Origin of the sequence: Brachybacterium rhamnosum, from assembly GCF_039526185.1 — a bacterium.
GTDB lineage: Bacteria > Actinomycetota > Actinomycetes > Actinomycetales > Dermabacteraceae > Brachybacterium > Brachybacterium rhamnosum.
Genome location: NZ_BAAAIS010000002.1, coordinates 729,496 through 783,985 on the forward strand (window position 1 = coordinate 729,496; position 54,490 = coordinate 783,985).

Genomic DNA, 54,490 nt, shown 5'->3' on the forward strand with positions numbered 1-54,490 from the left:
CCTGGTCAGCTCGCCCGCGCCGGGCACGGGCCCGTGGTGGGGCGTCGCGACCACCCTGCTCGTCCAGGCGGCCGTGCTCGCCGCCTCGCGTCCTGCGCCGCGCCTCGCGCCGGTCACGGTGGCGGCCCTCCCCGTGCCGCTCGCGCTCCTCGCGTCGGGTGGCGCCGTCGGGACGACGACCCTCGCGGTGCTCGTGGCCGCATATCTCACCGGGGTCCGGGTCCGGCGGGAGCAGGCTCCGCCGGTGGCCGCGAGCATGGCCGTGCTCACCGCGGTCGTCACCGGCGTGAACCTCGTGGGATCCGGCGGGACGAGCACCGGTCAGGCGGTCCTCGCCGGGCTGGGGCAGGCGGTGATCGTCATCGGCGCGCCGATGCTCGTCGCTCTCATCGTGGTCAGCCGTCGGCAGGCACGTGGCGCGCAGGAGCGGGAGCTCGCTGCGCTGCGACGCGAGCAGGACGCGCGGATCGCCACCGCGATCGCGGCCGAGCGGACCGCCGTGGCCCGCGATCTCCACGACATCGCCGCCCACCACATGTCGGGCATCGCGATGCTCGCCTCGGCGCTGGAGCGCCAGGTGGACCGCTCTCCGGAGGCGGCGAAGGAGTCCGCCCGGGACATCCGCGCGCAGAGCACCGCCGTGCTCGGCGACCTGCGCCGGCTCGTGGGTCTGCTCCGTGTCGAGGACGCCGCCCCGCTCGCCGACCGTTCGCTCGCCTCCCTCGCGGATCTCGTCGAGCAGCGGTGCGGCGCTGGTACGGCGGGGGCCCTGGTGGTCCTGCCGCCGGAGGCGAATCCCGGCGCTGGGGTCGGCACGCTCGCCCAGCTGGTGGGCTACCGCATGGTGCAGGAGTCCCTCGCGAATGCGGCCGTCCATGCGCCGGGGGCACGCTGCGAGGTCCGCGTCGACGCCACGGCGTCGGACCGGGTACGGATCACCGTGGTCAACGAGGCCCCGCTCCGTGTCGGAGCGAGCAGCGGTCACGGTGGCTTCGGACTCCTCGGCATGCGGGAGCGCGCGGAGCTCGTCGGAGCCGGCCTCGACCACGGCCCCACGGAGGACGGGGGCTGGCACGTCACTCTGGAACTCCCGCGCGAGCGTGCCGACAGGTCGGCCCCGCCGACGGAGGAGAGGAGTGGGCGACCATGATCCGTGTGGTGCTGGCCGATGACCAGGCGCTCGTCCGCAAGGGCCTCGCCTCCCTGCTCGAGGTCGAGGAGGACATCGAGGTCGTCGGCGTCGCGGAGGACGGCGCACGTGCGCTCGAGCTCATCCGCGAGCTGCGGCCCGACGTCGCCTGCCTCGACATCCGCATGCCCCGGATGAACGGCATCGAGGTCGCCGAGGCCATCCGCGACGAGGACGTGGAGGTCCTCATGTTGACCACCTTCGACCTCGACGAGTACGTCTTCGGCGCCCTCGAGGCCGGCGTCGCGGGCTTCCTCCTCAAGGACGCCGACCCGGAGGTGATCGCGCACGCCCCGCGGCAGGTGGCGGCGGGGCGCGGCACGATCGACCAGTCCTTGACCCGTCGGATCCTCCGCGAGGTCGCCGAGCGGCGTCGGCTGCAGCCGGTGGTCGTCCGTGGGCGCGGCGCGGAGGAGCTCCTCACTGCCCGCGAGCGGGACATCCTGCGGCTGCTGGCGGAGGGGATGAGCAACGCCGACATCGGCGCCCAGCTGCACGTGGAGACGTCGACAGTGAAGTCCCACCTCGCGAGGATGCTGCCGAAGCTGGGCGTCACCTCGAGGCTGCAGGCGGTCGTGTGGGCTTACCAGAACCGCGTCGTCGCCACTCGCCCATGAAAGACCTGGCAGCTGGGCGTCGCTGAGGTCGCGTTGTCCCCGTGCACGCCGGAAGAGCACAGTCGTCGTGATGACGTCGGCGCAATGAGTACTCCAAGGGGATCGGTGTCGGGGCTCGCCCTCGAGCAATCCGGGAACCGTGACCCGCGACGTCCACGTCGACTGCTCGGGCCGGGCTGATGGCTTCCGCCGCCGAGTTGCCTCAGAGTGTCCCTGGTTCCGCATCGATCGAATGGTTCAGATCCCGGAGGAAGCGGTTCACGACGGCACGTTCCTCGGGGCTCAGCGCCTCGGCGACGGCGAGCATCCGTCGGTGCATGTCCTGCAAGGTGTCCCGGACCTCTCTTTCCGCGTGCGCGGTGGGGACGACGGCGATAGAGCGACGATCCTCGGGATGCGCCTCGCGGCTCGCATAGCCGTCCCGCACCAGCCGATCCACGAGCGCGCTCGTGGATGCCGCCGTGATGGCCAGGCGCCGGGCCAGTTCCTGCTGGCGCATGACCTCGCCGCGGGAACGGGCCGCCAGGAGCATGCGCAGGGCGAGCAGATCCTTCTCGCCCATGCCCATGTCCTGGCGGACCTTGGACCTCAGGGTCGTGGTCGACTCGCGATAGCGACGCAGCTCGTTGAGGACGTCCACGGACTCGGCGGGCCCGCCGACGATCGTCGGGTACCAGTAGCAGGCGCTCCTCGCCTCCTCCTCCTCGCTCGCATCCATCCGACCTCCAGGTCGCCGGGGCTTGACGTGCTCCACAACAAAACATAGCCTGTCTAACTATTAGATGCCCGATCATAGCAAATCGAGCCTGCTGCGACGATGGAGAACCCGCGCATGATCCTCGCCCCCGCCGTCCCCGGCGAGACCATGACGAGCGTCCCCGAGACAAGGGTCGCCGCTCCCGAGGGAGTCTCCTCCGCGCGGGCGTGCGCCCGAGCTCGTGCTGCCGCACTGCGGCTGCAGGACGTTCGCGAGGCGTCGTTCGCCCTGCTTCACACCGCGGAGGGCGCTCTGCTCGAGGCGCGGATCGGCATCGCCCCCGGCGGTGACTTCGCCACGGTCGTCGCCCACGTCGTGGACGGCATCGTGCCCCTGCTCGGCACGGAGATCGGAGCCGTCGACGCGCGGCGGAGCATCCAGTTCTGCTTCGCGGGGAGACGATGGGCTCGCGCCGGCACCGTGGGCCCGGCGCAGGTGCTGACCATCTCCTAGGCGTGCCGGCCCTGCCCGCCACCGCACCATCCACCACCATGGATCACCATCGATCCGGATCCCCGAGGAGAGACCCCGTGACAGGACATGTGCCGCCCCAGGACGTGGCAGCCGCCGCCCGGCGAGCCGTGGAGTGGATCTCCGAGGGCAGGGCGGGTAAGGGATTCACGGATGTCGGCGATCACCGTGCCCATCAGCTCGCACGCCGTGAGGCGGTGGACGACGATCAGATCGGCAGGATGAAGCGCTACTTCTCCCGGCACCGACACGATGCGGAGGCCGAGGGCTTCCGGCGCGGGGAGGCCAGCTATCCGTCCCCGGGCCGTGTCGCGTGGGACGCATGGGGAGGGTCCGCGGGCCGCGCGTGGGTGGGTCGCGAGAAGTTCGCCGACCTGTGACCCAGGCGTCCCCGGCGCCCAGCCGGGGGTCGCGCGTGTGCGCGCGGTAGCCCGCCCGGACGGCCCCGTCGCGGCGACCAGGGCCACCGACGATGTCCATCGAACGCACTCCCCACGCGGGGGAGGGCGCATCACCGAGAAGAAGGAGCTCCTCATGGAGAACGAGCAGAAGACGCCGGACGCGAAGGACCTCACCCCCGGAGACGTCGCCGCGAAGCTGCGCGACACCAGTGTGGTGATGCTGACGACGGCGGTGGGTGACGGCAAGCTCGTCTCCCACCCCATGACGATCCAGGGAGTGACCGACGAGGCGGACGTGTGGTTCTTCGTCGGTCGCCGCGGGGACCAGGCCCGCGCGCTGAACTCCGGCAGCGCGGTGAACATCTCGATCAGCGAGGCGGGGTCCTGGCTGTCGGTCGCCGGTCATGCGGAGTTCGTGGAGGACGCCGCCACGGTCCGTGAGCTGTGGAACGACTCCGCGGAGGGTTATTTCCCCCAGGGTCCTGACGACCCGGACCTGGCCCTGCTGCGCGTCACCACCGACTCCGCCCAGTTCTGGGGGCTGCCGGGAGGGCGGATCGCCGGGGCGGCCCAGATGGTGCGAGCGATGGTCACGAAGGAGCGGGCGCCGGGCGGCACCGACACCACGGAGCTGTGAGAGGCGTCGGCACGGCGGCGGCGTGAGGGACGCCCTCAGGGCGGCCCCGGGGGCGGTCGGATCAGCTCCCCGCGTCGTCGGCCACCGCGCCGCGGCTCTCCGCGGCACTATCCCCGTCCTCCTCGGTGTACCGGCGCTGACGCTCCCGCTGACCGTGTGTGAGCGAGCGGAGGTCGGTCCCGCTGTCGAAGCTCGAGCCGAGCCCCCCGGCGACCACGCCCATCGCCGCGCTGAGCCAGGCGATGTCGAGGTAGGTGCTCCACGAGGGAGCGTCCCCGATGACGGTCGCCATGTAGTCCGGGGCGATGACGATCGTCCCTCCGGCCAGGATGAGCGCGACGAGCGCGGCGTAGAGCGCGAGCACGCAGAGCAGCAGCGTCCCGACCGTCGAGAGGTTGTACAGCAGGACGACGCGGGCGAGGTTCGAGCGCCGCGGCCGGTCCCAGAGACCGTTGCTGACGATGAGCCACGTCACCATGGCCATGATGGCGAGAGCGCCGATGCCGAGGAGGCGAGGGGTCGAGAGGTACGTGGACATCGCCCAGATGGAGCTGTAGAAGATCCCGAAGGCGCCCGTTGCCGCCGCGGCCGCCATGGCGCTCGACAGGCGGGGCGCGGTGCGGATGGGCTCATTGCCCGCGATCATGCCGAGCACCGTCCGAGGGCCGGCGAGCCACGCCCGCGCGCGGAGCATGGCGTGCCCGTCCTCTCCCTCGGCCTCGATCCAGTGCGACCAGCGGGTGCCCACCCGCACGCCCGGACGGGGCTCAGGCGGCGGATGCATGCGGCGGGCGCAGTCCACGAGGGCGTCGATAATCCTCGAGCGGTTCCGGAAGGCGCCCAGGGTGGGGCAGGAGACGACCGCGACGCGCTCGGCGGGGAAGATCTCCGCGATCAGGGGGCGGCCATCGATCAGGCGAGGGATCTCCGTGAGCAGCAGGACCACATCGGGTCCCTCGTACTGCTCGGCGAGGGCGACGGCGTCGCCGAGATCCAGCGAATCGTCCGGGCGGAGGCGCAGCATCGAGGTGTGCAGCAGCAGCCGGACGGGCTCCCGGAAGGTCGCGTCGAGGAGTCCCTGGAGATCATCGCGCACGGCCTGAGCGCGGCGCGTGGGGAGCCCGGGGTCGGAGATGAGGAGGATGCTCACCGGTCCTCGGGAGGTGTCCTGCACGTCGAGCTCCGATCATGGTCGCGGGTGGATCGCCGCCGGGCGGGCGGTGCGCCTCTCGCGCACGGCGAGCAGCGGCGGGGCCCGTTCCGGCGCCCGTCGAGCCTACGAGACGTCGGGCGCTGCGTGCCGGCGGCACCCACCTGACGCGTGCGAGTCCGGACCGCGTGGTCGACCCGGGCTCGTGCGCGCTCGCAGCCCGTAGTGTGGCGCGCATGAGCACTTCTCCGGGGATCCTCGACGGCATCGACGCGGCCGTGGGGCGCACCCCTCTGGTGCGGCTCTCCCGACTCTTCCCCGACAGCGACGTCGAGATCCTCGCGAAGCTCGAGTCGGTGAACCCCGGCGGCAGCACGAAGGACCGCCCCGCGCTCGCCATGGTGCGGGAGGCGATCGCCTCCGGTCGCCTGAGGGAGGGCGGGACCGTCGTCGAGTCGAGCTCGGGCAACCTCGGGGTCGCCCTGGCGCGCGTGTGCTGCACCCGCGGCATCCGATTCGTGTGCGTGGTGGACTCCAGGACGAACCGGTCCACGATGGCCGCGATCCGTGCGCTGGGCGGCGAGATCGACCTGGTGGCCGAGCCCGATCCCCTCACCGGGGATCTGCTCACGGCGCGGCTGGCCCGCGTGACCGCGCTCCTGGAGGACATCCCGGGCGCCGTGAACCTGTACCAGTACGGCAACCCCGCCAATCCCGGTGCGCACCGCGAGGGCACCATGCGGGAGATCGCCGAGGCCACCGATCACCGGCTGGACGTGATGCTCGCAGCGGTCAGCACGACGGGGACGATCGCAGGGTGCAGCGCTTACGTGCGCGAGCACGCGATGGCCACACGCATGATCGCGGTGGACGCGGTGGGCAGCGTGCTCTTCGGCGGTGCCGGCGCCGCGCGGCCGCTGCCCGGCATCGGCGCGGGCGTGGTCACGGAGACCTCACGGACGGTCGTCCCCGACGAGGTGCACCGGATCGGTGCGGTGGACGCCGTCGCCGGCGCCCGGCTTCTCGCACAGCGGGAGGGGATCCTCGCAGGTGCGTCCACCGGTGCGATCGTGCGCGCCATGGCGTCCCTCCTCCCGCGGCTCGAGGCGGGTGCCCGGATCGCCTTCATCGTGCATGACGGCGGTGCCCCGTACCTCGACACGGTCTACGACGACGACTGGGTCCGCCGCGTCATCGGCGCCGATGCGTCCACGCTCGCCGCGGCCCAGGACTCGCTGATCTCCGCGTCACTCCGTGGTTGACCCGGACCGCCGGCGTGCGGCGATCATCGGGGCGGGGCCGAAGGCCCTGTTCGCCCTGGAGGCGCTGCTGGCCCGGCTCACCTCCCGACCCGACGCCCCCCGCTGGGCCATCACCGTGATCGACCCCGGGAGTCATCCGGGCACCGGCGCCGCGTACCAGCTCGAGCAGCCGGAGCTCCTGCGGCTGAACGTCTCCGCCGCGATCCTGGACGCTCCGGTGAGCCGGACCTTCCCCGGGTTCCCCGACTGGGTCGGCACGCATCGGCCCGACCTCGCGGGAGAGGTCTACCCGCCCCGGGCGGTGATCGGGGGCTACCTCACCGCACGGTGGCGGGCCCTGGTCGCCGCCCTCGGCGAGGTCGCCGACCTGCAGCCGGTGGCGGCGCGTGCGGTCGCGGTGCGACCGCACGGCCGGCGATGGCNCCCACGGCCGGCGATGGCTGGTGGAGTGCGAGCCGCGGCTGTCCCGCGACGAGTTCGACGAGGTGCTCGTCGCGACCGGGCACGGCCGGCACCATGAGGGCGAGCTCGCGCGGTCGTGGTCCTCCGTGGTCCCGCTGCGGCCCGCCGTCCTCCCGGTCGCCACCATGCTCTCGCCCTCCTCCGTCCCCGCCGGCTCGCGTGCGGTGGTGCGCGGGGCGGCGCTGACCTTCCTCGATGCCGCGCTCGCGCTGACGGAGGGAAGAGGGGCGACCTTCGTGCCGGCGCCCGGCCGGCCCGGGGTCCTCCTCCACCAGCGCGGCCCGGGTGAGCCGGCCACCCTTCTGCCCACCTCCCGGCAGGGGATCCTGCTGGATGCCAAGCCCGATCCGGGCACCCCCGCGGCGGAGGTCGATGCGGCCGTCATCGCCGGAGCGGCGCAGCGGCTGGAGGACCTCGACCGGCGCGACCCCCTTCTCGCGGAGCGCCTCCTTGCGGAGATCACCTCCGCGGCGGCGCTCCTGCTGGGCGGCCCGGAGGATCACCCAAAGGTCCAGGCCACTCTGCGCTCCGGTGCGGCACCGGATGCGCGGCGCGGCGCGGAACAGGCGCTGCGGCGCAGTGTCGACGTCGCCCTGGGGCATCGTGCTCCGGGGGCCGCGTGGGCCCTGGGTCGGGCGTGGTCCCGCCTGTACCCGCAGGTCACCGCGGCACTGAGGGGTTCCGACATGTCCTCTCAGCAGTGGGCCGTGCTGCAGCGTGCGTCGCGGACCCTGGAGCGCTTCGCCTTCGGCCCGCCGCTCGTCACCGCGCAGAAGCTCCTCGCGATGATCGACTCCGGAGCGGTGGACCTCAGCTGGCTCGACGCCGGCGTGTCCCCGACCCCGGCGGGAATTCTGCCGAGCTCGTCGGAGGTCGACCTGGTCATCGATGCGGTCCTCGCTCCGCCGGGCCTCGTCACGCTCCTCGATCCCCTGCCCCGCCAGCTGCTGGAGGAGCGGATCGTCGCCGTGCGGCCGGGGCGCCGGGGTGCGATGGTCGACGCCGACGGCACCGCGCTGGACGTCAGCGGCCGGAGACGTGAGCACCTCGCGCTGATCGGACGGCCGACGGAGGACGATGTGATCGGGCACGACACGCTGAACCGGCACCTGCACCATGAGATCGAGAACTGGGCCGCGCGTGTGGCCGCCACTGCTGCCGAGGAGGGACCGTGTGATCGTGGAAGACCTGAGTGAGGGCTGTCATGGGCTGCCGCCGCTGCCCGCTCGACTGGAGCCCTGGATGCAGGAGGTGCTCGCCGATGCGGAGGGGTGCGCGGCGATGCTGGAGGAGCACGGGAGCCCTCTGAACCTCCACGACTTCTCCGCCCTGGCCCGGAACGCCGCGGAGCTCGAGCGGCCCGCGGAGCGCGCCGGCGTGCGCCTGCGGATCTTCGCGGCCCGCAAGGCGAACAAGACGCTGGGGATGATGGACGCCGCGCACGCCGCCGGTCACGGGGTGGACGTGGGGAGCTATCGGGAGCTCGCGCAGGCCCTGGACCGGGGGATCCCGGCCGCCGACATCGTGGTCACCGCCGCGGTCAAGCCGCGCCCGCTGCTGCGACTGGCGCTGGACTCCGGCGCCCTGCTGGTCCTGGACAACCTGGACGAGGCGTCGTCGCTGGCCGCGGAGGTCGCCGACCGGCAGGAGACGGGGTCGCACCCGATCGCCCTCCGCCTCGCACCGACCCCCGACGAGCTCATCGCACCGACCCGGTTCGGGGAGTCCGCATCGACGTGGCAGGACTGGGCGAGGGAGCCGGGGGCCCTGCAGGGCCTGCGGATCGAGGGGGTCCACTTCCACCTCCACGGCTATGACGTGGAGGCGCGTGCGCGCGCCGTCGGCGAGTCGACGGTGTTGATCGATGCGCTGCGGGAGGCGGGGCATCGGCCCTGGTTCCTCGACATCGGCGGCGGGATCCCCATGTCCTATCTCGATGACGCCGGGCGATGGGACGCGTTCTGGGTGGCCCACGACGGGCAGGGCCGCGCCCCCGGGGAGGAGGTCACCTGGCGCGGCGAGCGCCTGCGCCAGGTCTACCCGTACCACCAGGCCCTGACCCGTGGCGCCTGGATGGAGGAGCTGCTGCGACGTGTGGCGCGTGATCTCCGGGCACGGGATCTCGAGCTGCGGTGCGAACCCGGCCGATCGTTGCTGGACGGCTGCGGGATGACCCTTGCCCGGGTGGTCCAGCGAACGGGGACCAGTGACGGGATCCCGCTGGTGGGAGTGGAGATGAACCGCACGCAGTGCAGGTCCACCTCCGACGACTTCCTGGTGGACCCGGTGCTGGTCCGCACCGGGGGCACCGCCTCGGGACCGATGGAGGGATACCTGGTGGGCGCGTACTGCATCGAGGCCGAGCTGATCCTGCGACGCCGGCTGGCGTTCCCCGGCGGCGTCGCCGTGGGGGACGTGCTCGCGCTGCCGAACACGGCGGGCTATCTCATGCACATCCTGGAGAGCGCCTCGCATCAGCTCCCCCTTGCCTCCAATGTGGTGAAGGAGGGTACCGGGTTCCGGCGCGACGGCATCGACGCGCTGTCGCCGATGCGCCCGTGAGGCGCACCGGCGGGAGGAGTCAGCCGGGGGCGCCGGCCAGCACCTGGTCCGCGCGGAAGAGCAGCTGGGCGAGCTCGCCGCGGGTGACGGCGGTGGCGTCCGCCTTCAGGCCGGTGAGGGCGGAGGGCAGCAGTCCGGAGTCCCGCAGCCAGGCGAGCGCCGAGGTGGTGGGGTCCGCGTCCGCGGCGGCGAGGTCGGTGACGGCCTGGCTGTGGCCGCGGGCGCTGAGGCTGGGCCGGAGCAGGGCGGTGAGGGTCTGGGAGGCGCTCTCGCGGCTCGCCGGCTCGTCCGGGTGCACGCACAGCGACAGGTCGCCCCACAGGGCCGCGTGCCCGAACAGCCACAGCTGCGCGTCGCGCCGCTCGGGGACGGTGTCGAGGTCCGCGAGCATGGCCGGCACGGCCTCCGACGGCACCGCCGGCGCGCCCGCGAAGCGGTGCAGGGCGAGGGCCAGGTCGCCGCGGGTGACGGCGTTCCCCGGCGCGTAGCTGCCGTCCTCGAGGGCCGGCTGGACCCCGTTGGCGTCCGCCCAGCGGTAGGCCTCGAGCGCGTCGTCGTCGGCGCCGACGTCGGTGAACGTCCCGTCGGCCGTGCTCGCGGAGGCGTCCCCGCGCTGCAGCAGGAGGGCCCCGGCCGTGACCGGGAGGGCGACGGCGGCGATCGCCGCGGAGCCGAGCAGCACGGTGCGCCGGCGGTGCGGGCGCGCGGTCGGCGCCGGGGTGGCCGGCGAGGCCGCAGGGGCCGACGGGGTGGCGGTGACCGGTCGCGTCGGCGCGGCGTCGGCGACCGGCGGGACCGGGACGGCCGGGGCCGTGCGCGGCGCCGCAGGAGCCGGCTCGGGGACCGGCGTCGGGGCCGTCGGACTCGGCATCGCCGCAGGTCGCGCCGGGGTGGGCGCCCCGGGACGGCCCGCGCGCACATGCGGGGCCGCCGGTCGCCTCACAGCCATCCCAGCTCCCGCATGCGACGGATGAGCGTCCAGCCCACGGCGAGGTTGCCCCAGCCGTTGAGGTGGATCAGGTCGTGGGCGATGAGCACCGGCGGCACCACGCCCTGCGCGAGCGCGTCCTGCGTGGTCGCCTGCTCGAGCACCTGCAGCGGGGCGAGCGGTGCGCAGCTCAGCCCGCTCTCCGAGGTGAGCAGGGCCTGCACGTCCACGAAATGGTCCCCGTAGCGGGAGGCCTGCTCGGCGTTGACCGCCGCGAGCGCCTCCGCCGTGGCCGAGCCGCGGGGGTCGTGCTCCGTCGCCCACTGGCCGAGCACCAGGGTGTCCTGCTCCGGGTCCGGCGCGGCGTCCCACATGCGCTGGGTGTCCTCGAGCACGCGGGCGGTGTCGAGGATGTTGTTCTTGCCCATCCACAGCACCTGACGGGCGCCCGCGGTCTGCTCGGCGAGGGCGGAGACGAGCCGGCCCGCGGTCACCGTGGCGGAGGCGTCGCTCGGGGTGAAGATCCAGGTCCCGGTGCTGCCGTCGATCTGCCCGGGCACGTCGCCCACGCTCGCGGGGAAGCGGATCCGGCCGTGGGGCGGGAGGTCCAGGTCGAGTGCCACGGCCACGGCGCCGGTGGTGGCGTCCGGGGGGCCCTGCGGGGTGGCCTGCGGCGTGTCGAGGCCCCGCATGAGCACGGCGTGCTGGGACCAGGTCGCACCGACGCCGTGCGCGTGGACGGTGCCGGGGGCGACCGTGAGCGCGAGGTGCTCGTGGATGCGGATGGGCAGCGGGGTGGACTCGTCGCCCCGCTCGGAGCTCATCGAGGAGGAGCCCCACAGGGCGAGGTCGCGGGTGCCGCTCGCGGTGAGCAGGGCGCGGGCCGCGGCGCTGCCGATCGCGGCGGTGGTGGAGGGGAGGGGCGCCGGGGCCGCCGGTGCGGCGACGAGGTGCGGCGCGGGCATCGAGGACCTCCGGGACCTGACGGGGTGGGCATCCCCACCGGTGCCCGATCACCGCCTACTCTACGGTCCCCGCGACGCCCTCCGGAAGGTCTCACGGCCGACGTGACGCAGTCGCCTCCCTCGCCCCTGACCAGGGGCGGGGCGCGGCCGTCGGCCCGCCTCCTCGCCCTGCGGGCGGGTCAGTCCAGGGCGTAGTCGACGACCACGGGGGAGTGGTCGGAGAGCCGCACGCCGAGGTGGTCGCGGTCCACCTCCGCGCGCACCGCGGAACGGGCCAGGCGCGGCGTCGCGAGGTGGTAGTCGATCCGCCAGCCGGCGTCGTTGGCGAAGGACTGCCCGAGCCACGACCACCACGAGTACGGGCCCGCCGTGTCCGGATGCAGGCGACGCACCACGTCCACGAGCGTGCGGGAGGACAGCTGCGCGCTCAGCCACTCCCGCTCCTCCGGCAGGAAGCCGTCGGTCTGCTGGTTGCGGCGCCACGCGGCGAGGTCCCGCTCGGTGTGCGCGATGTTGAGGTCGCCCATGAGCAGGAACTCCCGGCCCTGCGCGGCCGCGGCCCGCCGGGTGCGGGTGAGATAGCGGGAGAACGCCGCCATGAAGCCCATCTTGCGCGTGTACTTCGCGCCGCCGTCGGGCGCCTCCCGCATCCGCTCCGGGCGCTGCAGGTGCGCGGGGAGGCCGCCCTTGGGCAGGTACAGGCAGGCGATCGTCACCGGCGCGTCCGCGAGGTCCACTTCGAGGTAACGGCCCTGGTGGGCGAAGGGGCCGAGGCCCCGTGCGAGAGCCACGTGGTCCGTTGCCGGCACCTCCCGCAGCGGGGCCGACGGGCCGCCGACGAGCGCGCTCCCGGACCAGGTGCGCACCGCCGCCGGCGGCTCCCGCGTGAGCACCGCGACCCCGTTCCGGCCGGGCAGCGTGCCCGTCTCGAGCGCCACGTGGAAGTCGCCGAACGCGCCCTCGGGAAGCACCGCCGCCTGCGCGCGCACCTCCTGCAGGGCGACCACGTCGCAGCCGCGGCCGACGAGCCAGTCGCCGAACCCGCGGCGGTGCGCGGCACGGATCCCGTTGACGTTGGCGGTCGCGATGCGGAGCATCCTCCGAGGCTATCGGCGAGGGTGCCGCGAGCGGTGCGGGCCGAGGCGTGCTGCGCCGCATGGACCGCAGGAAAGTACCGGTTCTGCGCCAGAGTCGTGCTGGATCGCCCCGCGACGCCCTGCGACGCTGAACCAGCCCGGACGCCACTGCCCGGGCCTCCCCTCCGGCCCGTCCCCATCGCGACGGACCCGACGACGAGCACGAAGGAGTGCCATGGTTCTCGGAATGCCCCGACGGCTGGTGTTCGGCTACATCGCCCTCGCGATCTTCATGACGGGTGACGGCTTCGACCTCACCTTCCTCTCGCGATACCTCGTCACCCAGCAAGGATTCACGCCCCAGCAGGCTGGCCTCGTCCTCACCGTCTACGGTCTCGTCGTCGCGATCTCCGCCTGGACCACGGGCGTGCTCGCCGAGACCTTCGGCCCCAAGCGCCTGATGCTCCTGGGCGGCGTGCTGTGGATCGTCCTGCACCTGCTCTTCCTCACCGTCGGCGTGCAGGACCCCGTCCTCGCCGTGCTCACCTACGGGCTGCGTGGCGTCGCCTATCCGCTCTTCATGTACTCCTTCGTCGTCCTCATCGCCCAGTCCACGGACCCCGCGCGGCTCGCGAGCGCCATGGGCTGGTTCTGGGCGGCGTTCTCCATCGGTCTCGGCACCCTCGGTGCCTTCATCCCCTCGCTCACGATCCCCGCGATCGGTGAGCGGGCCACCCTCTGGATCGCGCCCGTCTTCGTCGCCGCCGGCACCCTGGTCTGCCTGCTGCTCGTCCCCGGCGCGCCCCGCGGTGCGATCTCCACGCAGGTGCTCACCCGCGCCGAGCGGGCACGCGAGCTGCTGCGCGGCATCACGATCCTCGCCGAGCGCCCGCAGATCTCCCTCGCCGTGATCATCCGCGTGCTGTGCAACCTCACCCTGTACGGCTTCCCGCTGATGATGCCGCTCTACCTCACAGGCCTGTACTCGGACTCGCAGGCCTGGTTCACGCAGACCGAGTGGATCCGCCTGTGGGGCGTCGTCTCCGCGATCGAGATCCTCACGAACATCCTCTGGGGCCGGCTCGGCGACCGCTACGGCTGGATGCGCCAGATGCGCTGGTTCGGGTTCGGCGGCATGGCGATCGCGACGCTCGGCTTCGGCTACGTGCCCCACCTGTTCGGCGACTCGCTGGTCATGATGTACGCCGCCGGCATCCTCTTCGCGGTCTCCGTGACCGCTTTCGTGCCGATGGGCGCGATCTTCCCGGCCCTCGCCCCCGAGCACCGCGGCGCCGCGATCTCCGCCCACAACCTCGCGTCCGGACTCACCACCTTCATCGGCCCCGGCATCGTCACCCTGTTCCAGCCGCTCGTCGGCTCCCTCGGCGTGATCTGGATCTTCGCCGGCCTCATGGTGCTCGGCACGCTCACCACCCTCGTGATCCGGCCCCCGCAGCCCGGCATCACCGACGCCGACGGCCGGCCCCTGACCCGCGCGGAGCGACGCGCTCGCCGACACGCCCCGGCCGCCCCTCAGGCGGACCTCATCGGCGCCGTCTGACAGCAGTCGCCCGACCCACCCAGCCCGGCCGACCCCGACCGACCGCCGCCGCTGCGCCGACACCGCGGCCCCGGCACCCCGCCCGCTCACGCTCCCGTCCCGGAAGGACACCCCATGCCCGGCACCACCCCGACCCGCCCCGCGACCGCACCGGGCAGCGCCACCATGCGCGCCGTCGTGCTCCAGGAGAAGGGCCGCATCACCCTCGAGGACGTCCCCCGCCCCGGTGACCCCGGTCCCGGCGAGGTGCGCATCGCGATGCACACCGTCGGCATCTGCGGCTCCGACGTGCACTACTACACGCACGGCGCGATCGGGGGCTTCGTCGTCACCGCGCCGATGATCCTCGGCCACGAGGGCTCCGGCACCGTCCTCGCGATCGGCGAGGGCGTCGAGAACCTCGCCGTCGGCGACCGCGTCGTCATGGAGCCCGGCGTTCCGGACCCCCGCTCCCGCGCCGCCCGCGAGGGCATCTACAACGTCGACCCGGCCGTGCGCTTCTGGGCCACCCCGCCGTACGACGGCTGCCTCGCGGAGGAGGTCCTCCACCCTGCGGAGTACACCTTCCGCCTGCCCGACTCGCTCTCCTTCGCCGAAGGCGCGCTCATCGAACCCTTCGCCGTCGGCATGCAGGCGGCGACCAAGGCTCGCCTCCGACCCGGCGACATCGCCGCCGTGGTGGGCTGCGGGACCATCGGCATCATGACCGCGATCGCCGCGCTGAACGGCGGCGCCGCCCGCGTCTACGTCTCCGACCTCGCCCCGGAGAAGCTCGCGCTCATCGAGGGGATCCCGGGCCTGGTCCCGGTCGACGCCACGAAGGAGAGCCTCGCCGAGCGCGTGCGCCGGGACACCGGCGGCTGGGGCCCGCAGGCGGTGTTCGAGGCCTCCGGCGCGGCCCCCTCCTACGAGTCGATCTGGGACGCCCCCGCCCCGGGCGGTGTGCTCGTCGTGGTCGGCATGCCCACCCGACCCGTCACCTTCGACACCACGAAGGCGCAGGTCCGCGAGCTGCGCATCGAGACCGTGTTCCGCTACGCGAACGTGCACCAGAAGGCGATCGACCTCGCCGCCGGTCCCGGAGTGGACCTCGCACCGCTGGTCACGAAGACCTTCCCGGTCGCCGACGCGGTCGCCGCCTTCGACCGGGGCGCCGAGGGCAGGCCCACGGACACCAAGCTGCAGATCACCTTCGCGGATCCCGAGGAGGGCTGAGCCCGGTCGCCGACGGCGGGCCCGACGGCGCCCCCACGGGGGATATCGTCGGCCCACAGCCGAGGCCGGGAGAGGGGGTGACGGACATGGTCGCCATCGGGGATCCGCTCGCGCCCGTGCGCGAGCTCGTTCTCATGGACTCCGCGAGCGCGCTGCGCTGGTTCCGGCATGACTACCCGCACCCCCTCGCCCGCTGGCACCACCATCCCGAGATCGAGCTGCACCTCGTCACCGGCTCCACCGGCACCGCGCAGATCGGCGGCGCGGCGCGCGCGTTCGGGCCCGGGGCCTTCTACCTCGTGGGCTCCGGGCTGCCGCACAACTGGGTCTCCTCCATCGCGGAGGGCGAGGTCGTCACCGGGCGCGACGCGCTGATCCAGGTGGACCTCGAGCTGCTCTCCCGGATCGCCGCCACCGTGCCGGACCTGGTCCGGATCCCGCCGCTGCTCGAGGAGGCCCGCTGCGGCATCCAGTTCCACGGCCGCACCCGCGCCCGGGCCGAGGCGCTGCTCCTCGGGATCGCCGAACGGCGCGGGGCGAGCCGCTTCGCCGGACTGCTCGAGCTGCTCGACGTGCTGGCCGGCGCCCCTCCCGAGGAGCGTGACCTGCTGAACGACCGTGCGCTGGACTCGACCCTGGGCCAGCACGACTCCGAGCTGTTCGACCGGGCGATGGCCTACGTGCACGAGCATCTGCAGGAGCCGCTGCGGCTCGAGGACCTCGCCGCGGAGCTGGGTCGCGGGCCCACCGTCGTCTCGCGCCTGTTCTCCCGGGCCACGGGCGTCGGCTTCTCCCGCACCGTGATCCGGATGCGGGTCTCCGAGGCGTGCCGCCTGCTGCTCATGACGGACCGCCCCGTGGCCGAGATCTGCTTCGACGCCGGCTTCTCGAACCTCTCGAACTTCAACCGACGGTTCCGCGAGGAGACGGGGACGACGCCGCGCGCCTACCGTGCGGCGCGTCCCACCGATCCCGGCCCCGAGGACGACTCCCTCTCTGAGCCGGCGTCGGGTCTCAGCTGACCGGGTCCCCCTGGACCGGGCCCTCGGTGTTGGGCTTCCAGCCGAGCGCCGGGGCGACGTGCCGGGCGAAGCTCTCGAGGATCTGGAGGTTCAGCTCGACGCCGGCCTGACTGGGGATGGTGAGCATGAGCGTGTCCGCGGACTGCACCGCGGCGTCGGCCTTCAGCTCCTCGATCAGCTGGTCGGGCTCGCCCGCGTAGGTGCGGCCGAAGGTCGAGCGGGTGCCGTCGATGATGCCGATCTGGTCCGAGCCCTCGCCGGGCCGTGCACCGAACAGCATCCGGTCCTGCGCGGTGACGATGGGGAACACGCTGCGCGAGACGGAGACGCGCGGGGCGTGGGTGTGCCCGGCCTCGCGGAAGGCGGTGCGAAAGGCGTCGATCTGCTCCGCCTGGAGGTCGCCGAACGCGGCGCCGGTGGCCTCGGTGAGCAGGGTCGAGCTCATCATGTTCAGGCCCAGCTGGCCGGTCCACTCGGCGGTCGCGCGGGAGCCGGCACCCCACCAGATGTGGCGGATGAGCTCGGCGGACTGCGGCTCGATCGCGAGCGGGGCGTGCGGGGCGGCGTCGGACATGTAGGGCTGGGCGGCGGCGCGGGTCATCGGCTCGCCCTGGATGGCCTTCAGGAACACGTCGAACTTCGCGCGGGCGATGTCCGCGCCGCGCGGGTCCGTGGAGCCGGTGTAGCCGAAGGACTCCCAGCCGCGTTCCGCGGCCTCGGGGGCGCCGCGGGAGATGCCGAGGGCGACGCGGCCGTCGGCGATGAGGTCGAGGGCGGCGGCCTCCTCGGCGAGGTAGAGCGGGTTCTCGTAGCGCATGTCGATCACGCCGGTGCCCACCTCGATGCGCTGCGTGCGCGCAGCGACCGCGGAGAGCAGCGGCATCGGGGAGGCGGCCTGCCGCGCGAAGTGGTGCACGCGGAAGGAGGCGTTGTTGACGCCGATCTCCTCCGCGCCCACGCCGATGTCGATCGCGTCGTGGAGCATCTGGCGGGCGCTGAGGCCGCCCTGGGCGGGGCTGCCGCCGTAGTGGCCGAAGCTGAGGAATCCGAAAGCGCGCATGGTCGCACCGACCTCCTAAGATCGTTGAATATTGGACCAGTGTAGGTCGTGCAGGCCGGCGCGTCGAGTGCGCAGCAGGGTCTGCGCCGTCACCTGGGCACTGCCCATCTCCTCGGCATCCCCGGTCGACGCCGTCGTCACCAGAGCGCCCTCGTAGAGCTGATGCAGCACCGCGCCGAGTTCCGCCTCGCCGGCGATCGAGGTGAACAGCGCGCGCATCCATGCCTTCTCCTCCCGCAGCAGCTCCGCCGCCGGACCCGGCCGCGCACCCACCTCCGCCCAGGCGATCTGGAAGCTGCATCCGCGGGCAGGATCCCGGGTCCACCGCCGCGCCTCCTCGAACACCGTCGCCGCGGCGAGTGGCGGCGGCAGCGGCGGCGACGCGTCGAGCTCCGCGAGCAGATGCAGCTGCCAGGAGCGGATCCGACGCCGCAGATACGCGACGATCACGCCCTCCTTCGAGCCGAAGCGCTGATAGATCGTGCGCTTCGTGGTGCCCGCGCGCTCTGCGAGCAGGTCCACCCCGGTGACGGTGATCCCGCGCTCGTAGAAGAGGTCCGTCGCCGCCGCGAGGATCGCCTCCCCCGCCGGTGTGGAGCGGGAGTCCGCGACGGGGCGGGGTAGGTCGAGGGCGGTCATCGGCGGGTTCCTCTCGAGGGGGTGGGCGCGTGGGCGCCGGACGCTCGATGTGGGGGTGGGAAGAGGGAACTGCGAGTATACCGATCGGTGTGTTTACCGCGCCGGGTGAAGAGTCTTGCCTGATCAGTCGTGTTCGTGCTCTGCTGGAGCTCTGGCTTCGTGGGATCCGCGCTGCCCCCCGCGGGCGCCCCGGCCGCCGCTGTGCTCGCCTGGCGCTACCTGATCACGGCGGCCCTGCTGGTCCCCGTCGCGCTCCCCGTGCTGCGCCGTTCAGGGCTCGCGCCGCGCGACCTCGCCCAGCAGGCGGTGCTCGGGATCCTGGGCCCCGCGGTGTTCCTGGGCGGCGTGTTCGGCGGCACCGCCGCCGGCGTGGACCCGGGCACGAGCGCCATCGTCTGCGCGATGCAGCCGCTCGTCATCCTGGTCGTGCTCCGCGTGCGCCACGGGGAGCGGATCGGTGGGCGGCGCACCGCGGGGATCGTGCTCGGCACCGCGGCGGTGCTGCTCGCCGTGGGCGGGGTCGCGGTGAGCGGTGGGGTCGCCGTGCTGCTGCCGGTCGCCGCCGTCACCGGCGGGCTCGACCTCATCCCCGGCCCGGTGCTCCTGCCAGGCCCTCCGCTCCTCGCGGCCCTCGCGTGGCTCGTGCTGCTCTCCGGGATCGGCGGCTACCTGGGCTTCCTCAAGTGCCTGCGCCCGGCGAGGGCTCGCGCACTGCGTACGCGGATCCCTCGCCGAGGCGCCCCGCGGTCACGCCTGCGGCGCGGCGGCCTCGACGTTCAGCTGGAACAGCACCCCGTTGCGGTCCTTGACCTGGCCGTAGTGCGCGCCCCAGGGCGCCTGCTCCAGCGGCATGACGACCTCGCCCCCCGCCGCGACGATGCTCTCCGCGAGGGCCGACGCCTCCTCCGTCGTGTCCGGAGAGATGAGGAAGGAGTAGGTCTCCGACGGGAGCGCGGGAGGGGTCTCCGACATGATCGCGTCACCGCCGGCGACGGTGAGCAGACCGCCCGTTAGCGTGCCGTGGGCGAGCGCGCCCTGGGGCGGGGCGAAGCCGAACGCCGCCTCGGGATCGGGGAAGTCGTCGTAGCTCATGACGTCCAGCTCGCCGCCGAAGAGCTCCTGCCACTGGGCGAGGACCTCGGCTCCGTTCCCGGGGAAGTTGACGTAGGGGGAGTTCGTGGACATGAGGGACCTCCTGGCGTCGGGGCGGCCGGTCGCCGCCTGATCGCCCACAGCGTGGCACGCCCTGCCGACGATCGGAACGGCGACGAGGAGATCCCCGCGGCCCCGCTCCTCCCGCCGTCGGCCCCACCTTTCCCGCCGTCGGACCGCGGTGGGATCCTGGGCGCATGAGCACCCCGGATCCGCAGGACCAGCTCGTCGTCGCCGATGTCGCCGCCTTCCGCGCCTGGCTCGACCAGCACGAGAGCACGCACGACGGCACGTGGGTGGTGCTCGCGAAGAAGGGCACCACCGAGCCCACGTCGCTCGGCTACCAGGAGGCGCTCGAGGAGGCGCTGTGCAGCGGATGGATCGACGGGCAGAAGCGCAGCCGTGACGCCGCGACCTTCCTGCAGCGCTTCACGCCCCGCCGGACCCGATCGATCTGGTCCGCGCGGAACGTGGGCATCATCGCCCGCCTCGAGGAGGAGGGGCGCATGCGTGAGCGCGGCCGCGACGAGGTGGAGCGCGCCCGGGCCGACGGACGCTGGGACGCCGCCTACGCCGGCGCCGCGACCGCCGAGGTCCCCGCCGAGCTCAACGCCGCCCTGGCCAGCGACCCCGCCGCGCGCGCCGCGTTCGAGGCGCTGCGGGGGAGCGCCCGCTACAGCGCACTGCACCCCGTGCTCTCCGCCCGGACCGCGGCCGCCCGGGAGCGGGCGGCCACGCGGGCCCTCGAGCGCCTGCGCGCCGAGTCGGCCGGGGCCGACGGAGCCGGCGAGGGCTGAGCGGGAGGTCAGCCCTGCGACGCCGTCCGGTCCGCGACCGCGCCGGCCCTGGCGGCTGTCCGATTGCGCGCTGGGGTTCCCGTGATGGAACCCCGGCGCGCAGACGCACACGGCCTGCGGCGTGAGACTCAGCTCTGCTGCTGGTCCCCGCCCACGACGAGCGCCCACAGCACGCCGAAGCGGTCCGTGACCTGGCCGTAGTGGTCACCCCACGGTGCGAGCTCGAAGGGCATGGCGATCTTGCCGCCGGCCGTCGTGATCTTCTCGATCAGCGCCTTCGCGTCCTCGACGGTGTTCGGCCCGATGAGGAAGGAGTAGACGTCCGAGGGAAGCGGCGGCAGCTCCTCGCCGGGAGGAGCGATCCCGTCACCGCCCGCGAGGGTCACGAGCCCGCCGTGCAGCTGCGCGTGCGCGACCGCGCCGGGCGGCGGGGTGAACGGGAACCCGGAGAGATCGGGGAAGTCGTCGTACTGCATGAGCTCGAGCTCCCCGCCGAACAGCTCGCGGTAGTGCTCGAAGGCCTCGCCAGCATTGCCGGGGAACGTGATGTAGGGGCTGAACTGCGGTGCTGCCATGATCGGTCTCCCTCGACTCGATGGACGGCGGGCCTGCCGCCCGCGCACAGTCTGGCACGCGGCGGCGAGGCCGACGAGGGCTGTGGTGCGATGCAGCGCCGCCGGATCGGCCGGGCGCCGGGCCGGATGCCCGCCGCGTCGCCGAGGGTGCGCGGGACGGCATGCCGCATCAGAAAGGGCACTCATCATGTACATGATGAGTGCCTTTTTCGGCACAGGGACCCTGCCTCGCGAGGCCCGCGGCGGGTGGCCCCGGCGTCCGTCCGGGCGTTGAACCCTACGGTTCCCTACGGTCGTCGGACCCGTCGGACGTGCCGGATCGCCAGGGATGACAAAGCGGCGGGCCCGTCAGATCGACGGGCCCGCCGGGCGGCCCGGCGCATGAGGGCGCCGGGCCTGTCGGATCACTCGGCGTCGGCCTCGGTGGAGCTGGTGGGGCGCTGACCGAGCTCGGAGTCGAGGCGGAGCAGGCCGGAGCCGTCCTCGCCGATGAGCTTCACGCGGCCCACGATCTCGGAGACGGTCGCCTCCTCCTCGATCTGCTCGTCGACGAACCAGTTCAGGAGGGGACGGGAGTCGTAGTCGCCCTCCTTGTCCGCCGCGCGGTACAGGTCGCGGATCGCCTCGGAGACCTTCTCCTCGTGGGCGAGGGCCGCCTCGAAGATCTCGAGCACGGAGAGGCCGGCCTTCACGCCGGGCGCCTCGATCGTGCCGATCGCCGCGTGGTTGCCGCGGTCCGAGACGTGCTGGATGAACTTGTTGGCGTGGACGATCTCCTCGTCCGCCTGGTGGCGCAGCCACGCGGCGATTCCGGTGAGGTCCTGCTCGTCCGCCTCGATGGCGAGCTGGCGGTAGGTGATCGACGCCGCGAACTCGAGGGTGATCTGGTCCTGGAACTTCTTCTCAAGGGAATCGCTGAGCTTCATGCTCCTGAGACTAGCGGCGCCCGCTGGGACTGTCAGCCCCCGCGAAACAACGCCTCATCTGGGGCGACGGGGGCCGGACGGTCGATCGGTCGCGGGCGCGGCCCGGCGTCCTCGTCCCCGCGGCAGGTGCTCAGCCCTCGCCGTGGCGCCAGGCGAGGGCGACGAGCGCGGCGAGGACCTCCTCGTCGACGTCCGCGAGGCCGTTGACGTACACGCAGCCCGCACCGAGGCGATGCTTTCCCAGCCGCGCCAGGACCTCCTCCGCGCCGGGCACCCCCTGCAGGCCGTACAGGGAGATCGACGCCTTGCGGGGGCTGAACCCCACCCGCGGCCAGGTGTCCCCGCCGGGTGTGGGGGAGGGGTCCTCGCCGTAGCCGACGATGCTCGGCCCCCAGATCACGGCCTCCGCCCCGGTCGCCTCGCCGAAGAGCGCGAGCAGCCGGGCGCCCTCCTCGCGGCGGCGCGCCGTGGGCAGTCCCGCGCAGTACGCGGCGGGGTCGACGTCGGTGGGCTGGGTCTTCGCGGCCATGGCGACAGCGTAGGGGTGGGATCCCGGCCCGGAGGCCGATCCTGGGAGGGTGATCCGAGGCTCCCGATCGTCGGGCGGGTCAGCGCAGGTGCTCGGGCACCGGCCCCAGGCTCGCCCCCTCGATGACGTCGCCGACCACGAGCGCATGCCGCGCCGTGCGCTCGGACCCCGACGTCTCCGTGAGAGCGGCGGGCGGGCCCTCGGGATCCTCCTGCGCACGGATCAGCAGCTCCTCCATCCGCTCGACGGCGCGGCGGGCGACCTCCCGGACCGGGAGCCGCACGGTCGCCAGGCCGATGAGGTCGAGCCCGTCGGCCACGCCGTCGAAGCCCACGACGGAGACGTCCTCGGGGACGCGGGTGCCGCGCGCGCGGGCAGCCCGCAGCAGGTCCAGGGCCACGTAGTCCACGGGGCACACGATCGCGGAGAGCCGATCGGCGGCGGCCGCGTCCAGCGCCCGCGTGACGCCGGCCTCCACGGGCAGCAGATCCACCGCCTCGACGTGGACGCCCAGCTCACGGCAGCGGTCGACGAGGCTGCGCATGCGCAGGTCGAACACGCGGGAGTAGAGCAGCGGGGCGGTGAGCGCGGCGATCCGGCGGTGCCCGGCCGCCGCGAGGCGCTCCGCGACGAGGCGCCCGTGGGTGCGCTCGTCGTAGCTCACCGACTCGATGAGCGGATGCGTGTTGGGGCGGCCCACGATCATCATCGGCACCGCGGTGAGGGTCTCGACGAGGTCCTCCGCGGCGGTGACGCCGGTGCCCACGAACACCCCGGCGACGCGCTGCCCGAGCAGGCGCCGCAGGCCGTCGACCTCCGCGGTGCCGTAGTCGTGGCGGAACGCCGTGACGGAGATGAGGGTGCGCCCGGCGGCCTCGACGGCCTGGTTCACCTCGGAGTGGAGATGGCCGTAGGCGGGGTTCGTGGCGTCGCGGATGAGCAGTCCCAGCTGCCGGCCGTGGCGCTGGGCGAGGCCGCTCGCGACGAGGTTGTGGACGTAGCCGAGGCGCTTCGCGGCCTCGTGCACCTTGATCAGCGCATCGGGGGAGACCCGCTCGCCCTGGTTCTGGAACACGCGGGAGACGGTGGAGCGGGAGACCCCGGCGGCGCGGGCGACGTCCAGCATCGTCGGCGGACGGTTCATGGCGGCCTTCCGGTCGGGAGGGACAGGATCCCGGCAGGCGCGGGGAACTGCGCTGTCCTCGCCGGAGCCCTGGTCGTCGGTGCAGGGTAGCGCAGGATCCGGCTCCCTCCGGGGGAGGTGGGTGACGCCCCGGTGAAGCCTCGGTGCGGCGGTCCCGCGGGCTCCCGGGCGGGGGACGAACAGTCGTCGAGCGCGGGGTGAACAGTGGGTGACGCGCGGGTGGAGCGAGCCTCCGGAGCGGCCCCCGGGGAGCTTTCCTGAACGCTGTGGGAGCGCTCCCACCAGCAGGGACAGGCCCTGTTCACCCGAGGTTCACCCGGGGGCGTCCGTGCTGGCAGGAGCACTGGGAGCGCTCCTACGGTGTCCGAGCGGCCACCACGGGAGCACCACCACCAGAAGCTCCGGAGCGGGTCGCCATCGGTCGCCGCAGCGCGACCCCGAACCCGGCGGGACACCACCCCCGCGATCACCCTCCACCAGGGAGACCCATGACCATGGATGTCGGTGCCCGCCCCGCGGGCGAGACCACGACGCCGCCCCGCGGGACCGCCGCGCCCGCCGTCGATCCCGTCGCCCCCGGCGACGCCCGCATCGCGCCCGAGCCGCTCCCGCAGGGCGCCACGGACGCCGAGCGGCTCGCCGCCCTCCGTGAGCGCGCCGCGACCCGCCGCCGCTCCCCGCAGCGGCGCCGCCGCACCCGCCGCGCCGCGATCCTCTTCCTCGCGCTCATCGCCCCCAACCTGCTGGCGATCCTCGTCTTCTCCTACTACCCGGCGATCTACAACATCGGCCTCAGCTTCTTCGACTGGGACTTCGTGGAGCCGGTGCCGGAGTTCGTGGGCACGGAGAACTACACGAGCCTGTTCACGGACCCCGAGTTCGGGCAGGTCCTCCTGAACACCCTCGTGTTCAGCGCGGTCAGCGTGATCGGCTCGATCGCCGGCGGCCTGCTGCTGGGCAGCCTGCTCGCCACCAAGGTCCCCTTCACGGGCTTCGCGCAGACCATGGCCTTCGCGCCGCACATGCTCCCCGGCGCCGCCGTCGGCATCCTGTGGCTGTTCATGTTCGACCCGAACTACGGCCTCTCCCGCTGGCTGTTCTCCCTGTTCGGGCTCACCTCGCCGGACTGGACGACCACCTCGGACTGGTCGCTGTGGGCGATCACGATCGCCTACACCTGGCAGCGCCTCGGCTTCGTGACCGTCATCTGCTACACCGCGATCCTCGACCTGCCCGGCGACGTCTACGAGGCCGCCGCTCTGGACGGCGCCTCCGGCTGGTCCCTGTTCCGGCACATGACGCTGCCGCTGCTGCGGCCCATCACATTCTTCCTCTCCATCACGGGGATCATCTCCGCCGCGCAGACCTTCGACATCATCTCGATCATGACCGGCGGCGGCCCCGGCACCTCCTCCTCGACGCTGAGCTGGATGGTCTACGAGGAGGCCTTCAAGAACTTCGACATCGGCCGGGCGAGCGCCGCCGCGACCGTGCTGCTCGTGATCCTCCTGGTCATCACCTGGGTCCAGGTCCGCTACAGCCAGAAGCAGGGGGCCGACGCATGAGCGCCACCGTCCCGGGCCGCGCCGCGACCCTCACCGCCGACCGCACGCCGCAGCCGTCGGCCCCCGGCCGCAGCGGCCGCCGACCCCGCGGCCCGCGCCGCGCCCTGTGGAAGACGATCCTGCTCACCGCGGGCGTGCTCGCCACGATCGCCGTGTTCCTCGTGCCGCTGTACTGGCTGTTCTCCTCCGCTTTCAAGCCGCGCCAGGACATCTACTCGTGGCCGCTGCGCTGGTTCCCCAGCGAGCTCACCCTCGACAACGTCGTGGAGGCGTGGACCTCCGCGCCGTTCGACCGGTTCTTCATGAACTCGATCATCACCACGGGCGTGGGCACCGTGCTCGAGGTGACCCTCGCGATCCTGTGCGCCTACGCCTTCGTGTTCGTCGAGTTCCGCTTCAAGAACATCCTGTTCGGCCTGATCATCGCCTCGCTCATGCTGCCCGGCCACGTGACGCTCATCGTCAACTACATCACCGTCGCGAACCTCGGCTGGCTGAACACCTACCAGGGCATGATCCTGCCCGGCATCGCGAGCGCCTTCGCCATGTTCCTGCTGTACCAGTCCATGCGCGGGATCGACCGCGACATCCTGCAGGCCGCGGAGATCGACGGCGCCGGCCACCTGCGCCGCATGGTCACGATCGTCATCCCGCTCTCCGCGCCGATGATCCTCACCTGCACGCTGATCGTGATGGTCGGCAAGTGGAACGAGTACGTGTGGCCGCTCATCGTCACGAGCACCACCGACATGCGCACCCTTCCCATCGGACTGCTGTTCCTGCGCAGCCAGGAGGGCTACTCGAACTGGGGCGCCATCATGGCCGGCGCCCTCTTCGTCTCCCTGCCGATGCTCGTCCTCTTCTTCCTGGCCCAGAAGCGCATCATCGGCGGGCTCACCGCCGGCGCGCTCAAGTGACACCCCACCACCCCACCCCCTCGCAAGGAGCCACCATGTCCCGCTCGTCCCACGGCCTCTCCCTCCCCGGCCTGTCCCGCCGCAGCATGCTCGCCGCCCTCGGGCTCGGCGCCGGCGCCGCCGGTCTCGCCGCCTGCGGCGCCCCCGCCGGGTCCGACGCGGCCGACGCCAGCAACCCCGTGCGCGACGGCTTCGCCCAGGCCGACCTCAAGGTCCCCGCCGAGTACGAGGGCCGCACCGCGGTGCTCTTCTGGGCGCCCTGGACCGGTGGCCCCTTCGACGCCCTCGGCAAGCTCATCAAGGAGTTCAACGACTCCCAGGAGGACGTGGTCGTCGTCGCCGAGTCGGTGGGCGGCTACGCGGAGCTCAACCAGAAGTTCACCGCGGCCCTCCAGGCCCGCGCCGTGCCGGACATCGTCTGCTTCCCCGAGATGCAGTGGCTCCAGTTCCACTCCTCGGGCGCGCTCGCCCCGCTCGACGACTACTTCGACGACGAGTGGAACCTCGACGTCTACCTGCAGAACTACGTCGCCGAGGGCAAGGCCGCCGGCCAGACCTACGTGGTGCCCTTCGCCCGCTCGACGCCGCTGTTCTACTTCAACAAGACCCGCTACATCGAGGCCGGCCTCCCCGAGGAGGGCCCCTCGACCTGGCAGGACCTCGCCGAGTTCGCCCCCGAGCTCGCGAAGATCAAGGTCGACGGCCGCCCGCTCGCCGCGCTCGCCTTCACGGCCGACGACGCCTGGCACGGCCAGGCCGACATCTGGGGCTTCGGCGGCGCGAACTCGGACAAGGACTTCCAGGTCACGATCGACCAGGACCCGGGCCTCGAGTGGCTCGAGTGGCAGCGGAAGTTCATCCACGAGGACAAGTTCGGCTACCTCGCGCAGGCCGCGGGCACCGACTTCACCTCCGGGATCTCCGCCGGCATGCGCGGCTCCACGGCCAGCCTGACCGGCACCACCGACGCCACCGAGGGCGTCTTCGAGGTGGGCACGGCCTTCATGCTCTCGAGCGAGGGCCAGGAGAAGGCGGTCCCGACGGGCGGCTCCGGACTCTCCGTGGTGCGCGCGGACTCCAAGGACCGCCAGGACGCGGCCGCCGCGTTCTTCCGCTTCCTCGCGGGGCCCGAGCAGTCCGCCGCGTGGCACGCGGCGACCGGCTACGTGCCGATCGTGCAGGCCGCGGCGGAGACCTCCACCGTGAAGGACCTCGTCAAGGAGAACCCGAACTACGGGGTCGCCCTCGCCCAGCTCGAGAACGCCCGCACCGCGGACTACACGAACTGGAACCAGGGCGCGGTCACGCAGATCTCCGCCGCGCAGGCGAAGGTCTACGGCGACAACACCCCCGCGAAGGACGCCCTCGGCGCCGTCGCCCCGAAGCTGCAGGAGATCCTCGACGACAACCGCGAGGACTACGAGGCCGTGAAGTTCGAGGGCTGGAAGTGAGCGCCCCCGCCCCCGTGCGCCGCGGGACCCCGCGCTCGGCGATGCCCGCACGGCCGGCCGTCGTCGGCCATCGCGGGGCGGCGGAGCTGGACCCGGAGAACACGGTCCGCTCCTTCCGGCGCGGTGTCGCGGAGGGCTCGGCGCTTCTCGAGTGCGACGTGCACCTGAGCGCCGACGGGCACGACGTGATCATCCACGACGCGACCCTGGACCGCACCGCGCAGGCGGACTCCCCGCTGCGCACCGGCGCGGTCGCCGAGCTCACGCGCGCCCAGCTCGACCGGGTGCTCGTGGGGGCGGGGGAGCACGTCCCCGATCTCGTCTCCGTGCTGGACGCCGCCCGGCGCGAGGACGGCACCCCGGTGCCGCTGCTCGTCGAGGTCAAGGCCCCGGCCGCCGCCTCGCTCGTCGCGCGGATCCTCCGGGAGAGGTTCGGTGCGGAGGCCTTCGCCGACGCCGCGACCGCGCCCGCCTGGATCATCTCCTTCCATGCCGAGGCGCTCGCGACCGCGCGCGCCGAGGCCCCGGAGATCCCGCGCCTGCTCACCACGACCGTGACCTCCCCGGAGTTCCTCGCGGCCGCGGAGGAGCTCGAGGTCGCCCAGATCGGGGTGCGCATCGCGGAGGCCCGCGCGGCGGACGTCGCCTGGTGCCTCGAGCACGGCGTGCAGCTGAACCTGTGGACGGCCCGCGTGGACGTCGAGCTCGAGCGGGCGCTCGAGCTGGGCTGCGACACGATCACGGTGGACGACCCCACCTGGGCGCTCGAGCGGATCGAGGCCCTGACCGGCCCCGCCGCCTGACCCGTCCTTCCCTCCGGGGCCGACGGTCGCCCATCATGGTGGGCGACCGTCGGCCCCTCGCCGAACCCCCATTCCACTCCGACAGGAGCACCATGACCGCCCCCGCCACCGTTCCGCTCGTCGTCGGCCATCGCGGCGCCGCCGCCCACGCCCCGGAGAACACGCTCGCCGCGTTCCGTCGCGCGCTCGAGGACGGCGCGCAGACCCTCGAGTGCGACGTGCACCTGAGCCGTGACGGGCACGTGGTCGTCATGCACGACGAGAGCATCGACCGCACCGCCGCCGCGGACTCCCCGCTGCGCACCGGCGCGATCGCCGACCTCACCCGCGAACAGCTCGACACGGTCCTGCTCGAGGGTGGGGAGAAGGTGCCGAGCCTCGAGGAGCTGCTGGCCCTCACCACCGTGCCCGTGTTCATCGAGGTCAAAGCAGCTCCGGCCGCCGCCGCGGTCGCCGAGCAGCTCCTGGCCCTTCCGGCGGGGTCCCCGGCCGCCGCCTCGACCGTCATCAGCTTCCACCCCGAGGCGCTCGCCGAGATCCGGCGCAGCGTGCCCCAGGTCCCCGTCTCCTATCTCGTCGGCGCGATCGACGAGGAGGCGCTGCGCGTGGCCGGTGAGCTGGGAGCGGCCGGGATCGGCCCCGCGGTGGACGGCCTGTCCCTCGCGGCGACCCGTGCGGCCCACGAGGCGGGGCTGCGGGTGAACCCGTGGACGATCAACACCCCCGCGCAGCTCGCCGTCGCCCGCGCCTGCGAGGTCGACACGATCACCACCGACGACCCGGCCTGGGTGCGCGCGCAGCTCGCTCGCTGAGCGAGGATCGCCCCGCCCGCGCGGTATCAGACGGCGCGGCCCGCGGACTCGGGCTCGGGTGGCAGCAGCGAGGCGATGACCTCCTGCGGGCCGGTGGGGGAGACGTCGCCGATCGCGAGCGCGGCGTCGGCGGGGATGAGGAGCCGGTGCCCGCCGCCGCGTGGGAGAGGTTCGCGCGGCGACGGCTCACCCCCGACGAGGTCGTCCTGCTGGCGGCGGAGGGGGAGGGCTTCACCTGGTGGGACCCTCTGCTGCTCGTCACGCATCGTCGGGTGGTCGACGCGCGCGACTGGCCGTTCATCGGTTGGCGCACAGTGCGCGAGGTGCCGGCGCAGTCGGTGATCGGCGCGGAGCTCTGGGGCAGAGCGTTGTGGTGGGGTTCCGTGATCATCCGTCTGCGGGACGGCGGGAGGATCCGGGTGAGGTCGAAGCGGGGCGGCGTCAGCCGAGGTCTCGTGGACGGCCTGAACCGCCTGATCGCCGGGGGCCGATGAGGGACGTCAAGTCTCATTGACTTTTCCTGTCAGGAACCCTTGGCGCCCATGTCAAGGGAGCTGTACCTTCGAGGTGTCAAGCACACCAGACATCAACGAAGGACGTGAGCACGATGACCGCCTCGACCCCCACCGCCCGCCGTCGGGCCAACCGCACCTTCCTCGTCCGCCTCCTCGCCGGGGTCGCGGTGTACCTCGCCGCTCTCATCCTCCCCGGCGTGCTCGCTGGCGTCAGCGTGCCGCTGTGGCTCCCCGCGCTGCTCGTCCTGCCGGGCGTGGGGCTCATGGCCTGGGCGAACATCGACATGTACCGCTCCGGGGACGAGTACCAGCGCCGCCGCGTCGCCGAGGCGGTCATGCTCGCCTTCCTCCTCGCCACCCCGCTGATCCTCGCCGTCGGCGTCCTGCAGTTCTTGGGTCTGCCCGCCCTGAACTGGATCCTCGCCTTCTCCCTGCTCATGCTCGGCTGGATCGTCGGCACCGTCGTCGTCGCGATCCGTCACCGCTGAGGGGCCCGTCATGGACAACGACATCAAGGCCCGCCGCACCGACCGCCGCTGGTCCCAGGCCGAGCTCGCCGAGGCCCTCGGGGTCTCCCGGCAGACGGTCATCGCGATCGAGAAGGGACGCTACGACCCCTCCCTCCCGCTCGCCTTCCGCATCTCCACCGTGCTCGGTGCGCCGATCGAGCAGATCTTCACCCCCGGCCCCGGGGGCGAGCAGGGCTGAGCCCCGACCCTCGCGGGTCTGCTCGCTCACAGTTCACGCGCCCGGGAATCCCCATCCCGGGCGCGGCGTTGCACGGGCACATGAAGGCGATCACCTACAGCAGCTACGGCGACCCCGACGTCCTGACCCTCTCCGAGCTCCCGGACCCGAAGGTGGGCCCCGGCGAGGTGCGCATCGCGGTGCGGGCCGCGAGCGTGAACCCCGTGGACTGGAAGATCATGGGCGGCCACCTCGACCAGCTCATGACCGTCACCTTCCCTGCGATCCCCGGCTGGGACGTGGCCGGCGTGGTCGAGGAGGTCGGCCTGGATGTCCCTGAGTTCCAGGTGGGCGACGAGGTCATGGCCTACGGTCGACGCGACTGGGTGCAGGCCGGGTCCTTCGCCGAGAAGATGACCCTCCCCGTGCGCACCCTCGCCCGCAAGCCCGCCGGCCTCGACTTCGAGCAGGCCGCCTCCCTCCCGCTCGCCGGGCTCACCGCGTACCAGACCCTCACCCGCCTCGGCGTGTCCGAGGGCAGCACCGTGCTCATCCACGGCGCGAACGGCGGCGTCGGCTCCTTCGCCGTGCAGATCGCCGCAGGCCTCGGAGCGCGCGTCATCGGCACCGCCTCCGAGCGCAACCACGACCGCGTGCGCGACCTGGGCGCCGAGCCCGTGACCTACGGCGACGGCCTCGCCGAGCGGGTCCGGGCCCTCGCCCCCGAGGGAGTCGACGTGGTCATCGACTACGTGGGCGGCGTGCTCCAGGAGACCCTCGCCGTGCTCGCCGAGGGCGGCCGTCACGGCTCCGTCGCCGACCCCGCCGTGACCGACGAGGGCGGCGAGTACTTCTGGGTGCGGCCCGACGCCGCGGACCTCGAGCACCTCGCCTCCCTCGTCGACGCCGGCACCCTGCGCGTCGACGTCGCCCGCCGCTTCCCCCTCGAGCAGGCGGCTGACGCCTTCCGCGCCAGCATCGAGGGCCATACGGCGGGGAAGATCGCGCTGAGCATCGGCGGCTGAGGTCCCGGCGCTCGGCGGCGCGTAGCCTGCTGGCATGGACACCGCACGGCCCCTGCTCACCGCCCGCCGCGGGGACCTGACGGAGCAGGCGGACGTCGACGCGATCGTCAACGCCGCGAACTCCACCCTGCTGGGCGGCGGCGGGGTCGACGGCGCGATCCACCGCGCCGCCGGCCCGGGCCTGCTCGCCGAGTGCCGCACCCTGGGTGGCTGCACGACCGGCGACGCGAAGCTGACCGGCGGCCACGACCTGCCCGTGCCCCACGTCGTCCACACCGTCGGCCCGATCTGGGCGGCCGGAGGGCACGAGGAGGTGCGCGCCCGGAAGGACGCCGAGCTCGCGTCCTGCTATCGCCGCGTGCTCGAGGTCGCGCACGAGCACGGCCTCACGCGGCTCGCCTTCCCGTCGATCTCCACGGGCGCGTACCGCTTCCCCCTGGATCGCGCCGCGCGGATCGCCGCCCGCACGCTCCGCCAGGAGGCCGCGCGGATCGGCGGGTTCGCGGAGCTGCGGATCGTGCTCGTCGACGACGCGACCCTCGCCGTCTACGAGCGAGCGCTCGCCGAGCACGGCGCGGGGGAGGTCTGACGGACCCTCCCGACGGGGGCGGGTCGCGCGGGTCCATGGCGCGGCCCGCTACGGTCGGGGGCATGAGCGACGCCCACGCCCCCGACGCCCCGAGCGCGCCCCGTACCCGACGCCACGACCCGGAGCGCCGCGACCGCATCATCGACGCGTGCCTCGACACGATCGCCGAGCACGGTGTCGCGGGGACCTCCCACCGGCGGGTCGCCGCCGCGGCCGACGTGCCGCTGGGCTCGATGACCTACCACTTCACCGGGATGGACGAGCTGCTGCGCGAGGCGTTCACCCGCTTCGCCGACCAGGCCGCGGAGCGGGTCGAGCGCCGTACCGCGGACGCCACGACCCTCGAGGAGGCGCTCGCCGGCTTCGAGGCGAACATCGACGAGGACGTCTTCGACACCGACCGCAGCCTCGTCATCACCCTCGAGCTGTACACGCTCGCCGCGCGCCGCCCCGAGTTCCGGGAGATCACGAGCCGGTGGATGTCCCGCACCCGCGCCTGCCTCGCGCCGCACGTGGACCCCGAGACCGCCTCGCTGCTGGACGCGATGAACGAGGGGCTCACGATCCACCGCGCCCTGCATCTCGAGGAGCCGCTCCCGCACCTCGCCCGGGAGGGCGTCGCCCGCCTCAGCCGGCGGCGCTGAGCTCCCGCTCGCGCTCCGGGTGGGCGGCGCGGCGCGGGGGTAGCACGCCCGCGAGGAGCACGACGAGCAGGCCCGCGAGCGGCACGACGAGCAGGCCCGTGCGCAGCCCCGCGGAGTCCGCGACGAGGCCCACGAGCGGCGGGGAGGCGAGGAAGCCGAGCCGCATGAGCCACGAGACGACCGTGAGGCCCGTGCCGGGGCGCAGCCCGGGGAGGTCGTCCGCCTGCTGCATCGCGGCGGGCACGAGGCTCGCGCTGCCCAGCCCCGCGAGGGCGAAGCCCGCGATCGTGCCGGGCACGGTGGGCACCGCGAGGGCCGTGCCCATGCCGAGGGCGATGATCGCGCCGCCGCCCCGGGCGACGGCCCGCTGGCCCAGGCGGTCCACGAGGCCGTCCGCGAGGAGCCGTCCCACGAACTGGGCGCCCACGAGGGCGATGTAGCCGATCGCGGCGATCGAGGAGGCCGCCCCGAGGTCCCGCGAGAGGTAGAGCGTCGCCCAGGAGTTGCCGGAGTCCTCGACGAGGGTGCCGCCGATCGCGATGAGCACGAGCGCGGCGAGCATGAGGGGGAGCCGGCCGCGGGTGCGGCCGCCCGTGGAGGCGTCCGGTCCGACGGCGACGTCGCCCGCGGCGGGGTCGGGGAGGTGGTCCTCCTCGTCGTGGCCGGGCAGCGCGAAGCGCAGCGCCACGAGGGCGACGATCGCGAAGAGGATCCCGGAGCCCAGCAGGTGCCAGCGCAGGGGGATGCCCAGGGCGATCGCGGCGGCGGCCATGCTCCCGCCGATCACCGCGCCCACGGACCACACGGCGTGGAAGGAGTTGATGATCGTGCGGCCGTAGCGCTTCTGGACGCGCAGGCCGTGGGCGTTCTGGGCGACGTCGGTGATCGCGTCGCAGCCGCCCGCGACGAGCAGGGCGAGGCCCAGCAGGGCGGCGCTCGGCGCCCACGCGGCGAGCAGCAGCCCGAGTGCGGTGAGCGCGGTGCCGAGCACGGCGAGCCGTGCGGAGCCCAGGCGGCGGATCAGCCCGGCGGCGGCGAGCCCGGCGAGGATCGCGCCCGCGGGGAAGGCGGCGAGGGCGAGGCCGTAGGTCGAGTTCGCGAGGCCCAGGGCGGCCTTGATCTCGGGGTAGCGGGGGAGGAGGTTCGCGAGCAGGGCGCCGTTGGTGAGGAAGAGCGCGGCGACGGCGACGCGGGCGCGGCGCAGCGGCGCGGCGGGCGCCCGCGGCGGCGAGGGCGGCGAGGGCGGCGAGGCGGGGGAGGAGACGAACATGCGTACGATCGTACACAAGCGGAATGGAGTGTGCACGGGGTGTCGGAGGTCCGTCGGTCGCATGGCCGCGTTCCGTCCGCGGGCGTCTCAGAAGCGTCCGAGGAGCGGACACGGGGTGGCTCGACGGCCGTCGCTCCGTAGCGTGGTCGCGGTGGCGGGCGCCGCCGCGCGGTCCCGCGCGTGCCTGCGACCACCCACCACGGACGACGACGAAAGGCGCGCGATGCTCGACTCGATGCTCAAGAACACCTACGACGAGGTCCTCCGCCGCAACCCGGGGGAGCCCGAGTTCCACCAGGCCGTGCGCGAGGTGTTCGAGTCGCTCGAGGTCATCCAGGGCCGCCACCCGGAGTACGCCGAGCACAGCATCCTCGCGCGCCTCTGCGAGCCCGAGCGCCAGCTGATCTTCCGTGTCCCGTGGGTCGACGACAAGGGCTCGGTGCAGATCAACCGCGGCTTCCGCGTCGAGTACAACTCGGCGCTCGGCCCGTACAAGGGCGGCTTGCGCTTCCACCCGAGCGTCAACCTCGGCATCGTGAAGTTCCTCGGCTTCGAGCAGATCTTCAAGAACTCCCTCACCGGCCTGCCCATCGGCGGCGGCAAGGGCGGCTCCGACTTCGACCCGCGCGGCCGCAGCGACGGCGAGGTCATGCGCTTCTGCCAGTCCTTCATGACCGAGCTGCACCGCCACATCGGCGAGTACACCGACGTCCCCGCCGGGGACATCGGCGTGGGCGCCCGCGAGATCGGCTACCTGTTCGGCCAGTACAAGCGCCTCACCAACAAGTACGAGGCCGGCGTGCTCACCGGCAAGGGCCTCGACTGGGGCGGCTCCCTCGTGCGCAAGGAGGCCACCGGCTACGGCGCCGCGATCTTCGCGGACGAGATGCTCAAGGCCCGCGGCACCTCCGTCGAGGGCCGCCGCGCCGCCGTCTCCGGCTCCGGCAACGTCGCGATCTACGCGATCGAGAAGATCGCCCAGCTGGGCGGCACCGCGATCACCGCCTCGGACTCCTCCGGCTACGTCGTGGACGAGGACGGCATCGACCTCGAGCTGCTCAAGCAGATCAAGGAGGTCGAGCGCGGCCGCATCGCCGACTACGCGGAGCGTCGCGGCGGCAAGGCCCGCTTCGTCGCCGGCGGCAGCGTCTGGGACGTCCCCGTCGCGATCGCCCTGCCCTGCGCCACCCAGAACGAGCTCGACGCCGACGCCGCGCGTGCGCTCGTCAAGAACGGTGTCGAGGCCGTCTCCGAGGGCGCGAACATGCCCTGCACGCCGGACGCCGTCGAGGTGCTCCGCGAGGCGGGCGTCGCCTTCGGCCCCGGCAAGGCCGCGAACGCCGGCGGTGTCGCCACCTCCGCGCTCGAGATGCAGCAGAACGCCGCGCGCGACGCCTGGAGCTTCGAGCACACCGAGGCGCGCCTGACCCAGATCATGCGCGACATCCACGCCACCTGCCTCGAGACCGCCGAGGAGTTCGGCCGCCCGGGCGACTACGCGGTGGGTGCGAACGTGGCCGGCTTCCGCAAGGTCGCCGACGCCATGATCGCCTTCGGCGTGATCTGAGCCCCGCCACTCCGCCCGGGCCGTTCCTCAAAGCGCGCTGACCAGCGCCGTCGCTCCGGGTCCCCTCGCCCCGCCCGCCGCCTCCCGCGGCCGGCGGGGCGCGGTGCATCCGGGGCTGTCCGATTGCGCGCTGGGGTTCCGTACGTGGAACTCAAGTGCGCAATCGGACAGGCGTCGGGTGCCGCCCGCGGTGACCGTGACCCAGCACACACGCCCTCAAGTGGGAAAGATTCTCATTCGCTGATAGCTTCCTGGCATGCAGCTGATGAGAACCATTGTCATGAAACGACGAGTCGCCGCGCTCGCGGGCGTGGGCCTGCTCGCGCTCGCCGCCTGCGGCCAGGCGGATCCCGCCGCGTCCGGGGGCTCGGACGGCGGCGGCGAGACGTCGGCCGCCGCGACCGAGGACCGCCACCGCGCGGAGGTCGGCGCCCTCACCCCGCGGATCGTGCTCGCCCACGACGGCGGCGTCACCACCCTCGACTCCACCGACGGCGAGGTGCTCGACGAGACCGAGCTGAACGGGTACGTGCGCCTGAACCCCGCCGGGGACGGCCGCCACGTCATGGTCAGCGCGGAGGAGTCCTTCACCGCCTACGACACCGGACTCGAGGCCAAGGCCCACGGCGACCACTTCCACTACTACGAGCAGGACCCGGCGCTCACCGGCATCACCCTCGACGCGCCCTCCCCGGGCCACGTCGTCACCCACGGCGACCGGGCCGCGCTCTTCGCGGACGGCACCGGCGCGGTCACCGTCTACGACCCGACCTCCCTCGCCGAGGGCGACCTCGGCGTGGTCGACGAGCTCACCACCGACGCCGCCCACCACGGCGTCGCCGTGCCGCTCGAGGACGGCGGCCTGCTCGTCACGCAGGGCACCGAGGACGAGCGCCACACCATCCAGGCGCTCGATGCGGACGGCAAGGTCGTCGCGCAGACCGACGACTGCCCGGGCGTGCACGGCGAGGCCGCCGCCGCCCCGGCGGAGGACGGCTCCGACGTCGTCTCCTTCGGCTGCGAGAACGGGCCGGTCGTCTACTCCGGCGGCGAGTTCCACAAGGTCGCCGTCGACGGTGACTACCAGCGCTCCGGCAACCAGAAGGGCAGCGAGGCGAGCCCCATCGTCCTCGCCGACAACAAGGTCGAGGCCGATCCCGAGGGCGGCACCGAGCACCCCACCTCCGTTGCGCTGATCGATACCCGCGACGCCTCGATGACGACCGTCGACCTCGGATCGCCCTACTGGTTCCGCTCCCTGGACCGCGGCCCCGACGGTGAGGCGCTCGTCCTCACCGGCGACGGCGAGCTGAACATCCTCGATCCCGAGAGCGGGAAGATCCTCCACGAGGTGAAGGTCGCCGAGCCGTGGGAGGAGCCCGAGCAGTGGCAGACCCCCGGCCCGATGCTCTCCGTGGCCGACGGCACCGCCTTCGTCGTGGACCCCGAGCAGCAGAAGCTCACGATGGTCGACGTCGCCTCCGGCGAGGTCTACCGCGAGCTCGACCTGCCCGTCGTCCCGAACGAGATCCAGGTCGTCACCGGCACCGCGTCGGGCGAGTACGAGGTGGGCGGCGAGAGCCACGAGGGTCATGGCCACGAGGGCGAGGACGCCGACCACGACGACCATGACCACGAGGGCCATGACGACGAGGCCTCCGACGGCGGCGAGGCCTGAGCCGCGGGGCTCAGCGCCCGGCCGAGCTCGGCAGGGTCAGGATCTCGGGGCCGTCCTCGGTGATCGCGATCGTGTGCTCGGTGTGCGCGGCGCGGCCGCCGTTGGCGCTGCGCAGCGTCCAGCCGTCGGCATCGGTGACGAGCTGATCGGTGCCGTCCATGACCCATGGCTCGAGGGCGAGCAGCAGGCCCGGGCGCAGGCGGAGGCCGCGCCCGGGCCTTCCGTCGTTGGGGACGTGCGGGTCCTGGTGCATCGTGCTGCCGATCCCGTGGCCGCCGAACTCCCTGTTGACGAGGTGGCCCTCGCCGGTGAGCACACGGCCGATCGCGGCGGAGACGTCGCCCAGGCGTCCGCCCGGCACGGCGGCGTCGATGCCGGCGGCGAGGGCGCGCTCGGTGACCGCGATCAGCTCCGCGTCGCGCGGGCGGGAGGCGCCGCCCACGGTGAGGCTCACGGCGGCGTCGGCGGAGATGCCGCGCAGCGTGAGGGCGAGGTCGAGGGTGAGCAGGTCGCCGTCGGCGAGGGGCGTGTCGTGCGGCATGCCGTGGAGGACCGCGTCGTTCACGGCCGTGCAGAGGCGGTGGCCGAAGGGGCCGTCGCCGAAGGACGGTGCATAGTCCACGTAGCAGGAGACGGCGCCGGCGGCGTCGATGAGCTGGGCGGCGCGGGCGTCGAGGTCCGGCAGGGTCACGCCGGGGGCGGCGAGCTTGCGGAGCTCGGCGAGGATGTCCCCGACGAGGGCGCCGGCGGCGCGGGCGCGCACCAGCTCGGCGGGGGAGAGGATCTCGATCACGGGGTGCCTTCCGGGGTGTGGGATAAGTATCCCGGCCAATCTATACCGGTATTACTATCGGTGCATGGTTCGCCTCCCCCTCACCCCTGACGAGATCGCCCGCGGCGAGCGCCTCGGCGCCGTGCTGCGCCGTGCCCGCGGCGAGCGGCCCCTGCTCCGCGTCGCCCTCGATGCCGGTGTCTCCCCGGAGACGCTCCGCAAGATCGAGTCCGGCCGCGTGGCCACGCCGTCCTTCCCGACCATCGCCGCGATCGCGGCGGAGCTCGGCCTCTCGCTCGACGAGGTGTGGGCGCAGATCAGCGGGCCGACGGCCGACGCCGCGGCGGACGGCCCGCGCCTCGCCTCCTGAGTCGCGCGGTTGCGTCGGCACGGTCAGTACTCGGCCCTGAAGCTCTGCGCGACCTCCTCGCCCTGCGCGAAGTAGTGGCGGAAGGTGTACAGCAGCGGCCGCCATGCGCGGAGGTCCACGTGATGCGTCCCCGGGACGACCACGTCCTCGCGGGCATGGATCCGCAGCACGCGGGCATGCACGGCGCTCGCGTCGTCGTCGCAGGGCACGATCCTCTCCACCCGGGCCTCGATCTGGACAGGGCACTCGACGATGCGCATCGGTCCGACCAGCTCCGCCGGTGACGGCGTGAATCCCCCGAGGCCCCACTTGTCCTTCTCGGTGCGATAGGCCCCGGCCTTGTGCGGGGAGAGGGCCGCGGCGCCCGTGGTCGCCGCGATGGCCTCGACCCGGTGCGCGAGGGACGCCTCGGGCAGGTTGATGACGATGCCCGGGTCGCGCCGGAGGTTCGCGAGGCCGTGGGAGTCGTCGCCGAGGCCGAGCACGTACGTGCTACCCAGCGCCCACGCGGAGGAGATCGGGGTGATGTTGGTGCCGCCGTCGTCATCGAGGGTCGTGATCAGGGCGACGGGGGTGCCGAAGTACAGGACGCTGGGTTCGATGTGGAGGTGCATGCCCCGATGGTGGGCGCACGACGGTTCGGTGGTCGCCGACGTGTCCCGGTGCGAGGATCGACGCATGCCATCCGACGCGCCGGACTCCACCTCGGCCCCTGCCCTCGCCGAACTCGCCCGGGCGATGGCCGATGACTCCCGCGCGACGATGCTCCTCGCGCTGCTCGACGGCCGCGCGTGGACGGCCGGGGAGCTCGCGGCGGTCGCGGGAGTGGCCCGCCCCACCGCGAGCGGGCATCTGGACCGGCTGCTCTCCGCGGGACTCGTCGTGGAGCGTCGCCAGGGCCGGCATCGCTACGTCAGGATCGAGGATCCCGAGGTCGCGCTCGCTGTGGAGGGCCTCGCCGCGCTCGCCGCCGCCCGCGGGCTCGTGCGACCGGCCGCTCCCTCTCTCCGCGCCCAGCGGGCGGATGCGGCTCTGCGCGAGGCCCGCACCTGCTATCGCCACCTGGCCGGCCGTCGCGGCGTCGAGCTCGCGGAGGGCCTTCGGCGGAGAGGTCTCGTGGGCGCCGGGTGGGAGCTCACCGAGGCCGGTCGACGCTGGTGGGAGGAGCACGCGCTCGATCCGGGGACGCGGCGGCGCGGGGCCCCGATCCGCCCGTGCCTCGACTGGACCGAGCGGACGGACCACATCGCGGGTCCCGCGGCCGAGTCACTGCTCGATCACCTGGTGGGGGAGGGCGCGCTGCGGAGGCGCAGCATGCCGCGCGCCCTCGCCGTCGAGTCCGATCACCCGCTCTGGGCCGAGCTCGGCGTGCGCTGACGGCGACTCGCCGCGACACGGCGGACGGGCGACGAGGTCTGGACGCAGATCAGCGGGCCGACGGTCGACGCCGAGGCGGACGGCGCGCGCCTCGCCTCCTGAGCAGGCCGTTCAGCGGACCTCCCAGTCCTCCACGTCCCCCGGCACGACCCGCAGCAGCGGATGCGCGGGCACCGGGTCCCCCGGGGCGGGGAGGAGCGCGAGGTGCTCGGGGGAACGGTGCTCGCACTTCGCCCGCAGGTGCTCGAGCTCGTACGCCAGCTGCCCCGCGGTCACCTCGATCGGCGGGAGCGAGGCCGGCGGGGCCGGGTGCAGCACCCGGGTGAGGTCGAAGCGGTAGCCGCGCGCCGTCGCCTCCTCCTGCAGTCCCGTGAGGAAGCCGCCGATCGACTCGAGCGGGGCGGGGTGTGCCTGGAAGCGCCGCAGCTGCGGGTGCCGGGTGTAGCCGCGGGTGCCGCCGGCGAGCACCTTCTGGGCGAGCAGCGCCTCTCGCCATCCGGCGACGAGGGCCGCGCGATCCAGCAGGGACGGGTGCAGGCTCCACAGGCGCATCCACCGATTCAAGCACGCTCGGATGCGCGGCCGTCCGCGTGATGGCACGATCCGGGCATGAGCACCGCGCGCATCCCGGCCTGGGCCGGTCCTCTGGACGTCGCCGAGCTCGCGCTCGGCGCGGTCCGCGAGGCCGGGGCCGCCACCGAGCGGCTGCTGCGGGCGCACGGCACGGACGTGCAGGTCACCACCCATCCGGCGCTCGTCGAGGCGGCGTTCTCCGCGATCGACCGGCTGCGCGTGGACGGCCGCGCTGCGGAGCCCTGGGCTCCGCTCTCCGGCTTCGTCGCCGCCCGGGACGGCTGGCTGCGCCTCCACGGCAACTACCCGCACCACGCCACCGCGATCACCGCCGCGCTCGGCGCGCGCAGCCCGGAGGAGCTCGCCGCGGCGGTCGCCCCTCTGCCCGCGCAGGAGGCGGCGGCGAGCGTGCTCCGCGCGGGCGGGATCGCCGCCATGGTCCGCACCCCGGAGGAGTGGCGGGCGCATCCGCACGCCCGCGCGACGGCCGACGATCCGTGGGTGACGACGCAGGCCGGAGGAGCGGCCCGTGACCCGCGACTGCGGGCGCACGCCGCGGGCGCGGTCGGGACCGGAGGGCTCGGAGCCGCCGCGCAGGTCGACGCAGGTCCGGCCGGGCCGCGCGATCCGGCGGCGACGAGGGCGGACCTCCCGCTCGCGGGACGACGCGTGCTCGACCTGACGCGCGTCGTCGCCGGCCCGGTCGCGACCCAGCTCCTCGGCTGCCTGGGGGCCGACGTGCTGCGCCTGGACCCGCCCGCACGCCCCGAGCAGCTCGACGCCTTCCTCGCCGCCGGGATGGGCAAGCGCTCCGCCCTGCTGGACCTCCGCGCCCACCGTGACCTGCTCGAGGAGCTCCTGGCCGGGGCGGACGTCGTCGTGCTCGGCTACCGGCCCGGGGCCCTGACCGACGTGGGCCTGGACCCAAGCGACCTCGCCGCCCGGCATCCGCACCTCGTGATCGGCGCGCTCTCCGCCTGGGGCGAGCGCGGGCCGTGGGGCGACCGCGCCGGCTTCGACTCGATCGTCCAGGCGGCGACCGGGATCGCCGTGCGCTGCGCACGGGAGGACGGCCGGCCCGGGGCGCTGCCCGTGCAGGCCCTCGACCATGCGACCGGTTTCCGTCTCGCCGCCGGGATGCTCGACCTCCTCGCCGACGGACGCGTGGGTGTGGTGCGGGCGAGCCTGCTGGGCGCCGCCCGCACCCTGCTCGCCACCGGCACCGGCGCGACATCGAGCACGGGCGCCGGCGACGGCGACGGACGAGCGGAGGCCGACGGCGGCGCCGGTGATGGCGCCGCCGTCGGCCTCCCTCCAGCGGTCGAGCTCGGGACGCCGCACGGCCGCGTCTCGACCGTGCCCGTCCCGCTCCTGCTCGACGGTGTCCCGCTGACCGGGGCGATCAGCGGCTACGGGACGGCCCCGCCGCGGTGGGAGGAGCGGCGCTGACGGGACCGTCCCGGCTCAGCCGATGCGCGCCGTGGCGGAGACGACGCCGAGCCAGGTGTGACGGTGTCCCGCCCCTCACCAGCCGGCCTTCGGCGCGTCCCGGCGCCCTCGCCGCCGGGGCCCGAGCTCGACGCCACCCCCGCGCCGTCGTCCCCCGACGTCGCTCAGCCGCGCTCGAGCCGCTCCGCGCGGGCAGTCACGGCGCGGGCCGCGACCCGCGTGGGCGCCGTGTACGAGCCGCCGAAGAGCACCACATGGGCGAGCAGGCCGAACAGCTGGTGGGCGGGCACGTCCTCCCGCCAGCCACCGGGCAGCGGATGGGCCTCCTCGTACCCGGCGAGGATCTCCTCGAGGTGCGGGGCGCCGAACAGGGAGAGCATCGCGAGATCCTCGAGGCGGTGGCCGCCGTGCGCGGCCGGATCGATGAGCACCGCGCCGCCCTCCGTCCAGAGCACGTTGCCGGACCACAGGTCCCCGTGCAGCCGCGCCGGCCGCTCCCGGCCCTGCCCGGAGATCCCGTCGAAGGCGCCGTCGCGGATCACGGCGATCGCCGCCTCCACCTCCGCGCTCCCCTCGGCGCCCAGCCGCGGCGCCGCCCTCCGCGCGAGCGGGGCGAGACGGTCCTCCGCCCAGAACGGGGCGAAGGCGTCGTGGCGGCGCACCGGGACCGCGAACGGCGCGTCGAGCGGCCCGAACCAGGCGCCCTCCGCGGGTGTCCAGCCGAAGGACTCGGCGCCCGCGTCGTGCAGGCGTGCGAGATCGGCGCCGAGCCGGCGCGCCGCGCGGGCGCTCGCCCCGGTCTCCTCGAGACGCTCGAGGTCCAGGCCGTCCTCGCGCACCGCGCGCACCTCGACGACGGGGACCTGGCGGGCGGCGGCGAGCCAGCGCAGGCCCGCGGCCTCCGCCGCGAAGAAGCCGGTGGGCGCCCCGGGACGGGACTTGGTGAACGCTGAGCTGTCGACGTCGTCCATGCCCACCACCGTAGGAGCCTCAGGCGGGCAGGCCCAGCTCCGCGGCCAGCAGCGGCCGCATCCGCTCCACGAGCGGACGGTACGAGCGCCTCCCCCTCGCGCGCCGGGCGAGGTGGACGAGCATGCCGGTGCGCTCGTAGGCGGTCCAGGCGCGCATCCGCTCCCGCAGCGAGGGGAGGTCCGCGATCGCGTCGGGCACAGGTCCCAGCCGCCTCCGCGCCTCGAGGTAGACGTGGACGAACCCGGCCACGGCCTCCTCGTCCATCGGCACGTACCAGGGGCCGGCGTGCACGGAGCCGCCGATGATCGCGAGGTCCCGGGCGGGGTCGTCGGCCTGCGCCCACTCGAAGTCGATGTACTGGACCCGGGGCACCTCCGACCCCGGAGCTTCGTCCCACATGATGTTCGTGGCGCACAGGTCGCCGTGGGTGAGGGCGAACGCGTCGAGGGAGCCGATCTGCTCCTCGACGCCGGCGACCCGGGCGAGGGTCGCCTCGAGGAACGGCTCGAGCTCGTGCTCCGCGATCACCGCGGCCGCGTGCTCGCGCCAGTCGGCGACGGCCCCGGCGACCTCCGCGATCAGGGACGGCGTCGATGTGGGGACCGCGTCCCAGGGGGCCGCGCCGAAGGAGACGGGGCCGCGGCCCGGGGCGGCGACTGTGTGCAGGCGGGCGAGGAGCTCCGCGTGCGCGGCGAGGTGCGCCGTCGTCCAGGCGCCGGGTGCGGCGGCCGTGCCGGGCACCTCGCTGGTCACGACGTAGGGGACCCCGAGCGGGCTCGCGGCGGGATCATCCGCGTAGGCGATCGGCTCGGGCCCCACCTCGACGGGCGCGAGGGCGAGGGCCGCGATCTCGTGGGCGAGGGACTGCGGCAGCTCCGCGGGGTCGACGTGGGGGACGCGCACCAGCAGCGGGGCGTTCTCCTGCGGGGCGACGCGCCAGGCGGCGAAGTGCTCGCCGACGCCCAGCAGCGACACCCGCGCCGCGCCGGAGAGCGAGGCGGGGAGAACGGACTTGTGCAGGCCGGGGAGCCGCACCGGCGAGGTGGCGTCCCGCAGCGGGAGGACGAGGGTCCCGTGGCGCCAGGCCTCGAGGATCCGCTCGCCGGTCTCCGGGCGGGCAGCCGCGGGCAGGTCCTCGTCGAGCTGTTCCTCCGCCACGCGGCCTCCTCGTTCGGAGTCTGACGGACCCCTTCATCGCTGGTCAGGGCATTCTACGCCGTGGTCGGCGGCGTCCCGGGGACCGCCGCGCCCCGCCCGGCCGCGGTGACCGAGCCGACGCCCCTCACCCGGGGGCCGCCGATGGGGTTCGCGATACCCTGGGACGATCCCGACCGGGCCCCGTGGCGGTGCCCGGAACGGTCGCACGTCCCCAACCTCGAAGGAGCTCCCGTGGGTGAGCTGCACCTCGGCTTCGAGATCGCGGCTCTCGCCGTCCTCGTCGTCCTCCTCCTGGCAGATCTCCTGCTGGTCATCAAGCGGCCGCACGTGCCGTCGCTCAAGGAATGCGCGGGATGGATCGGCTTCTACGTCGGCCTCGCGCTCGTCTTCGCCGTCGTCCTGTACCTCGTGGGCGGCATGGCGCCCGCCTCGGAGTTCGTCACCGGCTGGCTGCTCGAGTACTCGCTGAGCGTCGACAACCTCTTCGTCTTCATCGTCATCATGACGAAGTTCGCGGTGCCCAAGAAGTATCAGCAGGAAGTGCTGATGGTGGGCATCATCATCTCCCTCGTCGCGCGCGCCCTGTTCATCCTCGCGGGCTCGGTGATCATCGAGCACTTCGTGGGCGTCTTCTACCTCTTCGGCCTGTTCCTGCTGTGGACCGCGTGGAAGCAGACCCAGGAGGAGGGCGAGGACGACGGCGAGTCCTTCATCATGCGCGGGGTGCGCAAGCTGTTCCCCGTCGCGCAGGAGTACGACGGCAACAAGCTCCGCACCCGGGTGAACGGCAAGACGATGCTCACCCCGATGCTGATGGTCTTCATCACGATCGGCCTGACCGACGTCATGTTCGCCCTCGACTCGATCCCCGCTATCTTCGCCGTGACCCGGAACCCGTTCCTCGTGTTCACCGCGAACCTCTTCGCGCTCATGGGCCTGCGCCAGCTGTACTTCCTGCTGGGCGGCCTCATGGAGCGCCTCGCGTACCTGCACTACGGCATCGCGATCATCCTCGGCTTCATCGGCGTGAAACTGCTGATCCACGCGATCCACGAGGCGCCGCTGCACTTCATCCCCGGCTTCGAGATCCTCGAGAAGATCCCCGAGGTGCCGATCTGGCTCTCGCTCACGGTGATCGTCGTGTCGATGGCCGGTGCGGTCGCCGCCTCGCTGCTGTTCCCGCCCAGGAGCTCCGGCTCCGACGAGGACGCGGAGATCACGCAGCACTGACCAGCGGGTGCTGACCACCCACTGCTGACCCGAGGGGCCGGCCGGCGCGACAGCCGGCCGGCCCCTCGGGCGTCCGTCCCCGGGTGGGGGTGCCGGCGTCGACCGTGCTCAGACTGCGGGCGTCGCGAAGCCTCCGTTGGACAGCAGTAGCTGCCCACGGATCCACCGGCCCCGCTCGGAGAGCAGGAAGCGCACCAGGTCCTCGACCGTGCCCGGCCCACCGAGCTCCCCGCCCGGGGTCTGCGCGGCGCCGGCGTCCCGCACCTCGTCCGTCATCCAGCCGGTGTCGATCGGGCCCGGGTTCACGACGTTCGTGCGGATGCCGCGATCGGCGAGCTCATGGGTGCCCGCGAGCACCAGGCGGTCCAGTGCCCCCTTCGTGGCGCCGTAGGGCAGGTTGTGCGTGGTGTGGTCGCTCGTGAGCGCGATGACGGCGCCGCCGTCGGCCGCCGGCGCGCCCTCCTCGCGCAGCGGGACCTGCTCGGCGAAGGCCTTCATGAGCAGCCAGCTGGCGCGCACGTTCACCGCGTAGTGGCGGTCGAAGCTCTCGACGGTCGTGTCCAGGATCGAGGAGTCCACGGACTCGCAGTGCGCCATGACGAGCGCGCCGAGCGGCCCCAGCTGCTCATGGGCCTCGGCCACGAGGCGCGGCGGCACCGCGGGATCGGCGAGGTCGCCGTCCAGCAGCACCACCTCCGTGCCCTCCGCGCGGAGCTCCTCGGCGAGGTCGGTGACGTCGGAGGGCTCGCCGTTCACCCGGCGGTCGTAGGCGTCCAGGGAGGACAGGGCCAGGGCGAAGCCGTCGGCAGCGAGGCCGCGGGCCAGGGCGGCGCCGATGCCACGGCGTCGACCCACCCCGGTGAGCAGGGCGGCGCGGGGCGGGGCGGGGGAGACGGGGAAGCCGGCGGGGGACATCATGGGCCGACGGTAGGTCCCGGCAGCGGCCCGTGGCCAGGTCTTTTCCCGGGCAGGCCGCGCCGGGTCAGCCCTCGTCGGTCCGGTCCCAGACCACGTGGCCGTCCTCGTCGAGCCGGGCGCCGGCGCTCGGCTCGTGCGGCCGCTGCTGGCCCGAGTGCATCAGGTCCAGCACCTCGGCCCCGTGCTCGAGCAGCATCACGTCGGCGATGAGGCGACGATGGCAGCGCCACCAGACCGCCTCCGAGCACATCACCGCGGTGCGCTCGCGCGCCACGTCGGCCCGCAGCTCCGTGATCCCGGCCCGGAACTCCTCGCTGCGGGTCCAGGCGGCGTAGGCGCGGAACTGGGCGACCCGCCACCAGGGGTCCCGGGTGGCGGTGTCCTCCTCCGTCGTGAGCCGTCGCCGCCCGCCCAGGCGCTCGTCCCAGCGGTAGTCGATACCGGCGCCGCGGCAGATCTCCTCGACCTTGCCGCGGGCGGCGGCGTCGTTCGTCCGGGACCCCGGGAAGCGGCGCACGTCCACCAGCTGCCGGATGCCCGCGCCCGTCAGCAGATCGGCGAGCTCCTCCGGCTCCAGTCGACCATGACCGACGGTGAGCAGCGCGGGGGAGGGCACCTCCGCGGTCACGCTCGCGGGCCGTTCAGAGCGACCGCCTGGACCGGTTCGTGCTTCGTCATCGTCGTTCCTCTCAGTCGGGGAGAAGGGTCCGCGGCGCTCAGGGACCCGCGAGCACCTCGGCGGTGCTGCGCAGGTCCACCTGCGGCGGGAACAGGCTCATGGTGTGCAGGGCGGCCGTGGCGTTCTCCGCGGCGGAGGCAGCACAGGCATCGGCGACCACGGTGACGTGCGCCCCGGCGTCGGCCGCGGCGAGCACCGTCGTGATGACGCAGCAGTCCGTGGAGACCCCGGTGACCAGCAGCTGCGGGGCGTGGCCGACCACGCCGGCGAGCTGCCGCCCCCACTTGCCGAAGCTCGGCTCGTCGATCGTGGGGTGCGCGGAGAGCTCCGCGGCACCGTCCACCAGCGCGTAGAGCGGATCGGTCGCGGGGACGTCGGCGAAGGGCCAGGTCGCGAAGTAGTCGCCCCAGGCGGTCGAGCGGTCCGCGGTGGGCAGCCAGCGGGTGAGCAGGGTCCGCTCCGGTCCCACCGCGGCGGCGAGCTCGCGGATCCGCTCCCACGCCCCCTCCCAGAAGGGGGACGCCCAGTCCGAGGCGGGGTCGGCGAAGATCCGCTGCGCGTCCACGACCAGCAGCCACGGCTCCCGGTCGGTCGCGGGCTCCGCGGCGCTCATGCGGTCGCCTCCTGCCGGCGGATCCGGCCGCGCCGCGCCACGAGCGTCACCAGGAAGCCGAGCACGAGCGCGAGGAGGACGCCCACGTTCGCGTACGCCCAGTTCCCCTCCCAGTACGGACCCGCGGGATCGTCGACGTAGGTGCCCAGGCCCAGCGGCTCCAGGAGGTAGCCCTGCCAGTTGTTCCAGGGGGCGTCGGCCGCATAGGAGTTCACGACGAGGCCCCAGCCGAGCACCGAGACCACGACCAGGGTGACGATGCTCGTCCGGTCGACGGCGCCGTAGCGGCCGCGGGGGTCGAACAGGGCCTGCTCGTCGTAGTCGCGACGGCGGGTGAGGACGTCCGCGATGAGGATGCCCGCCCAGCCGGCGATCGGCACGCCGAGCGTGATGAGGAAGCTCTGGAAGGGGCCGATGAAGCTCGTCGCGAAGAACGCCACCCAGATCGTGCCGACCGTGAGGATCACGCCGTCCACCGCGGCGGCCGCCGGGCGGGGGATGCGGATGCCGAGGCTCAGCAGGGTCAGGCCCGAGGAGTAGATGCCGAGCACCGCGCCGGAGACGAGGGTCAGCACGGCGACGATCCAGAAGGGGATCAGCGCCCACAGCGGCAGGATCGAGACGAGCGCGCCGATCGGGTCCCCGGAGATCGCCTCGGAGAGGGTCTGGTCCGAGCCCGCGAGCAGCAGGCCGAACACCACGAGCACGACCGGCGCCGCCGCCCCGCCCACCGTGTTCCACAGGACGATCGAGGCGTCCGAGGCGGTGCGCCGCTGGTAGCGGGACCAGTCCGCCGCGATGTTGATCCAGCCCAGGCCGAAGCCCGTCATCACCATCACGAGCGCGCCGATCATCGCCTGCGGCGGCCCCGAGGGCATCGAGGCGACGGCCTGCCAGTCGATGTGCGGCACCGTGAGCACCATGAACAGGATCGTCATGATCCCGGTCGCCCAGGTCAGCACCGACTGCAGGCGCATGATCGTGTGATAGCCGAGCACGCTCGCCGTGACGATCAGCGCCGCGATGAGGACCGCGGCGATCACCGTGACCGCGCGACCCGAGGCGACGCCCAGCGTGCTGAACACGGTCGCCGTCGCGAGCACCGCGGAGATCGCGAGCGAGGTCTCCCAGCCGATCGACGTGAGCCACGAGATGATGCCCGGCAGCTTCTGCCCGTGCACGCCGAACGCGGCCCGGGACAGCACCATCGTCGGCGCGCTGCCCCGCTTCCCGGCGATCGCGACGAGCCCGCACAGCGCGAAGCTGATGACGATGCCGATCACCGCGACGACGCTCGCCTGCCAGAAGCTGATGCCGAAGCCCAGCAGGTACGAGCCGTAGCTCATGCCGAACACGGAGATGTTCGCGGCGAACCACGGCCACACGAGGTCGCGCGGGCGGGCGGTGCGCTCCGACTCGGCGATGATCTCGATGCCGGTGGTCTCGATGAGGCCGGGGGTGGGAGAGGGGGTCGTCATGGTCCGCTCCGAGGAAGAGGAGATCCGAAGGGGGAGGGCGCCCGGGCGGGGCACTGGCGGAAGTCTCCCACGTCACAGCGCCGACGGGGGTTCCCTGCGTCATGGCGGCGCAGGTCCGCTCAGGCATACCCTCGGAAGGTCGTGGCCCCTGGCCCGCGCCCTCCCTCTCCCCGCCGACGGGCCCCCGTCGGCCCTCCCGTCCTTCCCAGGAGCCGTGTGTCCTCGTCCCCGTCCCGCCTGCACCGCCTCGTCAGCCTCGCCCCGCCGCGGTACGACCACATCCCGGCCGCCCGGATCTCCCTGGGCCTCGCGATCCCGCTGGCGACGCTGCTGCTCACGGGGCACCTGGGATGGGCGATGTTCGCCGGCTTCGGGGCCTTCACCGGCATCTACTCGCGCTACGAGCCCACCCGGGACCGGTTCCGCCGGCAGTCGCAGGCCGGGGCGATGCTCGTGGTGTGCGTGACGATCGGCGCGCTGCTCGCGCAGCTCACGACGGCGGCGCCCGGCATGACCGGGAAGATCGCGATCATCGTCGTCACCGCGCTCGTGGCGGGCGGCTCCGCCGTCTTCGTCGGCTCCCGCGGCCTCAAGCCGGGCGGCGCGATCTTCCCCGTCTTCGCGGTCGCCGCGGTGGCCTCCGCCCCGCCGGCCGCCCCGGTCTGGGTCGCGGCCCTCGTCGCCGCGTGCTGCGCGGCGCTGTGCGTGGGCCTCGGCCTGCTGGGCCACTGGGCGGGGGAGCGGCACCCGGGCGTCGTCCTCTCCACCGACCACCTGCACGCCTCGCGCGCCGAGCGCACCGCCGAGTTCCTCCGCTACACGATCGCCGCGCTCGGGGCGGGGCTGCTGGGCCTGCTCTCCGGGCTGCCCTTCCCCTACTGGGCTCAGGTCGCGGCCGTCGCCCCGCTCGCCCCGCTCGGCTACTCCGCCCAGGTGGAGCGGGGCCTGCAGCGCGTCGTCGGCACGACCCTCGGCATCGTCACCACCGCTTTTCTGCTCTCCTTCCCCGCGGAGCCCTGGCAGCTCGTCGTGTGGGTCGTGCTGCTGCAGTTCCTCGCCGAGCTGTACGTGCTGCGCAACTACGCGATGGCGCTCCTGTTCATCACCCCGCTCGCCCTGCTCATGGTGCAGCTGGGCCATCCCCAGCCGGCCGGGCCCATGCTGCGGGCGCGCGTGCTCGAGACCGCGATCGGCGTCGCCGTGGGCCTCGTGATGATCCTCGGGCGGCGCGCGCTCGAGCGGCGCCGCGCGCGGCGGGCCGTCGTCGGCTGAGGCCGCCCGCCCCCTGGTCCGCCCTCGCCGAGTCGAGCCCGGAGTCGTAACGTGCGGCTCCATGACCACCGCCGACGCCCCCGCCACCCCGGCAGGCCCTGCCTACACCCACGGCTACGGGGAGGCCGTGCTCGACAGCCACCGCGCCCGCACCGCAGCGAACTCGGCCGGTCACCTGCTCCCGCATCTGCGCCCCGGGCAGCGGCTGCTCGACGTCGGCTCCGGCGCGGGCACCATCACCGCGGATCTCGCCCGGATCGTCGGCCCCGCGAACGTCACCGCCCTCGAGGTGGGGGAGGAGTCCGCGGCGATCACCCGCGCGGAGCTCCACCGGCAGGGACTCTCCGAGGTCCAGGTGGTCGTCGGGGACGCGCAGGCGCTGCCCTTCGCGGACGACGCGTTCGACGTCGTCCACGCCCACCAGGTGCTCCAGCACCTCCCGCGTCCCGTCGACGCGCTCGCCGAGGCCCGGCGCGTGACCCGCCCCGGTGGCCTCGTCGCCGCCCGGGACAGCGACTACGAGGGCTTCCGCTGGTTCCCCGAGGACCCGCGCCTGGACCGCTGGCTGCGCCTCTACCTCGACGTGGCGCGCGCCAACGGCGGCACCCCGGACGCCGGTCGCCGCCTGCTCGCCTGGGCACACGAGGCCGGGTTCACGCAGGTCACGCCCGGTGCCTCCACCTGGCTGCACGCGACCCCGGAGGCGCGCGAGGCGTGGGCCCGCACCTGGTCCGGTCGCATCACGAGCGATCCCCTCGCCGCGCAGCTCGAGCGGGAGGGCCGGGCTGACGCCGCCGCGCGCGAGGACGTGGCCGCCGCGTTCCGCGACTGGGCTGATTCGGAGGACGCCTGGTTCGTGCTCCTCCACGGCGAGATCGTCGCGACCGTCTGAGGGGCGCGGGGGCCGATGGGTCCACGGAGGGCGAGTGATCCCGTCGCCGAGCCGGACGTCCTATTCTGGGCGCGACCACGACGTCCATCGGGAGGATCCCTCATGAACCTCAGCTCCGCCGTCCTGCGCGCCGTCCCCGGTGCCTTCATCCTCAACTCCGGCATCGGAAAGCTCGGCATGGACGAGCAGACCGCCGGCTACCTCCAGTCGATGGCCGTCAACGGCATCCCTGCGGTGGAGAAGCTCTCCCCGAAGCAGTTCGGCCGCCTCGTCGCGATCGGTGAGATCGCCGTCGGCTCCTCCCTGCTGCTGCCCTTCGTCCCCACGAAGGCCGCGGGCCTCGCGCTCGCCGGCTTCTCCGGCTCGATGCTGTCGATGTACTTCCGCACCCCGGAGATGACCGAGGCCGACGGCGTGCGCCCCACCCAGGCCGGCACCCCGCTCGCCAAGGACTCCTGGATGGCGGCGATCGCGATCGCCCTGATCCTCGGCACCGGCTCCGGCGCCCGCGAGGCGAAGAAGGCCGCCAAGCAGGCGGAGAAGCGCGCCGCGAAGCTCGAGCGCAGCCTCGAGAAGCAGGCTCCGGCCGCCTGATCCTCGCCTGGGCCTCGGCCCGGCGTACCCCCGTTGCATGTCCGATTGCGCGCTGTGGTTCCGTTCGTGGAACCCCGGCGCGCAATCGGGCATCGAGGCGGCGGGCGATTTGCCGGAGAACGTTGACGCCCTGCAAGAACTTGCAGTTGCTCGACGTCGCCATCGCCACCCAACGGTCATCACTTGACCTGCATTTATGCCCTCCTCTTGTCGAGATGTGGCCCACCTCTCGACGAATCTGAACGAAGCCTGTACTCTCCACGGCAAGATCTGGCCAGATCCTGCAAGTTCTTGCACCGATCCCGGCGACGCCGCCGGATGACGAGCCCGACGGTGGGCGTCGTCGACGACAAGGAGAGAACCCATGCAGCACCCCGTCCCCAGACCCCGCATCCCCCGGGCCTCGACGCCCGCATCGGCGCCTGCCACGGCGTCGGCCGCAGCCCTCCCCGGGGCGCGCACCCTCCCCGGGCCGCGCGCGCTCGCCCGCCTGCTCGCGGCCCTCGCGCTCGCCACCCTGCTCGCCCTCGCCGGCGCCCCGGCCGCGGCGCCGCCCGCCCAGGCCGCGCCCCCGATCCCGAGCGGCGGCGCGACCTCGCCCAACGGCCGCGGCGACGTCATCCTCAACCTCTTCCAGTGGACCTGGGACTCCGTGGCCGCCGAGTGCGAGAGCACCATCGGGCCCGCCGGCTTCGGCTACGTGCAGGTCTCCCCGCCGCAGGAGACGATCCAGGGCACCGCCTGGTGGACGTCCTACCAACCCGTGAGCTACAAGATCGAGGGCAAGCTCGGCGACCGCGCCGAGTTCGCCGCCATGGTCGAGTCCTGCAACAGCGCCGGCGTCGAGGTCATCGCCGACGCCGTCATCAACCACACCACCGGGGCCGACGGCGGCTCCGGCACCGGCACCGCCGGCAGCTCCTACGGCATCGACTCCTTCCCCGGCATCTACGGCGCCGAGGACTTCAACGACTGCCGCACCAACATCACGAACTACCAGGACCGCTACCAGGTCCAGAACTGCCGCCTCGTGTCCCTGCAGGACCTGCGCACGGGCTCGACCCACGTGCAGGACACCCTCGCCGGGTACATGAACGACCTGCTCTCCCTCGGCGTCGCGGGCTTCCGCATCGACGCCGCGAAGCACATCCCCGCGAGCGACCTCTCCGCCATCAAGTCGAAGCTCACCGACCCGGACGCCTACTGGGTCCAGGAGGTCATCGGCGCCTCGGGCGAGCCCGTCCAGGAGTCCGAGTACGTGGGCACCGGTGACGTGCACGAGTTCGACTATGCGCGCCAGCTGAAGTCCGACTTCGACGGATCGATCGCGAACCTGCAGCACATCGCCGATGGCAAGCTGCCCTCCGACCAGGCCGGCGTGTTCGTCGACAACCACGACACCGAGCGCAACGGCGAGACCATGAACTCCACCTGGGGCGCGAAGTACGTCCTGGCCAACACGTTCATGCTGTCCTACCCCTACGGCTCCCCGTCGGTGTACTCGGGCTACACCTTCACCGACAAGGACGCCGGCGCCCCCGGCGCGACCGCCACCTCCGTGCCGGACGCGAACTGCGACTCCGACGCCTGGACCTGCACCCAGCGCTGGACCGAGATCCAGGGCATGGTCGGCTTCCACAACGCGGTCGCCGGCACCGAGGTCACGAACTGGTGGGACGACGGCGCCAACCAGATCGCCTACGGCCGTGGCGACAAGGGCTTCGTCGCGATGAACAACACCGGCTCCGCGACCACCCGTACCTACACGAGCTCGCTCCCCGCGGGCACGTACTGCGACGTCGTCGCCTCGAGCAACTGCTCCGAGACGATCACGGTCGCGGCCGACGGCACCTTCTCGGCGACCCTCCCCGCCTACGGGGCGCTCGCCCTGCAGGTGGGGAAGACCTCCGAGGGCACCACGCCGGACCCGGGCAACGAGCCCGTCGCCGGGAAGGTCTCCGTGAGCGTGCAGGCCACGACCACCTGGGGCCAGGACGTGCGGATCGTCGGCTCCGTGCCGGCGCTCGGCAGCTGGAAGCCCGCCTCCGGCGTGGCCCTCGACCCGGCCGGCTACCCCGCCTGGACCGGTTCCGTGGACCTCCCCGCCGGCACGAGCTTCGAGTACAAGTACGTGAAGGTCGACGCCTCGGGCGCCGCCGTCTGGGAGTCGGGCGCGAACCGCACGGCGACTGTCGGCGCCGACGGGAAGCTCAGCCTCTCCGACACCTGGAAGTAGCACCCTGACCGGCGCGGGCCCGCAGCATGGCGGGCCCGCCCCGATCGCCGCTGACCCGGCCCGGCCCCGGCTCGGCTCGGCTCGGCCCGCCCGTCTAGGCTCGCCCGGCTCGGCCCGCCCGGCTCGGCCCGCCTCTCACCCGTGTCCGATTGCGCGCTGAGCTTCCACCAATGGTTCTCCAGCGCGCAATCGGACACGTTGCTCGTGCGGCCGCTGTGGGTCCACGCCTCGCGGGCCCGCCTGCAGAGCTCGTTCGCTGCCCGTTTGCGCGCCTGTGTTCCGCTCGTGGAACTCAGGCGCGCAAACGGACATCGGGAGGGGAGGAGGGGGCGGGACGCAGGGAGGGGGCCGGGAGGGGCGCAGGGCGGGGAGGTGGGGGCGGGTTGCAGGGGAGGTGGCGGTTCGGGGCGCGGGGGAGGCGGCGGTCAGGCGCCGGAGTCGGAGGCGCCCCCGCCGTCGGACGCCGATCCGCCGGCGCCGGGCGCCGCGGAGCCGGGCACGCCGAAGAGGCGCTGCCCGAACATCGTGTCCTCGGTCCCGATCCCGGGGAGGATCGCGAACAGGCCGCTCGCCACGTGCTGCAGGTACTCGGTGAGGGCGTCGCTCCTGGTCATGCGGTCCAGGATCGGGTAGAAGCCGGCCCGCGGGTCCCGCACGAAGGCCGCGAAGAACAGGCCGCCGTCGATCCGGCCCAGGGAGTCCGAGCCGTCGGTGTAGTTGTAGCCGCGGCGCAGCATCCGGGCCCCGTCGTTGTTCTCCGGCGCGACGAGGCGGATGTGGGCGTCCGTCGGGATGAGCGGGGACCCGCCCTCGGCGGCCTCGTAGTCCGGGGCCGTGAACTCGGCGCGGGAGGCGGAGGGGTCCGCGACGGAGAGCGGGGCGCCGTAGCGCTTGTCCCGACCGATCGTCGCCTCCTGGTCGCCGAGCTGCAGGCGGTCCCACACCTCGAGGTGCATGCGGATCTTGCGCAGCGCGAGGTAGGTGCCGCCGGAGAGCCAGTCGCCGCCGTCGTCGCCCTCGGCGACCCAGAGGTGCTCGGCGAGCACGTCGGCGCCGTCCTCCGCCTTGACGTTGAGGGTGCCGTCCTTGAATCCGAAGAGGTTCCGCGGGGTCTCCTGCGCGGTCGACGTGGACGAGGTGCGGCCGTAGCCGATCTGCGTCCAGCGCAGCGCCGCGGTGCCGAAGGCGATGCGGGTGAGGTTGCGGATCGCGTGCATCGCGACCTGGGCATCGTCCGCGCAGGCCTGCACGATGATGTCGCCGCCGGAGTGCTTCTCCTGGAGCGCC

General features: G+C 73.4%; 58 protein-coding genes and 1 pseudogene (2 of these 59 running past the window's edge). 36 read left to right on the forward strand and 23 right to left on the reverse strand.

Translation table 11 applies throughout. The features are described from left to right. On the forward strand, positions 1-1,150 hold the 3' portion of the coding sequence (locus ABD080_RS05225) for a sensor histidine kinase (protein WP_343903890.1). It extends 140 nt beyond the left edge of the window; 1,150 of the gene's 1,290 nt are visible here — the last part of the coding sequence; its start codon lies off the left edge, out of view; the stop codon is at positions 1,148-1,150. Continuing rightward, the gene (locus ABD080_RS05230; protein WP_343903891.1) at positions 1,147-1,806 is read left to right on the forward strand and encodes a response regulator; all 660 of its coding nucleotides are present in this window, start codon (positions 1,147-1,149) and stop codon (positions 1,804-1,806) included. Before ABD080_RS05225 ends, ABD080_RS05230 begins: the two co-directional genes overlap by 4 nt. Before the next feature lie 202 nt (positions 1,807-2,008). On the opposite strand, the gene ABD080_RS05235 is transcribed toward ABD080_RS05230, so the two are convergent. Continuing rightward, a complete protein-coding gene (locus tag ABD080_RS05235) occupies positions 2,009-2,524 on the reverse strand; it encodes a MarR family winged helix-turn-helix transcriptional regulator (protein WP_343903892.1) in 516 nt (171 codons plus the stop codon). 114 nt (positions 2,525-2,638) lie between these two features. Between ABD080_RS05235 and ABD080_RS05240 the strand changes: the two genes are divergently transcribed. The 3 genes from ABD080_RS05240 to ABD080_RS05250 all read left to right on the forward strand — a co-directional run bounded on the left by ABD080_RS05240 (position 2,639) and on the right by ABD080_RS05250 (position 4,072). Beyond that, entirely contained in the window at positions 2,639-3,016 is a 378-nt protein-coding gene (locus tag ABD080_RS05240) for a hypothetical protein (protein WP_137769463.1), read from the forward strand. Positions 3,017-3,120: 104 nt separating this feature from the next. Then, positions 3,121-3,414, forward strand: coding sequence for a hypothetical protein (locus ABD080_RS05245; protein ID WP_343903893.1), 294 nt, complete (start codon positions 3,121-3,123; stop codon positions 3,412-3,414). Positions 3,415-3,568: 154 nt separating this feature from the next. After that, a complete protein-coding gene (locus ABD080_RS05250; protein WP_137769465.1) occupies positions 3,569-4,072 on the forward strand; it encodes a pyridoxamine 5'-phosphate oxidase family protein in 504 nt (167 codons plus the stop codon). 61 nt (positions 4,073-4,133) lie between these two features. Here ABD080_RS05250 and ABD080_RS05255 read toward each other — a convergent pair whose 3' ends face one another. Next, positions 4,134-5,222 carry a hypothetical protein gene (locus ABD080_RS05255; protein WP_264451366.1) on the reverse strand — a complete coding sequence of 363 codons (1,089 nt, stop codon included), beginning with the start codon at positions 5,220-5,222 and terminating at the stop codon, positions 4,134-4,136. Positions 5,223-5,458: 236 nt separating this feature from the next. On the opposite strand from ABD080_RS05255, the gene sbnA reads away from it, so the two are divergent. The 4 genes from sbnA (at position 5,459) to ABD080_RS05275 (ending at position 9,508) form a co-directional block, all read left to right on the forward strand. Further along, a complete protein-coding gene (gene sbnA, locus ABD080_RS05260) occupies positions 5,459-6,484 on the forward strand; it encodes a 2,3-diaminopropionate biosynthesis protein SbnA (RefSeq protein WP_137769466.1) in 1,026 nt (341 codons plus the stop codon). After that, positions 6,477-7,004 carry an FAD/NAD(P)-binding protein gene (locus tag ABD080_RS05265; RefSeq protein WP_343903894.1) on the forward strand — a complete coding sequence of 176 codons (528 nt, stop codon included), beginning with the start codon at positions 6,477-6,479 and terminating at the stop codon, positions 7,002-7,004. The genes sbnA and ABD080_RS05265 overlap by 8 nt, the downstream gene beginning before the upstream one ends. Further along, positions 6,928-8,142 (forward strand): FAD/NAD(P)-binding protein, encoded by a 1,215-nt coding sequence (locus ABD080_RS05270; protein ID WP_343903895.1) that lies wholly within the window; start codon positions 6,928-6,930, stop codon positions 8,140-8,142. The genes ABD080_RS05265 and ABD080_RS05270 overlap by 77 nt, the downstream gene beginning before the upstream one ends. Then, positions 8,126-9,508 carry an alanine racemase gene (locus ABD080_RS05275; protein ID WP_343903896.1) on the forward strand — a complete coding sequence of 461 codons (1,383 nt, stop codon included), beginning with the start codon at positions 8,126-8,128 and terminating at the stop codon, positions 9,506-9,508. The genes ABD080_RS05270 and ABD080_RS05275 overlap by 17 nt, the downstream gene beginning before the upstream one ends. A gap of 19 nt (positions 9,509-9,527) precedes the next feature. Here ABD080_RS05275 and ABD080_RS05280 read toward each other — a convergent pair whose 3' ends face one another. The 3 genes from ABD080_RS05280 to ABD080_RS05290 form a co-directional block, all read right to left on the reverse strand. After that, positions 9,528-10,379, reverse strand: coding sequence for a hypothetical protein (locus ABD080_RS05280; RefSeq protein WP_343903897.1), 852 nt, complete (start codon positions 10,377-10,379; stop codon positions 9,528-9,530). A 68-nt stretch (positions 10,380-10,447) separates the two neighbouring features. Beyond that, entirely contained in the window at positions 10,448-11,401 is a 954-nt protein-coding gene (locus ABD080_RS05285) for a hypothetical protein (RefSeq protein ID WP_343903898.1), read from the reverse strand. A 179-nt stretch (positions 11,402-11,580) separates the two neighbouring features. Then, positions 11,581-12,498: an exodeoxyribonuclease III gene (locus tag ABD080_RS05290; protein WP_343903899.1), complete on the reverse strand. Its 918-nt coding sequence runs from the start codon at positions 12,496-12,498 to the stop codon at positions 11,581-11,583. Between ABD080_RS05290 and ABD080_RS05295 the strand changes: the two genes are divergently transcribed. The 3 genes from ABD080_RS05295 (at position 12,488) to ABD080_RS05305 (ending at position 16,275) form a co-directional block, all read left to right on the forward strand. Continuing rightward, entirely contained in the window at positions 12,488-14,038 is a 1,551-nt protein-coding gene (locus ABD080_RS05295) for an MFS transporter (RefSeq protein WP_343903900.1), read from the forward strand. The two genes, ABD080_RS05290 and ABD080_RS05295, sit on opposite strands and share 11 nt — an antisense overlap. A 114-nt stretch (positions 14,039-14,152) precedes the next feature. After that, a complete protein-coding gene (locus tag ABD080_RS05300; RefSeq protein ID WP_343903901.1) occupies positions 14,153-15,253 on the forward strand; it encodes an NAD(P)-dependent alcohol dehydrogenase in 1,101 nt (366 codons plus the stop codon). 116 nt (positions 15,254-15,369) lie between these two features. Next, positions 15,370-16,275 carry a helix-turn-helix domain-containing protein gene (locus tag ABD080_RS05305; RefSeq protein WP_343903902.1) on the forward strand — a complete coding sequence of 302 codons (906 nt, stop codon included), beginning with the start codon at positions 15,370-15,372 and terminating at the stop codon, positions 16,273-16,275. On the opposite strand, the gene ABD080_RS05310 is transcribed toward ABD080_RS05305, so the two are convergent. Then, entirely contained in the window at positions 16,268-17,335 is a 1,068-nt protein-coding gene (locus ABD080_RS05310) for an LLM class flavin-dependent oxidoreductase (protein ID WP_343903903.1), read from the reverse strand. The two genes, ABD080_RS05305 and ABD080_RS05310, sit on opposite strands and share 8 nt — an antisense overlap. 15 nt (positions 17,336-17,350) lie before the next feature. Further along, entirely contained in the window at positions 17,351-17,974 is a 624-nt protein-coding gene (locus tag ABD080_RS05315; RefSeq protein WP_343903904.1) for a TetR/AcrR family transcriptional regulator, read from the reverse strand. A gap of 135 nt (positions 17,975-18,109) precedes the next feature. On the opposite strand from ABD080_RS05315, the pseudogene ABD080_RS16805 reads away from it, so the two are divergent. Continuing rightward, positions 18,110-18,475: pseudogene (locus ABD080_RS16805) on the forward strand (EamA family transporter); the annotation flags it as partial. A 246-nt stretch (positions 18,476-18,721) separates the two neighbouring features. Here ABD080_RS16805 and ABD080_RS05320 read toward each other — a convergent pair. Then, complete coding sequence (locus ABD080_RS05320) at positions 18,722-19,159, reverse strand: VOC family protein (protein ID WP_343903905.1); 438 nt, start codon at positions 19,157-19,159, stop codon at positions 18,722-18,724. 164 nt (positions 19,160-19,323) lie between these two features. On the opposite strand from ABD080_RS05320, the gene ABD080_RS05325 reads away from it, so the two are divergent. Then, a complete protein-coding gene (locus ABD080_RS05325) occupies positions 19,324-19,923 on the forward strand; it encodes a YdeI/OmpD-associated family protein (RefSeq protein ID WP_137769477.1) in 600 nt (199 codons plus the stop codon). Between the two features lie 128 nt (positions 19,924-20,051). On the opposite strand, the gene ABD080_RS05330 is transcribed toward ABD080_RS05325, so the two are convergent. The 4 genes from ABD080_RS05330 to ABD080_RS05345 form a co-directional block, all read right to left on the reverse strand. Beyond that, on the reverse strand, positions 20,052-20,498 hold the full coding sequence (locus ABD080_RS05330; RefSeq protein ID WP_137769478.1) for a VOC family protein: 447 nt from the start codon (positions 20,496-20,498) through the stop codon (positions 20,052-20,054). A 404-nt stretch (positions 20,499-20,902) separates the two neighbouring features. Next, positions 20,903-21,424, reverse strand: a complete 522-nt coding sequence (locus tag ABD080_RS05335) for a ferritin (protein ID WP_137769479.1) — start codon at positions 21,422-21,424, stop codon at positions 20,903-20,905. Between the two features lie 130 nt (positions 21,425-21,554). After that, a complete protein-coding gene (locus tag ABD080_RS05340) occupies positions 21,555-21,953 on the reverse strand; it encodes a DUF1801 domain-containing protein (protein WP_137769480.1) in 399 nt (132 codons plus the stop codon). Positions 21,954-22,032: 79 nt separating this feature from the next. Then, complete coding sequence (locus ABD080_RS05345) at positions 22,033-23,097, reverse strand: LacI family DNA-binding transcriptional regulator (RefSeq protein ID WP_343903906.1); 1,065 nt, start codon at positions 23,095-23,097, stop codon at positions 22,033-22,035. A gap of 488 nt (positions 23,098-23,585) precedes the next feature. Between ABD080_RS05345 and ABD080_RS05350 the strand changes: the two genes are divergently transcribed. The 11 genes from ABD080_RS05350 (at position 23,586) to ABD080_RS05400 (ending at position 32,105) form a co-directional block, all read left to right on the forward strand. Next, positions 23,586-24,662, forward strand: a complete 1,077-nt coding sequence (locus ABD080_RS05350) for a carbohydrate ABC transporter permease (protein WP_343903907.1) — start codon at positions 23,586-23,588, stop codon at positions 24,660-24,662. Next, positions 24,659-25,579 carry a carbohydrate ABC transporter permease gene (locus ABD080_RS05355; protein WP_137769482.1) on the forward strand — a complete coding sequence of 307 codons (921 nt, stop codon included), beginning with the start codon at positions 24,659-24,661 and terminating at the stop codon, positions 25,577-25,579. Before ABD080_RS05350 ends, ABD080_RS05355 begins: the two co-directional genes overlap by 4 nt. Positions 25,580-25,614: 35 nt before the next feature. After that, positions 25,615-27,030 (forward strand): extracellular solute-binding protein, encoded by a 1,416-nt coding sequence (locus ABD080_RS05360; protein WP_343903908.1) that lies wholly within the window; start codon positions 25,615-25,617, stop codon positions 27,028-27,030. After that, positions 27,027-27,833 carry a glycerophosphodiester phosphodiesterase gene (locus ABD080_RS05365; RefSeq protein ID WP_343903909.1) on the forward strand — a complete coding sequence of 269 codons (807 nt, stop codon included), beginning with the start codon at positions 27,027-27,029 and terminating at the stop codon, positions 27,831-27,833. Before ABD080_RS05360 ends, ABD080_RS05365 begins: the two co-directional genes overlap by 4 nt. A 92-nt stretch (positions 27,834-27,925) precedes the next feature. Further along, the gene (locus ABD080_RS05370; protein ID WP_137769484.1) at positions 27,926-28,645 is read left to right on the forward strand and encodes a glycerophosphodiester phosphodiesterase; all 720 of its coding nucleotides are present in this window, start codon (positions 27,926-27,928) and stop codon (positions 28,643-28,645) included. Positions 28,646-28,791: 146 nt separating this feature from the next. Next, positions 28,792-29,139, forward strand: a complete 348-nt coding sequence (locus tag ABD080_RS05375) for a hypothetical protein (protein WP_137769485.1) — start codon at positions 28,792-28,794, stop codon at positions 29,137-29,139. A 113-nt stretch (positions 29,140-29,252) separates the two neighbouring features. Further along, positions 29,253-29,648, forward strand: coding sequence for a hypothetical protein (locus tag ABD080_RS05380; RefSeq protein WP_343903910.1), 396 nt, complete (start codon positions 29,253-29,255; stop codon positions 29,646-29,648). 10 nt (positions 29,649-29,658) lie between these two features. Further along, positions 29,659-29,868, forward strand: coding sequence for a helix-turn-helix transcriptional regulator (locus tag ABD080_RS05385; protein ID WP_137769487.1), 210 nt, complete (start codon positions 29,659-29,661; stop codon positions 29,866-29,868). 80 nt (positions 29,869-29,948) lie between these two features. Next, complete coding sequence (locus ABD080_RS05390; RefSeq protein ID WP_137769488.1) at positions 29,949-30,872, forward strand: NADP-dependent oxidoreductase; 924 nt, start codon at positions 29,949-29,951, stop codon at positions 30,870-30,872. 34 nt (positions 30,873-30,906) lie between these two features. Then, positions 30,907-31,461, forward strand: coding sequence for a macro domain-containing protein (locus ABD080_RS05395; protein ID WP_343903911.1), 555 nt, complete (start codon positions 30,907-30,909; stop codon positions 31,459-31,461). A 62-nt stretch (positions 31,462-31,523) separates the two neighbouring features. Further along, positions 31,524-32,105 (forward strand): TetR/AcrR family transcriptional regulator, encoded by a 582-nt coding sequence (locus ABD080_RS05400; protein ID WP_137769490.1) that lies wholly within the window; start codon positions 31,524-31,526, stop codon positions 32,103-32,105. On the opposite strand, the gene ABD080_RS05405 is transcribed toward ABD080_RS05400, so the two are convergent. Beyond that, positions 32,089-33,375, reverse strand: coding sequence for an MFS transporter (locus tag ABD080_RS05405; protein ID WP_137769491.1), 1,287 nt, complete (start codon positions 33,373-33,375; stop codon positions 32,089-32,091). The two genes, ABD080_RS05400 and ABD080_RS05405, sit on opposite strands and share 17 nt — an antisense overlap. A gap of 223 nt (positions 33,376-33,598) precedes the next feature. Here ABD080_RS05405 and gdhA point away from each other — a divergent pair, with 223 nt between their 5' ends. Both gdhA and ABD080_RS05415 read left to right on the forward strand, forming a co-directional pair. Further along, on the forward strand, positions 33,599-34,942 hold the full coding sequence (gene gdhA / locus ABD080_RS05410; protein WP_137769492.1) for an NADP-specific glutamate dehydrogenase: 1,344 nt from the start codon (positions 33,599-33,601) through the stop codon (positions 34,940-34,942). Between the two features lie 280 nt (positions 34,943-35,222). Then, positions 35,223-36,620 (forward strand): hypothetical protein, encoded by a 1,398-nt coding sequence (locus ABD080_RS05415; protein ID WP_343903912.1) that lies wholly within the window; start codon positions 35,223-35,225, stop codon positions 36,618-36,620. A gap of 10 nt (positions 36,621-36,630) precedes the next feature. Here ABD080_RS05415 and map read toward each other — a convergent pair whose 3' ends face one another. Beyond that, entirely contained in the window at positions 36,631-37,413 is a 783-nt protein-coding gene (gene map / locus ABD080_RS05420) for a type I methionyl aminopeptidase (protein ID WP_343903913.1), read from the reverse strand. Between the two features lie 64 nt (positions 37,414-37,477). On the opposite strand from map, the gene ABD080_RS05425 reads away from it, so the two are divergent. Further along, on the forward strand, positions 37,478-37,762 hold the full coding sequence (locus ABD080_RS05425) for a helix-turn-helix transcriptional regulator (protein ID WP_137769495.1): 285 nt from the start codon (positions 37,478-37,480) through the stop codon (positions 37,760-37,762). 23 nt (positions 37,763-37,785) lie between these two features. Here ABD080_RS05425 and ABD080_RS05430 read toward each other — a convergent pair whose 3' ends face one another. Continuing rightward, entirely contained in the window at positions 37,786-38,376 is a 591-nt protein-coding gene (locus ABD080_RS05430; protein WP_343903914.1) for a flavin reductase family protein, read from the reverse strand. 64 nt (positions 38,377-38,440) lie between these two features. On the opposite strand from ABD080_RS05430, the gene ABD080_RS05435 reads away from it, so the two are divergent. Then, positions 38,441-39,139, forward strand: a complete 699-nt coding sequence (locus tag ABD080_RS05435; RefSeq protein ID WP_137769497.1) for an ArsR/SmtB family transcription factor — start codon at positions 38,441-38,443, stop codon at positions 39,137-39,139. 111 nt (positions 39,140-39,250) lie between these two features. Here ABD080_RS05435 and ABD080_RS05440 read toward each other — a convergent pair whose 3' ends face one another. After that, the gene (locus ABD080_RS05440) at positions 39,251-39,691 is read right to left on the reverse strand and encodes a pyrimidine dimer DNA glycosylase/endonuclease V (RefSeq protein WP_343903915.1); all 441 of its coding nucleotides are present in this window, start codon (positions 39,689-39,691) and stop codon (positions 39,251-39,253) included. Positions 39,692-39,748: 57 nt separating this feature from the next. On the opposite strand from ABD080_RS05440, the gene ABD080_RS05445 reads away from it, so the two are divergent. After that, positions 39,749-41,161 (forward strand): CoA transferase, encoded by a 1,413-nt coding sequence (locus ABD080_RS05445; protein ID WP_343903916.1) that lies wholly within the window; start codon positions 39,749-39,751, stop codon positions 41,159-41,161. Between the two features lie 164 nt (positions 41,162-41,325). Here ABD080_RS05445 and ABD080_RS05450 read toward each other — a convergent pair whose 3' ends face one another. Continuing rightward, positions 41,326-42,132, reverse strand: a complete 807-nt coding sequence (locus ABD080_RS05450; RefSeq protein WP_343903917.1) for a fructosamine kinase family protein — start codon at positions 42,130-42,132, stop codon at positions 41,326-41,328. Positions 42,133-42,151: 19 nt separating this feature from the next. Next, positions 42,152-43,291, reverse strand: a complete 1,140-nt coding sequence (locus ABD080_RS05455; protein ID WP_343903918.1) for a phosphotransferase family protein — start codon at positions 43,289-43,291, stop codon at positions 42,152-42,154. 231 nt (positions 43,292-43,522) lie between these two features. Between ABD080_RS05455 and ABD080_RS05460 the strand changes: the two genes are divergently transcribed. Next, entirely contained in the window at positions 43,523-44,521 is a 999-nt protein-coding gene (locus ABD080_RS05460; protein ID WP_343903919.1) for a TerC family protein, read from the forward strand. A gap of 108 nt (positions 44,522-44,629) precedes the next feature. On the opposite strand, the gene ABD080_RS05465 is transcribed toward ABD080_RS05460, so the two are convergent. The 4 genes from ABD080_RS05465 to ABD080_RS05480 all read right to left on the reverse strand — a co-directional run bounded on the left by ABD080_RS05465 (position 44,630) and on the right by ABD080_RS05480 (position 48,209). Next, a complete protein-coding gene (locus tag ABD080_RS05465; RefSeq protein WP_343903920.1) occupies positions 44,630-45,439 on the reverse strand; it encodes an SDR family oxidoreductase in 810 nt (269 codons plus the stop codon). 64 nt (positions 45,440-45,503) lie between these two features. After that, complete coding sequence (locus ABD080_RS05470) at positions 45,504-46,067, reverse strand: DUF488 domain-containing protein (RefSeq protein ID WP_343903921.1); 564 nt, start codon at positions 46,065-46,067, stop codon at positions 45,504-45,506. An 88-nt stretch (positions 46,068-46,155) separates the two neighbouring features. Continuing rightward, positions 46,156-46,731 carry a cysteine hydrolase family protein gene (locus ABD080_RS05475; RefSeq protein ID WP_343903923.1) on the reverse strand — a complete coding sequence of 192 codons (576 nt, stop codon included), beginning with the start codon at positions 46,729-46,731 and terminating at the stop codon, positions 46,156-46,158. Continuing rightward, the gene (locus tag ABD080_RS05480; RefSeq protein ID WP_343903924.1) at positions 46,728-48,209 is read right to left on the reverse strand and encodes a purine-cytosine permease family protein; all 1,482 of its coding nucleotides are present in this window, start codon (positions 48,207-48,209) and stop codon (positions 46,728-46,730) included. The genes ABD080_RS05475 and ABD080_RS05480 overlap by 4 nt, the downstream gene beginning before the upstream one ends. A 216-nt stretch (positions 48,210-48,425) precedes the next feature. On the opposite strand from ABD080_RS05480, the gene ABD080_RS05485 reads away from it, so the two are divergent. From ABD080_RS05485 to ABD080_RS05505, 5 genes are all read left to right on the forward strand, one after another. Then, complete coding sequence (locus ABD080_RS05485) at positions 48,426-49,481, forward strand: FUSC family protein (RefSeq protein WP_343903925.1); 1,056 nt, start codon at positions 48,426-48,428, stop codon at positions 49,479-49,481. A 61-nt stretch (positions 49,482-49,542) separates the two neighbouring features. Continuing rightward, positions 49,543-50,373, forward strand: coding sequence for a methyltransferase domain-containing protein (locus tag ABD080_RS05490; RefSeq protein ID WP_137769507.1), 831 nt, complete (start codon positions 49,543-49,545; stop codon positions 50,371-50,373). A gap of 102 nt (positions 50,374-50,475) precedes the next feature. Further along, positions 50,476-50,967, forward strand: a complete 492-nt coding sequence (locus tag ABD080_RS05495) for a DoxX family membrane protein (protein ID WP_343903926.1) — start codon at positions 50,476-50,478, stop codon at positions 50,965-50,967. Between the two features lie 37 nt (positions 50,968-51,004). Next, positions 51,005-51,154, forward strand: a complete 150-nt coding sequence (locus ABD080_RS05500) for a hypothetical protein (RefSeq protein WP_168198004.1) — start codon at positions 51,005-51,007, stop codon at positions 51,152-51,154. Positions 51,155-51,331: 177 nt separating this feature from the next. Beyond that, positions 51,332-53,203, forward strand: a complete 1,872-nt coding sequence (locus ABD080_RS05505; RefSeq protein ID WP_137769509.1) for a carbohydrate-binding module family 20 domain-containing protein — start codon at positions 51,332-51,334, stop codon at positions 53,201-53,203. Positions 53,204-53,628: 425 nt separating this feature from the next. Here the strand turns inward: ABD080_RS05505 and ABD080_RS05510 are convergent, their stop codons facing one another. Beyond that, positions 53,629-54,490: the 3' portion of a Dyp-type peroxidase gene (locus ABD080_RS05510; RefSeq protein ID WP_343903927.1), read on the reverse strand. It continues 593 nt past the right edge of the window; the window shows 862 of its 1,455 coding nt (coding positions 594-1,455); its start codon lies beyond the right edge, outside the window; its stop codon occupies positions 53,629-53,631.

Coding starts and splice junctions, on each gene's coding strand:
- ABD080_RS05230 (WP_343903891.1), top strand. CDS start 1,147: ATGATCCGTGTGGTGCTGGCCGATGACCAGGCGCTCGTCCGCAAGGGC.
- ABD080_RS05235 (WP_343903892.1), bottom strand. CDS start 2,524: ATGGATGCGAGCGAGGAGGAGGAGGCGAGGAGCGCCTGCTACTGGTAC.
- ABD080_RS05240 (WP_137769463.1), top strand. CDS start 2,639: ATGATCCTCGCCCCCGCCGTCCCCGGCGAGACCATGACGAGCGTCCCC.
- ABD080_RS05250 (WP_137769465.1), top strand. CDS start 3,569: ATGGAGAACGAGCAGAAGACGCCGGACGCGAAGGACCTCACCCCCGGA.
- sbnA (WP_137769466.1), top strand. CDS start 5,459: ATGAGCACTTCTCCGGGGATCCTCGACGGCATCGACGCGGCCGTGGGG.
- ABD080_RS05280 (WP_343903897.1), bottom strand. CDS start 10,379: ATGCCGAGTCCGACGGCCCCGACGCCGGTCCCCGAGCCGGCTCCTGCG.
- ABD080_RS05285 (WP_343903898.1), bottom strand. CDS start 11,401: ATGCCCGCGCCGCACCTCGTCGCCGCACCGGCGGCCCCGGCGCCCCTC.
- ABD080_RS05295 (WP_343903900.1), top strand. CDS start 12,488: ATGCGGAGCATCCTCCGAGGCTATCGGCGAGGGTGCCGCGAGCGGTGC.
- ABD080_RS05290 (WP_343903899.1), bottom strand. CDS start 12,498: ATGCTCCGCATCGCGACCGCCAACGTCAACGGGATCCGTGCCGCGCAC.
- ABD080_RS05300 (WP_343903901.1), top strand. CDS start 14,153: ATGCCCGGCACCACCCCGACCCGCCCCGCGACCGCACCGGGCAGCGCC.
- ABD080_RS05310 (WP_343903903.1), bottom strand. CDS start 17,335: ATGCGCGCTTTCGGATTCCTCAGCTTCGGCCACTACGGCGGCAGCCCC.
- ABD080_RS05315 (WP_343903904.1), bottom strand. CDS start 17,974: ATGACCGCCCTCGACCTACCCCGCCCCGTCGCGGACTCCCGCTCCACA.
- ABD080_RS05320 (WP_343903905.1), bottom strand. CDS start 19,159: ATGTCCACGAACTCCCCCTACGTCAACTTCCCCGGGAACGGAGCCGAG.
- ABD080_RS05325 (WP_137769477.1), top strand. CDS start 19,324: ATGAGCACCCCGGATCCGCAGGACCAGCTCGTCGTCGCCGATGTCGCC.
- ABD080_RS05330 (WP_137769478.1), bottom strand. CDS start 20,498: ATGGCAGCACCGCAGTTCAGCCCCTACATCACGTTCCCCGGCAATGCT.
- ABD080_RS05335 (WP_137769479.1), bottom strand. CDS start 21,424: ATGAAGCTCAGCGATTCCCTTGAGAAGAAGTTCCAGGACCAGATCACC.
- ABD080_RS05340 (WP_137769480.1), bottom strand. CDS start 21,953: ATGGCCGCGAAGACCCAGCCCACCGACGTCGACCCCGCCGCGTACTGC.
- ABD080_RS05345 (WP_343903906.1), bottom strand. CDS start 23,097: ATGAACCGTCCGCCGACGATGCTGGACGTCGCCCGCGCCGCCGGGGTC.
- ABD080_RS05350 (WP_343903907.1), top strand. CDS start 23,586: ATGACCATGGATGTCGGTGCCCGCCCCGCGGGCGAGACCACGACGCCG.
- ABD080_RS05355 (WP_137769482.1), top strand. CDS start 24,659: ATGAGCGCCACCGTCCCGGGCCGCGCCGCGACCCTCACCGCCGACCGC.
- ABD080_RS05360 (WP_343903908.1), top strand. CDS start 25,615: ATGTCCCGCTCGTCCCACGGCCTCTCCCTCCCCGGCCTGTCCCGCCGC.
- ABD080_RS05370 (WP_137769484.1), top strand. CDS start 27,926: ATGACCGCCCCCGCCACCGTTCCGCTCGTCGTCGGCCATCGCGGCGCC.
- ABD080_RS05380 (WP_343903910.1), top strand. CDS start 29,253: ATGACCGCCTCGACCCCCACCGCCCGCCGTCGGGCCAACCGCACCTTC.
- ABD080_RS05385 (WP_137769487.1), top strand. CDS start 29,659: ATGGACAACGACATCAAGGCCCGCCGCACCGACCGCCGCTGGTCCCAG.
- ABD080_RS05390 (WP_137769488.1), top strand. CDS start 29,949: ATGAAGGCGATCACCTACAGCAGCTACGGCGACCCCGACGTCCTGACC.
- ABD080_RS05395 (WP_343903911.1), top strand. CDS start 30,907: ATGGACACCGCACGGCCCCTGCTCACCGCCCGCCGCGGGGACCTGACG.
- ABD080_RS05400 (WP_137769490.1), top strand. CDS start 31,524: ATGAGCGACGCCCACGCCCCCGACGCCCCGAGCGCGCCCCGTACCCGA.
- ABD080_RS05405 (WP_137769491.1), bottom strand. CDS start 33,375: ATGTTCGTCTCCTCCCCCGCCTCGCCGCCCTCGCCGCCCTCGCCGCCG.
- gdhA (WP_137769492.1), top strand. CDS start 33,599: ATGCTCGACTCGATGCTCAAGAACACCTACGACGAGGTCCTCCGCCGC.
- ABD080_RS05415 (WP_343903912.1), top strand. CDS start 35,223: ATGAAACGACGAGTCGCCGCGCTCGCGGGCGTGGGCCTGCTCGCGCTC.
- ABD080_RS05425 (WP_137769495.1), top strand. CDS start 37,478: ATGGTTCGCCTCCCCCTCACCCCTGACGAGATCGCCCGCGGCGAGCGC.
- ABD080_RS05430 (WP_343903914.1), bottom strand. CDS start 38,376: ATGCACCTCCACATCGAACCCAGCGTCCTGTACTTCGGCACCCCCGTC.
- ABD080_RS05435 (WP_137769497.1), top strand. CDS start 38,441: ATGCCATCCGACGCGCCGGACTCCACCTCGGCCCCTGCCCTCGCCGAA.
- ABD080_RS05440 (WP_343903915.1), bottom strand. CDS start 39,691: ATGCGCCTGTGGAGCCTGCACCCGTCCCTGCTGGATCGCGCGGCCCTC.
- ABD080_RS05445 (WP_343903916.1), top strand. CDS start 39,749: ATGAGCACCGCGCGCATCCCGGCCTGGGCCGGTCCTCTGGACGTCGCC.
- ABD080_RS05450 (WP_343903917.1), bottom strand. CDS start 42,132: ATGGACGACGTCGACAGCTCAGCGTTCACCAAGTCCCGTCCCGGGGCG.
- ABD080_RS05465 (WP_343903920.1), bottom strand. CDS start 45,439: ATGATGTCCCCCGCCGGCTTCCCCGTCTCCCCCGCCCCGCCCCGCGCC.
- ABD080_RS05475 (WP_343903923.1), bottom strand. CDS start 46,731: ATGAGCGCCGCGGAGCCCGCGACCGACCGGGAGCCGTGGCTGCTGGTC.
- ABD080_RS05480 (WP_343903924.1), bottom strand. CDS start 48,209: ATGACGACCCCCTCTCCCACCCCCGGCCTCATCGAGACCACCGGCATC.
- ABD080_RS05490 (WP_137769507.1), top strand. CDS start 49,543: ATGACCACCGCCGACGCCCCCGCCACCCCGGCAGGCCCTGCCTACACC.
- ABD080_RS05495 (WP_343903926.1), top strand. CDS start 50,476: ATGAACCTCAGCTCCGCCGTCCTGCGCGCCGTCCCCGGTGCCTTCATC.
- ABD080_RS05500 (WP_168198004.1), top strand. CDS start 51,005: ATGTCCGATTGCGCGCTGTGGTTCCGTTCGTGGAACCCCGGCGCGCAA.
- ABD080_RS05505 (WP_137769509.1), top strand. CDS start 51,332: ATGCAGCACCCCGTCCCCAGACCCCGCATCCCCCGGGCCTCGACGCCC.